Consider the following 41,532-nt stretch of genomic DNA (forward strand, 5'->3'; position numbering starts at 1 on the left):
TCGCCACCATACTTGGCCGCCTGGACTGTTGTGATGGCCGCCGTCAGCGTGGTCTTGCCGTGGTCTACGTGACCAATCGTGCCCACATTGACATGCGGCTTTGTGCGTTCGAATTTTTCCTTGGACATGAGTTTCTCTCCAGGTTCTCTATTTATTGTATAAAGACAAATTCGCGCGCTTCCGCACGCCGTTCAATATTTGGAGCCCAGAAGCAGATTTGAACTGCCGACCTCACCCTTACCAAGGGTGTGCTCTACCAACTGAGCTATCTGGGCAAATTTTCATCACCTAAAGTCTATATAGGTCACAACACAGCAACTCGACCGTCGGCACAGAACAAACGGCGATACCGCCACGCAGTACGCCGTCGATTGGCCAATCAAACTAAATTGACCTAAGATAATCAATGGAGCGGGTGATGGGAATCGAACCCACGTATTCAGCTTGGAAGGCTGAAGTTCTACCATTGAACTACACCCGCGCAGCCAAGCGACGCGTCGCTCACCATAACCGCTACAAACCAACACAGCAGAGGATAGAAGGTTGCTCCCAGCCTCCGACCCTTTGCCCTGAGGGCATTGCGCCAAGCACTTTATAATCCAAAAGTCGCTTTAAGCGCCACTACTAACGAACCAACTCAGGTTCGCTTCCTCCCTCTGCACTACAGCACGGAAGGATATATCGAGATGCAGGATAATAAAAACCTCATTCTCAATGTTACCTGGTGGAGGGGGGAGGATTCGAACCTCCGAAGGCTGAGCCGTCAGATTTACAGTCTGATCCCTTTGGCCACTCGGGAACCCCTCCTAGCGAGAGCCGGGCATTCTGACGCCAAGCCTTGCCAAAGTCAATAAACATTTCAAACATTTTTTTGTCTACTTCATAGACCTGTTCAGAATTAAGGCTTGCAGCCAGTGTCATTTACATTTCTACTAGAGCCTAGTGTACCTCGTCATAGACTCTGTACCATTCAGCGAGCCTGGAAGGGGTTAGCCGCTAGGCATGCCTTGATCTGACGTATTGGGGCGGCTCTGAATGGTACAGAGTCTATGACGAGGTACACTAGAACAGTAAACCCGACGAATTACAGCGCATTGAAGGCGCATGAAATCAGCGAACCAAATGAATAGAGCCACCATCTTAATCTGCCTGCTTCTTTCTGCCTGTGCCGGCAACCCAAACCTCAATGCGCCCAGCTCATCTGCCCCGGTAGAAACTGAGAAGAGTTCAAAGCTGACAGAACAGACTTCAGATTCGCTGACAAACGACCTCGTCTACCACACTCTGGCCAGTGAAATTGCAGCCCAACGGGGTAAGCAGCCTATGGCTTTCGAGCATGCGCTGCAGGTTGCCAGGGAGTCGAGAGATGCCATGTCTGCAGAACGCGCTACCAGCCTTGCGCTGCAAGCCAATCTTCCAGATGAGGCACTGACCGCAGCCAAGCTGTGGATGGAAATAGATCCGGATGAGCTTAAGGCCTACCAAATTGCTGCCATCATCAATATTCGCGCTGAGCAAATGAACGAGGCCATTACTCAGCTTCAAAAGGTAATAAAAATTGCCAACAAGAATGGCCAATCAGGCTACGTACAGGCGGCAGCCATCGCCGAAAAATCCGGGAATCCCAATAAATCCCTGGCGATAATGCAGCAACTGATTCCTCAGGATACAGATTCCAGCCAGGCGCTTTACGCCCTCGCCCTGGTTGCCAATCACGCCAAACAACGTGAATTAGCTCTTGGATATATTGAGAAATCCCTCCTGATCGACCCTAAATCCACACAAAGCCTGGTGCTTAAAGCCCATACATTGATTGCGTTAAAACAGGATCAAAAGGGGGTCGAATTTCTTAAACAAGCCGTCCAGGATCAGCCTGACAACATCAAACTTGGACATGCATACGCAAGAGTACTTCTGGAGGTTAATCAACCTGAAGCCTCACTGCAGCAGTTTCTGAAGCTCCATCAACTGGCACCGGATAACAGCGATTTCACTTTCTCACTCGGCATGATCTACATGCAGCTCGACCAATATGACGAGGCATCAAACTATCTATCAAAACTGACCAAAAACAGATCTAAACGTAATGAGGCCAATTTTTACCTGGGGGCTATCGCTGAAGAGCAAGAAGCAGTTGAAAGCGCCCTCGATCGCTATAGCCGCGTTGAAGGAAAGCATTTAGCCGATGCCCAGGTACGCATCGCTAAAATTCTCTCCGATCAAGGCAATCTCAAACAGGCCAGAGAGACACTGCAGCGCCTGCGGGTAAACCAGTCACGTGATCAGCTAAAATTCTACATGATAGAGGCAGAGTTACTGCGAGAGGCACGTGACTACGCCTTAGCACATGAGGTTTACACTAAGGCTCTTGGCCGATTTGCAGACAACATAGAGCTGCTTTATGCCCGCGGACTCAATGCTGCCGACCTGAAACGGGTCGACCTGCTGGAGCAGGATCTCCGCAAGATCCTTGCAACTCAACCCAAACATGCTGACGCCTTGAATGCACTGGGTTACACCCTGGCGGATCAAACTGACCGACTCGATGAGGCAAAAGAGTATATTCAGATGGCACTTTCACTGAAACCGGACAATCCTGCGATTTTGGATAGTATCGGCTGGGTTGAGTACCGTCTCGGCAATTATGAAGCCGCTCTGGCTCATCTTGAAAAGGCGGCTGAAATCAGCCCTGATGCTGAAATCGCATCCCATCTGGGAGAAGTGCTATGGGTCATGGGGCAACAGCAACGTGCTCTTGAAATCTGGGATGCGGCAAATGAGAGAGAGCCTGATAATCGTTTTATCAGACCCGCCATGATGCGCCTGGGTGTTGAAAACTAGATTCAGACAACTCTGTGTCAACTCATCCGAAGCACTCCCCGGATTTTTTAAGCTGTCCGGCCCCCGCAAAACTCAATCTGATGCTACGCATTACAGGCAGAAGGGCTGATGGTTACCACAACCTGCAGACAGTATTTCAATTCCTAGACCACTCTGACCAGCTCGATTTTCATCTGCGCAGTGACGCAGAGATTCACCTATCCGATAACCTGCCTGGTGTCACAAAGGAGCAAAACCTCTCTTTTCGGGCTGCTAAAATCTTACAAAACCAGAGTAAAACACCATTTGGAGCAGACATTTACCTGCGGAAGTCCCTGCCTATAGGGGGGGGACTCGGTGGCGGCAGTTCAGATGCAGCAACCACGCTGGTCGCTCTGAATCGACTTTGGGATATAAATTTAAGCAATCAACAGCTAATGGATATCGGACTCTCCCTGGGTGCTGATGTGCCCATCTTCATCCATGGGCATGCAGCCTGGGCAGAAGGAATTGGTGAGAAAATCACAGACATAGAGCTCCCGGAGAGCTGGTTTTTGGTGATACATCCCCCTTGTCACATCTCCACAGCGGAGATATTCGGACAACCTGATTTGACACGCCACTCACCCCGCATCAAAATACGCGCCTTTCTAGATGGCAACAAACAGAATGACTGCCTGCCCGTAGTCATCAGACGCTACCCTCAAGTAGCAAAGGCAATGGATTGGCTTAATCGGCATGCCGATGCACGACTGACGGGTACAGGGGCATGCTTATTTGCAGAATTCGCTGAACGGCGAGAGGCAGATGAGATGCTGGATCGGCTTCCTACCGATCTCACGGGTTTTGTTGCTCAGGGGCTTAACAGCTCCCCATTGCTGGACATGTTCCAGAAAGAAAAGAGTTAATTGGGGCGTCGCCAAGCGGTAAGGCACTGGGTTTTGATCCCAGCATGCGTAGGTTCGAATCCTGCCGCCCCAGCCATTTCTCTGCAAACCATTTTCACGACAGAGGATTAGTACCGTGCCATCCAACGCCATGACGGTCTTCTCGGGCAATGCCAACTCAGCACTCACTGCCGAAATCGTGAGTCATCTCAATCTCCCACTGGGTAAGATGCAAGTGGGACGATTCAGCGATGGCGAAGTCATGGCTGAGATCCATGAGAATGTTCGAGGCCGCGATATTTTCATCGTTCAACCGACATCCGCGCCCACTAATGAAAACCTGATGGAACTACTGGTGATGATCGACGCTATGCGCTGGTCATCTCCCGACCGCATCACCGCGGTCATTCCATATTTTGGTTATGCCCGTCAGGACAGACGTCCACGCTCTGCCAGGGTGCCGATTACTGCCAGACTGGCAGCCAAGATGATCGCTACCGCTGGCGCTGATCGCGTATTGACTGTCGACCTCCATGCAGACCAGATTCAGGGATTTTTCGACATCCCAGTCGACAATGTCTACGCTTCCCCAATCCTGCTGGGAGATGTATGGCGCCAAAAGCACCCAGATATTGTTGTTGTCTCACCCGATGTTGGTGGTGTAGTGCGAGCCCGGGCACTGGCAAAACGTCTGGATGATGCAGATCTTGCAATTATCGACAAACGTCGTCCTCAGCCCAATGAAGCCAAAGTAATGAACATCATCGGTAAGGTCGAGGGCCGCAGCTGCATCCTCATCGATGACCTGGTGGACACAGCCGGCACCCTTTGTCAGGCAGCCAACGCCTTGAAGGATCATGGTGCGGCGAAAGTGGTTGCCTACTGTACCCATCCTGTACTATCTGGCCCTGCAGTTACAAATTTGAGCAACTCTCAGCTAGATGAGTTGGTGGTCACCAATACAATCCCTCTATCGGAAGAGGCAAAGCAGTGTAGTGTTATACGTCAGGTATCGATTGCTGAACTGCTCGCTGAAACCATGCGCCGTGTCTCAAATGAAGAGTCGGTCAGCTCTCTATTCATCGACTGAACAGTACCCGACGCTCAGACCTGCACCAATCAAATCCCCCGATCCTTTAGTCAGTTGCCAGACCGGGCAATTGAGAAGCTATCTATGATCCAATTCCATGACGAAGATATTGATGCGGAGATCAATCGGGCAAAACCAGCTTATAACGGAAGACTGAAAACCGCCACTGTCGCCAAACAGTGGCGGTTTTCTATTTTGGGGCTGGAAATTCTGGCCAATCCTGATAGAATCGCGCGTCCGCTGTCAATGCAGCGGTGGTGCTGCTTGGTCGCGAAGCGGCATCCCTATTGACCTAACAGATACGGAGAAAACCATGTCTGCCAGTTTTGAAATCAACGCCCAGTTACGGAGCGATAATGGGAAAGGTGCGAGCCGCCGCCTGCGTCGCGCCGGCCTGATCCCAGGCATCGTCTATGGTGCACACAAGGATCCAACCCCGATCTCCCTGCAGCACAATGAAATTGTCCATTCGCTCGAGAATGAGGGTTTCTACTCGAACCTGCTCTCTCTGAAAATTGATGGCAAGGAAGAGACTGTTGTATTGAAAGATCTGCAGCGCCATCCAGCAAAGCCTTTCCTGCTACATGTAGACTTTCAGCGAGTACAGGCTGATGAGAAGATTCGCCTGCATGTACCGATACACTTCATCAATGAGGCGACCTGCCCCGGCGTCAAGTCCGGCGGACAAGCCAGCCATGTGATGACTGACATGGAGATCAGCTGTCTGCCTAAGGATCTGCCCGAATTCATCGAGATTGATCTGGGCAACCTGGAACTTGGGGCTGTTCTGCATGCTTCTGAAGTTAAATTCCCTGATGGTGTTGAGTTGATCACCCATGAAGGTAATGAAGATCCTATCATCGTGACCATTCACGCCACCCATAAGGGTGAAGATGAGGAATCTGCTGATTCTGAAGAGGGTGAGGAAGGTACAGAATAGACCTGTATCCCAAGGGGGGGTCACCCCCCCTTATCTCCCCAAAGTACACCTCCCATGCCATCCCAACCCATTAGGCTCATTGTCGGTCTCGGCAATCCTGGCCCAGACTACGACCTGACACGCCACAACGCTGGCTTTTGGTTTGTCGACAAACTTGCAGATCAACATCACCAGCCCTTCCGAATGGAATCGAGACACCATGGTCAGGTCTGTAAATTGAATCTGCATGGTGAAGAGGTAAGATTGTTAAAGCCGACCACTTTCATGAATAGAAGCGGACAGGCACTTTCAAGTCTGGCCAACTACTTTCGGATTGACCCAAATGAGATTCTGGTTGTCCATGATGAGCTTGACCTGGCGCCAGGAGAGGTTCGCCTTAAAACCGGGGGCGGTCACGCTGGACACAATGGCCTGAGGGATATCATGAGTGCCCTGGGTAATCGTAATTTTCACCGCTTACGAATCGGCATTGACCACCCAAATGACCGAGCTGCAGTGGTCAATTATGTACTCGGCCGCCCATCAAAAGCCGATAGAGAGTCCATCGATCAGGGGATCGACAAGGCAATCGACTGCCTGCCAGTGATCCTGCAAGGGGAACTCCAAAAGGCGATGAATCAACTACATAGCAGCCGATAACATACTCAAGCTGCTGTTTAAAAAGAGAAATCACTCTATTCTCTTTAAAACAGAAACCGCTTTGCACTCGGCCACTTGCCTTAAACTGGCTATATATCATGAAATGCTTATAATGGCATTGAATGATTTCCGAGTTTCAGAGTATGTTTTTCAATGGTTAGAGTCTTCACAACATTTTGGCTGCTTATTCTCACCACTTCAGGGACGTTGGCTGGTGATTCCGCAAAGGAAGCGCTTGAATTGTTACAAAAGACAGAAGCGCTTATGCGTTCAGAGGGTACCGTTGCAGAGTACCGCATCGACATCCTGCGTCCAGACTGGCAAAGAACCATGACCTTTCGCAGCCATGACGATATGCGTGATAATCGCTTTCGCATGGAGATACTCTCACCCCGGAAAACCAAGGGAACGGTATTTCTTAAGGTGGACAATGTCCTTTCTATGTATCTACCCAAACTTCGTCGTCAGATCAAAATCTCCCCCGCAATGATGCAAGATCCCTGGATGGGTTCTGATTTCAATAACCAGGATCTGCTGGAAACTGACACGATGATCGACGGGCATACACATCAAATCATCGATCAGCAGGGTGAGGGTGACGACGCCATCATTACGATTGAATCTATCCCGGCCCCTGAGACCACAGTTACCTGGAAAAAACTGATCAGACGCATTCGTGGGGATGGCATTCCTCTGGATATGGCTTACCATTGTAAGAAAAGGGTCAAACGCATGATGGTATTTGACCAGATAGAGGAGATGGGAGGAAGGGTGATACCAACACGATGGACCATGCAACCCCAGGATGGAGAAGGAAAAAGCACAATTATCACCCTACAATCGATACAGTTCGACATACCGCTGGAACCACAGCTCTTTTCACCTATGCAAAAACAATAGGCTGAAGATCACCTGTGGCGGAAAGCTGACCGAGATTATCTCTTAGGGCCTGTTAACAAAGACCAGGCAGTGGATTGCCTACTCGATGTCATCGTTCAACACCAATCTATTAACCATGGCACTGCGAAATCTTGTGGGGCACCCTCGACGTACCCTGCTGACTGCAGGTGCTATTTCTGTCGGCCTTGCTTCATTGATCTTCCTTTGGGGATTCAATGAGGGTCTTCACCGAAACATGCTCGGCAATTTTCAGAAAGCAATCATCGGTACTCTACAAATACACCGTGAAGGCTTTTTTCAACAACCCAACCTCTCACTGGCTATCCCCAATGCTGATAGAGTCTCCAACGCTCTTGAGAGTGCTGGCGTTGAAAACTACAGTCAGCGACTGGAATCATTTGGCCTGGCGGCTTCGGATAGCACCACCCAAGGGGTGATGCTGATCGGCATGGATCCAGTCAATGAAACAAGAGTTACCGAACTTAATAGACGAATCGGCATTGGCCGCTTTCTACAACCGGATGACAGTTACACACTAATACTTGGTGCAACGACAGCAAACAACCTTCAGGTCAATCTCGGAGATGAGGTAATCATAATCGGCTATGACCGATATGGTGCAATGATCGCTGAATCATTCACACTGGTTGGCATCATCACCAGTGGTGAAATGGGCCTTGATAAGGGTATGGCCATCACCAGCCTTGCAACGCTCCAGGAGATGGTAGATATGCAAGCACGTGTAACAACCTTTGTGATCAATATCGATGAGAAACTACTTCCCGAGTTGATTACAAATCTTAATCTTGCGCTATCCGACGAAAATCTAGAGATCATGCCCTGGTATATTATGTTTCCGGTAATGAAGGAGTGGGTTACTCTGCACAATGGTTTTCTCTTCCTCTTCCTTGGGGTTGTACTCTTTATTGTCTTGGCCGGAGAGTTGAATACCTTACTGTTATCCATGTTGGATAGAACCCGGGAATTCGGGATTCTGATGGCCATCGGTACTACCCGTCGACAGATTGCGCTGTTGATGATGACTGAGGCGGGGATCATCGGTATTTTAGGTATTCTGCTTGGGATCCTGCTTGGGTATACCCTAATTTCAATCACAGGAATGGTCGGCATTGATCTCTCAATTCTACTTGGATCGACCTCTCGATTTTATGTCGACCCATTGATCTATCCCCATTTAAAACTTGACCATCTCGGCATCACTGCCAGTGCCATTTTCTTCGCCTCTATCCTCTCCAGCATCTACCCAGCCTGGCGAGCCAGCCTGCTTCAGCCAGTCGAGGCAATTCGAAATGGTTAGCCGAACACGCCTCGGGCCTCTGACCTATTTTGCACTGGCATATCGTAATTTATTACGAAACCGCCGACGTACAACCATCACCTTGTTGACCATGATTTTTGGTATCGCCACATTGACCCTACTGAGTGCGCTCAATGATGGTTGGCTGAGCCAAATGAAGACCAACTTTATTCTTAGCTTTACCGGGCATGTTCAAATCCACGCTAAAGGGTTCGAAGTTTCACAAAATCTACGCGATCAAATTTCAAATCCGGAGGAGATCACCCGATTCATGGAGTCCTATCCGGAAATTTTCGGCTGGACTGAACGCATTCGAACTTCAGGACTTGCTTCAGTCAGCGGCAGCAGCGCCGGCGTGCAAATCATGGCCACTGATCCAGAGCAGGAGACATGGGTCACCTCCATGGATCAAAGTGTCAAATCGGGTCGCTGGCTGCAGCCAGGTATGACAAATGACCTGCTATTAGGCCTGACCATCGCTCAAAATCTAGGTGCTGAATTAGGTGACCGGGTAGTTCTCATGACTCAGCGCCCCAGTGGCGAGATGATCTCTGAGGTCTTCTATTTACGAGGAATATTGGAGACAGGGGCGCCACAAATAGATCGCACCCTGGCATTGATCACCCTTAAGGGTGCGCAGCAATGGTTGCAGATGCAGCAGGCAGTTACCGATATCGTGATAAGAGCAGACGAACACTATCAGACAGATAAACTATATCGTCTATTCGCCCAACAACTATCTGAGGACACCTATGAAATCATGCCCTGGCAGGAGCTTGATCCAATGGTCAGACAGTGGCTCGAATTCAGTGACGCCTATGGATTAGTGATCTTGATTGTTGTCATTGTGCTGGTACTCACTGAGATCCTCAACACCATGCTGATCTCCCTTCATGAACGCCAAAAAGAGTTGGGCGTAATGATCGCGATCGGTACCAAACCCTATCAACTCTTTTTTATGCTATTGCTTGAAGCTGTACTGTTAATCCTGATTGGCGCTATTTTGGGTTATCTTGTCGCAGGTCTTATAGTCTACGCGCTCGCTGATTCCGGCATAGACCTGACAGGTTACTCCAATGCCTTTGAATTTTTCTATATGGATCCGGTTATCCATCCCCAGTTGACCCAAAACTCAGCCATTAAAATTCTTCTGGCCTCCCTTACGGCTACACTACTTGCAGGTATCTACCCGGCATGGAAAGCCACTCGATTGTCACTTAGTCAGGCACTACGTATCCAATAGGTTGCCCATGTCAGAAGAAAACGCTACCACCATTATCCGAACCAGTGACCTGCATAAGTGCTACTGGGTAGGCACAATGCCCTACCCTGCACTTCACGGTATCAATCTGGAGATTAAAGCGGGTGAGTTCGTAGTGCTTGCCGGACGATCAGGATCGGGAAAAAGCACGCTATTGAATATTGTTGGCTCCTTGGAGTCTGCTGATCGTGGCAAGGTTGAAGTTCTGAACCAGGATATTCTTGGCATGACAGGGGATCAGCGCACCCAGTTTCGTCTTGACCATATCGGCTTTGTATTCCAGGCCTATAACCTGATTCGCGTATTGAGTGCTCGTGAAAATGTCGCTTATGTCTGTCAACTCCAGGGTAAAAGCAGACAGGAGAGTATGGAGATCGCCAACCATTGGCTGCATCAGGTAGAGATCGAACATCTGGGATACCGACGTCCCGATCAACTCTCTGGTGGACAGCAACAACGGGTTGCCGTTGCCCGTGCTCTTGCTACAGAGCCAAAAATCATTCTAGCTGATGAACCAACCGCAAACCTGGATTCAATTACCGGCAGACACCTGGTAGAGCTGATGCACTCATTGAATGAACGCCTGGGTACCACCTTTCTGATTTCATCTCATGACCCGGATGTTAAGAGAGCAGCCAGCCGTTTGATCAAATTAAGCGACGGCTGCATTGTCAACGATTGGGATGAATCACCGAACCCACCTGCCTCACTAGCTATAACCTGTCCTTTACGCAATCTGCCATTCACTGAGCGTATGCGACTCTTTTTCAAACATCGCCGCAACCGACAAACAGAGCATAATAAAACTTCCAGACGATCCTGATATCTGCACTTGAGGGTTAGATATCAGCGGTCACCAGCATCGCAATATGGTCAATGCAGTAGACACATTATTTAACAGTGGTTGACTGATGTAGATACCCAGCAAGGTAGCCTGACGGAATCCGGGGTGCTCGGTGCGCTTAATCCCCTGGATTCCACTGCACTCCATCCAGGCTACGACATCTATGAATAGAGGATAGATCTCTTTCTCATCAGCAGGACAATAAAAAAGCCGGCATAAAGCCGGCTTGAAATCATACTGAGACTAAGCCCAGTTAACTTTTCTAGTTTTTATATTCACCAAATACAAATTTTGGTTTCAGCCAGGCTACCAGCATCGGCAATATGGTCAATGCGGTAACTACATCGATTAACAGTGCCTGACTGATGTAGATACCCAGTCCCCAGGTGTTTGCCAGATCAGTATTCAACAATGGGATGAAACAGCCCAAAAGCACAACCACAGAGATGATTACCGCCGAGCCGGTGGTATTCAGGGTGTTGACCAATGACTGCTGCCAGTTACCCGCTGTTGCCTGCATCTCCTCTTTGAGCCGGGACATCATGTAGATGCCGTAATCGATTCCCAACCCCATGGCGATACTCAGTGCCACTTGCAGATGGAATGCGAGATTACCCGACCAGTTCTGGATACTGGTCATGTAACCACCCAGGCCATATTGGGCGAATAAGGTGATGAACAGCAACACCATCAAAATACTGGAGATGATCAAGGAGCGGAAAATCAGAGCGGCAATAACGAATACAGCAGCTGCGGTTAACAGAGGTCCAGAGAGCCAGTTATCCACCGCCACCTCACGGGTAGCCTCTGTAGCACCGAGAAACCCGCCCAAGCCTGGTGTGACATAACCGGGGCCATCAACGGAGAGTTCATTGGTATCACCTGAGAGATCAGAAACAGGCCCTGAACGCAGGCCAAAGTTAACCTTCTGGAATCCTACATCATTTTTATGGTCTTCAATATATTGCTGAATATCCATCGTGACCTGGTGCGTCTCTACAGGATCCATGGTGTTGACAAAGCCCATCACCACACCTTCATTCCAATTCTTCATGACGAAGGAGTCCATATCCCCCTCTTCAGTCATTGTCTCCAATAGACCGTTGTAGAGCTGAACTATGTCATCACCACCCCTGTCATCATCCGGATCGATAGAACGAAGTTTTGCTGAGGTTGGGATATATAGATCTTTAACATCCGGTTGCTCTCCCGGTTCCGCAGTCAACAGCATATTTACCAAACGAATATATTGTGCATAAGATCCGGTAAAACCGATAAATGGATGGGCTCTCATCCACTCTTCGAGGGCCTCTATATCAGCCAGGACATCTGCCTGATTGAAAATGCCCTGAGCACCGCATGGATCTGGATCCCAACATCCCAGTTCAGCCTTGGCTCTCTCACACTGTGCGATCTTCTCTAGTGGATCCTCTATGTCATAGATCTCCTCAGGGAAGTAGGTCTCAACACAGAGTTCAGCCGTTGGCTCCTTGCCACGAATCGGAATAGAGACCGAAATCACACCAGGCATGATATCGTTCAGACGCTCGATATGCTGAATGGTTATCGACTTTTCCTTAAAGGCGGCGCGGGAGTAGTTAATACCCTTCTCCACACCTGGCATCAGATCTTTACTGGTGCCGTTCAGAATATCTGTCTCGTAGACAGACCAACCCATGATCGCCACAACAATGCCAATAGGAATCAATTTTCCTGGGCCGGTTAGCAGCCCGGAGATAAAACCACCAACCTTTGATTCCCATGCATGCTCGTGCCCCGCTTTAGTCTCACTTGAACTACACGGAAAGGTCATCATCAGCAGAGGTATGAGGGTCGTGGTGGTGAACAAAAGAGTCAGCATACCGAACATGCCGAAATAGGCGTATGCCTTGTAAAACGAGATATCCACCGTGGCAAGGGTCGCAAAACCGACCATATCGGTAACGATAGACAAGCTTGCAGGCACGATTGTATGGGATATGGAAACCCTTGCAGCGGATTCACAACTGCCTGATGCAGCCTGCTCCTGCATAAACCGCCGGGTTACCTGAACGGAGTGACCAATACCAATGGCCAGAAGCAACATTGGGGTCAATACCATCATGGTAGTAAGTTTAAATGCAGAAAAACCCATCAGCCCGAGTGTCAGTATAATGGTTGCACTGACACCAATAATCGGAAACAGGGATCCTCTCCAGTTACGGAATTCAAACCAAAGCGCGGCAATAACAATCGCAAAGGAGATGACAAACAGCCACCATTTATTCACCAGATCGGCCAACATCCAGGCCAGGAAGTAGGGCTCACCTGCGACCAAGACTTCGAATCTCTCATCCTCACTATACTCATCCATCATGGCGCGAATTTCACGCACCCAGGGGAGATAGATCTCCTTAACATCATCGGTATAGTCGCCAATGATGTAGAGGGACTTGGCAGTACAGTTTTTGGAATCCTTATCCTTGAATTCACACTTATTCCCTTCAGCATCCTCGAAACCGATCAACATCGGCCCTATTACAGGATTGTTTTCCACACCATCTTTCAGAAAAACAAGCTGCTGCTCCGCTTTTTCCGCTTCACTGCTGATGCCCTCGGTCGGTATCAGGCGTTTGAATACCAGACCATTCTCATCAGCACCCATGTATTTGATCTTTTTCGCAGCTATATCGATAAAGTTGGACTCACGGGCAGTGGGTAGATTCACCAAACGATTGTGTATCTCTTGAACCTTATTAACAAACCAGCCTTTGTAAACATCACCTTCGTTGATCCGCAAGGTGAAAACCATCAGGTTTCCCATGCCGAAGTTGTGCTCTGCATAGAGATTGGTTGCCACGTAGCGATTACTGGGAGGTAATAGCGTGTCTGGATCGTTGCGCATATCCAGATTTTTTATCTGCAGGGCAGCCACAATAGTGACAACCAGAAGGATCAGCATCAGAGGCCAACGGAATTTTATGACAAAATCCGCGTAGCGCTCAGCCATAGAGTTATTAGTTTGATTATTAGATGCAGAGCCGCTCATGGCCCATACTCCTCGATATCTCTGCGATTTGGCAGGCGCCCGCACAGACAAGTGCGAACGCCTGCTTCCGAAGGGTTAACTCAAGTAACTCCGTTAGAAATTACTCAAAGATCCATTTCAGACCCACTTGGAAGTTAGAGGAGTCTCTGAACTGGCCAAAGGTAGTGTTTTCATCACCCCAATAGTTGTTCCACTCCACTGAAGCAAGCAAGGTATCGGTGAAGGTATACTCCACATCGAAGCGATTCCACTTGCCGCCCCCTTCTTCGTAGATAAAGATATTGTTCCAACGATGCTCCTGAGACTCGCCGAAAGGTTTGGAGAAAAAGATTGAATAGAACTCTTTATCTTCGTAACCCTTTTTCAAGCCATTCGCCAGATTCATTGTTGCAAAATCGGCGGTATAGCGGCTGCAATCCATGGTTACACCAGTTTGAGTCCGGCAGGTATCCGATTCTTCAATAAAGTCGAGATTGCGGAACTGAATAAATTGACCGCTCACCAGCAGATTGGTGGCTACTGTAATATCTGCACCAATGACATACTTAAAGTAGTCAGCATCTTCCATTTTCAGCGCATTGGTCAGATCACCGATACTCAGCAGAAACTTATCGATGACAGGCTGCTTCTCACCTTCATCGTAAAGAAACTCGCCTCTGAGCACTAATGGCACATCACCCACTTCCAGCGCATAATCGAATGAAGAGCCGATACTGTTGACTCGATGCAAGGTTTCAGTGAAACGCAATGTCGGCGCACCGGTTCCCATGGCAATCGGATCATTGAATGGGTTGCCATCAGCCAGGGCTGGCAATACAGCACTTGGATCCAATGCACCGGCATAGTTACCTGCACTGTCGTGAGCCAAAATGGTAGTCGCATTACCAGCTTCCCAATTCGCTCTGGCCTCATCTCTTGACAAACTGTTGGCTACATCAGGAACGAAGGTGTCATTCTGCTGTGGACCAGGTGTGCCATTGGTATCAAAAAACAGTGTTGGCGCACGCTGTACGATCAACTCATCCCCTGCCGCATTATGCCAACTCAGGTCGATATCAGGATTGCCACCATAGTGGTAGAAATAGTTAACAGACCAGTTCAAACCACCATCGGTAGAGTTTCTAAAACGAAATCCACCATTCACATCACTGTCATCGGGATAGTCTCTGACCCACTCAGTTTCGAATCCAGTCAAACCACCAGCTGCAGTGAAACTGGTAAAAGTATTGAATGTGGCAAAGGTCGCATTTGACATATATTCAAATGCTGAGGTGGCCGCTTGCGGCTGCCAGGTCACTTCAGTTGGATCTAACGGTGTCAGGCCGGTAATGGGCATCAGGTTGGTTTCGCCATAGTTACCGTTGGGATCATTAACACCTGGCGGGAAACCTGGTTGTCCAGTAAATCCGAACTGAGTAAATGCATTCAGTAACAGCCAACCTGGAGCGGCTAAAGGATCGGTAGGAACCGTCGGATTTAGAAGGCCGGGAGTAGTCTGAGCATCCCAGAAATTACCTGCAAAGCCGTCTACGGTTAAACCGGCAAACAGGTTAAGACCCACCGGTAATGCACTACCGCCAGTGAAACCGCCACCCATTGCTGCACCGTTGAATGTCGCAGCCACATTACTCAATGCAGGAGCTATGTTGTAGAAGCCATTTACCTTGCCACTGATCGTCTCCACACCTTTCATGAGGAATGGATGTCCAGCATCGCCATCGGAATTGAGGCCTGGAATCTTGTTCTCTTCAACCTGGGATACAATCAGCTGAATATTGCTGCTGTCACCAATATTGCGCTCTGCATTGATCATCCAGATCGGTATGCGGGAGTCTTCCATGGCATTCTGGTTAAGTTCACGAAAATCAGATGGATTGATGATATCCAGTAGCTTGATACCATCAGCAGTTCCCCATACCACCTGTTGTTTACCAAGTCGTAAATCCCAATCGAACACAGAGGTGTCCATGTAGAGCTCACGAAGGTAGTCGTGTTGCGTATAGAGTCGATGCCCTTTGTAGTCGTCGTTCGCGCCTTCAGTGTCATAGATAAAATTCAGATCAGCATGCCAGGTAATTGAGTCACCGACATAACCGTTCATGAAGACTCGTGCTGAGTTTTCAAACTTCAGCAGATCCCCTTTATCGTGCCCCTCTTGATCCAGCATGGTATCGGCTTCGCCCGTGAGCTGACCATCTCTGGTAAAGACTGATGTCTCATTTTTCAAATAGCCGCTAATCTCTACTTCAGCGACGGCCGCACTGGGTACGACCAAGGCAAGCAGGATAGACTGATACAACTTACAGCGTTTGAACATGAATGCTTCCTCCCGGATTCACTGCTGCACAGTACCTCTTCCTTTGGCCTGTCGCGCGCAATGATGGTGTTGGCTGACTTATGCTGGTCAGCCGTATAACGTGGAAACACCCGAATAGTCGGGTGTTTCGATTTTTTTAATTAGCGTTTTATTTTTCTCAGGGTCTTTTCAGACCAATAGTCTGCCTGCCAAGGTTGATCGTATTGAACGATCTCTCTGGGAATAACAGCCCAGGTCTCATGGCCTGACTCAAAGGTCTTACCGTACCAATAGCCCCAGTATTGAGCACGAGGATCGTCCAATCCCAGGGATTGCCAATCCCTATCGATCACTTTTACCTTTTTATCCCCTTTAAAATACTCGGTGCGGTAGTCAGCGTAGGTCTTTGTATCGACATAGCTGATGCGATGATCGTACCACCAGCTCTCACGCTTGGTTTGACTCTTCAGTTTATAAACCTCTTTGCCTTTGTGGTCACATGCCGCTTCTGGCGGACTAGGCAGATATTTGTTTTTAGACTCAGCTTTATCGATCGCACCCAGACAATCACTAAAGGTATCGGTACCCAACAATTCATGTGTTTCATCTTTAGGCTTGCGCAGTGTCACATCACCGAAAGTAAAATCGGTACCACCCCAGGCATCATCGTGTGCAGGTTCAGCGAAACGACGGATCTTTCTCAGTGCCGGCAACCAGATTGAGTAGGATTGGCTCTTATTGTCATCAACGTAGTCGGTAATCAACATACCGGTACCCTTCAACTTACCGGAACGGAATATGGCTATATCCTGCCCGTTAATAGCACTGTCGGCATAATCGTTGTTGAGGTAACGCTCTACAGTAATGGTGGTGGGCTTACTGCCAGCGGACTTGTTGAGGATCACTGTAATTTTACCCGGAATTGCCCGATTGCTTCTTTTCGGATCTTTGTTGTTATTGGTGATACCGAAGTTCTTCAAGGAATAGAAATGGTTGACGAAGTAGACCTGATTTGCGATCTCATCTGCACTAGGCGAACCTGACGGAATGGGTAGATCTTTTGCGACACCGGCCAGTAGAGAACCTGAGAAAAATAACCCGGCAGTGGCCGCTGCGTAGACAAACTTACGCATCTGCATATTGAATCCTCCTACAAATGGGCGGCCTTTTTGAAGCCCAACCGCCCTATTTATTAAATTTTAAGTGTTTCTTATGAGCGAGCTTTATTGAGACTTTATATTAATAACAGAGATCGCATTACTTTAGCAATGCGGGTAATCCACAACCCCCTCTGCAGATAGCCATATAATCGTTTTTTTTGCTGCAGCCTCGACATTTATCTACTGTTCGATGACTCGCAAGCTATCCGCTAGCTCTGCTAGCTAAAGAAGCATAGTCTATTTCAGACACCTTTTCCCTTTGCCTCAAATAAGCATTTTTTATTGCTAACAGCATGACTCCTGATTCTTAAGATTAACTTAAGGGCACAGATACCAATTTCGGCTGACTTCCATTGTAGCCTGTGATCAGCATACTGCATCAATCTACGTCCAATTTACACCCTGCAATACTCTATTTATCTACTCTTTAAGCCAGGATCGCAGCAAATTAATGCAAATGCAGGGGTAATCTTGTAAGTATAGCCCTAAGCTATAGAACAATCCGAATTCCTAAATTCAGTCACCACTACTCGAAAAAACGAATTAAACTTGAATTTAACCCTTTGATATAACAAAATTTCCAATCCACTAGACTGCGCACCCTTTTATATGTCGATACTTGCCCTTGGACTCAACCATAAAACCGCCCCTGTGGATATCAGGGAGAAGGTTACCTTTGGGCCTGATATCATTGCTGGCGCTTTGCGTAGTCTGCAGGAAAATCCGGCGGTAAATGAGACGGTCATTCTCTCCACCTGCAATCGCACCGAAATCTACTGCATCCTCAATGAGGAAGACCATGAGCCTCTCGCCGACTGGATAAGCCGCTTTCATGGCCTCTCCAACAGTCGGGTGCAGCCCTATCTCTACAACCATTTTGGCCTGGATGCGGTAAAACACCTGCTGAGGGTCTCCTGTGGCTTGGATTCTCTTGTTCTCGGAGAGCCACAGATACTCGGCCAGGTCAAAGCAGCCTATCAGACCGCAACAGATGCTGGCACCACTGGCAAACTGCTCTACAAGCTGTTTCAGCACGCTTTCTCTGCAGCAAAACAGATCCGTACAGACACGGCAATCGGAAATAGCCCTGTATCTGTTGCTTTTGCCGCTGTCAGCCTGGCTAAACAGATCTTCAGTGACCTCTCGGAACAGACGGCACTCCTTATCGGTGCCGGCGAGACCGTAGAACTGGCAGCTCGACATCTGAACCAGAACGGTATCGGCCGTATCATCGTCGCAAATCGCACAGTAGAGAAGGCACACACGCTGGCCTCTCAGTTTGATGGCTATGCCATCGCATTGACAGAGCTCAGCAATCATCTGTCTGAGGCGGACATCGTCATATCATCCACAGCCAGCCCGCTGCCGGTGCTTGGGAAAGGCACCGTTGAGAGCGCTCTGAAGGAGCGAAAACATCGCCCCATATTCATGGTCGACATTGCCGTTCCCCGTGATATTGAGCCAGAAGTCTCTGATTTAAGTGATATCTATCTCTACACCGTGGACGATCTGGATGAGGTTATCCAGGAAAACATGCGCTCTCGGGAAGAGGCTGCAGAACAGGCAGAAGAGATCATCGAACAGTATGTGGATGACTATATGGGCTGGCTGCGCTCACTGGATGCGGTAGAGCTGATCCAGGACTATCGCTGTTATGCTGAGCAGGTTCGCGACGAGGTCATGCAGAAAGCCCTGCAGCAGCTTGCCAAGGGTAAAACACCTGAAGAGGCATTGCGTTTCATAGCCCATACACTGACCAACAAACTGCTACACACCCCCAGTACACAAATGCGACAAGCCGGATTCAACGGCCAAATCGAACTACTGGATGCCGCCAACACACTATTCCAAATCAAGAAAACAGACGACAAACCATGAAGCCATCACTCCGCGGCAAGCTGGATCAGATCGCAGAACGTTTTGAAGAGATCACAGCGCTGATGGCTGATCCAGAGATCCAGAGCAATCAGAACCAATTCCGGGATCTTGGGCGGGAGTACGCCCAGCTGGAACCTGTGGTCGTGACTTTCCGTGAGTATGTTGCAGCCGAAGAGGATGTGGAAGCTGCCAGGGAGATGCTCTCTGATCCAGAAATGGCCTCCTTGGCGAAAGAGGAGATCGCTAGCGCTGAGAGCGCCAGGGAACGCCTTGAACCAGAATTACAACTGCTGCTGATTCCTGCCGACCCCAATGATCAACGCAATGTCTTTCTTGAAGTACGCGCCGGCACAGGGGGTGCCGAAGCCGCCCTGTTTGCCAGCGACCTGCACCGCATGTACCTGCGCTATGCAGAGTCGCAGAATTGGCAAACAGAGACCATCAGCGAGAGCCTAGGGGAACATGGCGGCTTCAAAGAGATCGTCTGCCGTATCAGCGGCAGTGCAGTCTATTCCCGTTTGAAGTTTGAATCTGGCACCCACCGGGTGCAACGGGTACCCGAAACCGAATCACAAGGGCGCGTCCATACATCAGCTTGCACCGTTGCCATTCTTCCCGAAGTCGAAGAGGTGGATGATGTAGAGATCAACACCAATGACCTGCGAGTCGATACCTATCGCGCCTCTGGTGCAGGAGGACAGCATGTCAATAAAACAGACTCTGCAGTCCGCTTAACCCATCTGCCGACAGGCATTGTTGTGGAGTGTCAGGACGAACGCTCTCAACACAAAAACAAGGCTCGTGCCATGTCCCTGTTACAGGCCAAACTACTCTCTCAGGCCCAGCAAAAGATCGCCACTGAGCAGGCAAGCTCACGTAAACTTCAGGTAGGTAGTGGTGACCGTTCTGAGCGCATCCGTACCTACAATTTTCCACAGAATCGTCTCACCGACCACCGTATCAATCTCACGCTCTATAAGCTTGACGAGGTGATCTCCGGGGCACTGGATCAGGTAGTAGAACCCCTGCTGAGAGAGCACCAACTCGAAGAACTTGCGGCAATGGGTGATTCCTGACGCCGTCGGAGTTCAACCCATGACCACCCTGAGAGAGGCTCTGCTGAGTGCCCAGAAATCCCTCAAAAACGGACCCGACAGTCAACCTGAACTGGAGGCTTCGCTGCTACTCTGTCATCTTCTGGGCAAGCCTAAAAGCTACCTCTATGCCTGGCCCGAAGCCAGTTTATCCCCATCCCAGGAGCAAAGTTACCAACAGCTTGTAGAGCAGAGACTCAGCGGTAGACCCATTGCCTACATCCTCGAACAGCGAGAATTCTGGTCTCTCTCACTGCGGGTCACTCCGAACACCCTGATACCAAGAGCCGAAACCGAACTGGCAGTTGAGCGCTCACTTTTTCATCTACAACACATTGATAAACCAACCCTGGCAGATTTAGGTACCGGTAGTGGCGCAATCGCTCTGGCCCTAAGTAGTGAGCGCCCAGAAGGTAGTATTGACGCAACAGACGCCTCTCCTGAGGCACTGGCAGTAGCAGAAGAGAATGCACATTGTCTGGGCTTTAAGAATATCGACTTTCATCTTGGAGATTGGTGTAAGGCGCTACCCATTGGAACCAAATATGACATATTGGTGAGTAATCCACCCTATATTGAGTCCGGTGATCCTCACCTCACCCAGGGCGACCTGCCGCAAGAACCAATCAGTGCACTCGCCTCTGGTGAGGATGGATTGAATGATATCCGTTTGATCATTGCTCAGGCACCCGCATATCTTAAAAAGAACGGATGGCTGATTTTGGAGCACGGCTACTGTCAGGCTGTGCAGGTCACCACCCTGTTACAGTCAGCAGGCATGGTCGAGATAACGACACACACTGATCTGGCAGGGAATCCGCGTGTTACAGAAGCCCGCCAGCCATAGGATAGTAAAGCGCACCTCTATTAAGCTGCTTACATAATGATCAGCTTGTCGGCAACCCCTCTCATCCAGTAGGGGCCTATCAAATCGCTTGATTATTTCCCTACTTTCGCTAGGATTGGAAGCTATGGGTGACCCCATACACGACTTAGTGAAACACCGGGACATTCACTTTTTCGAACTCCACCCGGATCCCAACCAGGCCAGTACGGCTGCTGCCTTACTCGCTGATGTGTCAGGTATTATTCAATCAAATCCAATTTCTCCCATCCTCTTACAGGTAGAATACGAGCTATTGGAGGTCTCTTTGGAACAGATTGAAACCGGTCTGACTGCAATGGGACTGCATATTGATAACCGTCTCCTCTACCGCCTGAAACGGGCACTCTATTACTATACTGAAGAGACTGAGCGCGCCAATCTTGGATGCAATAGAACAGACTCTAAATGCACACGTTTAATCTTTGCTGACCGATACCAGCGCATGAATCACCAGTTACGAGACCAACGCCCAGAGCATTGGCGAAAGTACCTCTAACGACTAAAATTGTCGCTTATATCAGACTTTTTCACCTGCCCAGACCCACTCTATGAATGACAATCAACTGCTCCGCTACAGCCGACAGATCATGCTGCCATCCATCGGCATCGAAGGGCAGGAGCGACTGCTCGAGTCCCGGGCGCTTATTGTCGGACTAGGTGGCTTAGGCTCTCCCGCTGCGATGTATCTTGCTGCTGCCGGGGTTGGAAGCTTGGATCTTGTCGATTTTGACCGGGTGGATTTAACCAATCTACAACGCCAAATCATTCACACAACAGATCGCATAGAGCAACTGAAAGTCGAATCTGCCCGTGAAGCCCTTCATGCCATAAATCCTGAGATAGAGATAGAGATCTTTGCCGAAAAGCTGGATGAGAGTGAGTTAAACAGACTGGTTGAACGAGCCGATATCGTGCTCGACGGCACCGACAATTTCACCACCCGCTTTGCCATCAACAAGGCCTGCCATCACCACCAAACCCCACTGGTTTCAGCTGCGGCGATTCGTATGGAGGGTCAGGTGAGTGTCTTTAGCGGCCAACCGGGTTCACCTTGTTACCATTGTCTCTACGCAGACGAAGGTGAGATGGACGAGACCTGCTCAGCAAACGGCGTGCTTGCCCCCTTGGTCGGCATAGTCGGCAGTATCCAGGCAACAGAAGCGATTAAAGTTCTAACTGGTGCCGGCAAAAGTCTTGAAGGAAAACTGTTGCTTTTAGATGCCCTGCATATGGAGTGGCGCAGCTTAAAACTAAAGCAGGATCCAGCCTGCCCTGTTTGCAGTAATCAGGGTTAAGGCTCGTTGGTGGCACAAACCAGGATCACATTGCCCGCTAAAACCATGATCTGCCCACTGGCGATCAGTTTGGTCTGCCTGGGGCTGGCTCTCTTTTCTGCAACACTCTCTGAACTACTTCAATACCATCGTGGTGAGATCAATAACGGTGAATGGTGGCGTCTACTGACTGCTCATCTTGTCCACCTGGGCTGGGGCCACCTGTTGATGAACCTGATCGGAATGTGGTTCATCTGGTATCTCTTTTTGACCAACTCCCGCATCTGCTGGTGCAGCTATATCTTTATTCCACTGATCATAGGCACCTCAGCGGGACTTTGGTTTTTCACCCCAGAACTGATCTGGTACAGAGGGCTCTCAGGTGCACTCCATGGACTATTGATTTGGGCCTTACTCCGTCATTTCAGTTCAGAACCCCGACTCTCTGCTGCCCTGCTGCTTGGTCTGGTTATTAAAATCGGCTGGGAACAGTGGCATGGCCCTATGCCGGGGAGTGAATCCCTGGCAAACGGACGGGTGGTAGTGGAGTCTCATCTGTATGGTGCACTGAGTGGTGTGCTAGTCTGGATCGTGGAAACAGTACTTAAAACAATTAACAATGGGAAAACCAGTGATTAAGCGCGCCACTATTTTAGCTGTACTTTTTTCACTCATAGCCTGCCAAAGCCCAAATGATTTGGATATGACTCAGCTGAGCCCCGAAGAACGAAAAAGTGTTGCATCACTCGCCTGGCTGAAACAGGCCAATGTTGAGCAAGATGTAGAAAGCGCATTAGCCAAAAACGATCACCGGCTGCTGGTTATGGCGGGACGATCTCCAAGTTTACCGGGAGTGCCACCAGAACTGGCTTCCAAAGCCAAAACCGTTTGTGACGTCCGCTATCTTGAGGGATCTACAGATGTTGTCCAGGGTGACATCCATCTTAAACTTATACAGGCGGCTTATGACTATGCGGCAGCTTATAACCAGGAATTAATCAAGCACTGCCTGGAAAAAATAGAATCAAAATAACCTACTCTTTTTATAGGCACACACTTATTGTCGAGCAAATACCTGAGTCCAATAGTTGTAGTAGTGGGCTTGATCCGTAGCGATTACAGCAAATCCAAACTCCCTGAATTTCGGATCCATTATATTTTCGCAATGAGTGGGGCTCGACAGCAGGTTTTCCATAACCTGTTTATTGTCGGGATAACCTGCAGCGATGTTCTCTCCAACCGCTCTCCAGTCATAACCTGAACGGCTCACGCGAACCCCGACACTGGAACCATCAGAGCCTTCATGGTCGAAATAGTCGTAGTCAATCATATCCTGGGAATGGACAAAGGCTGCAAGTTTGAGCCTACAGTTCCAGCTCAATGATGGTGCTGCTTTAAAGATTTCATCACCACATTCACGCGCCCTTGCTCTCGCATTATTCACCAGGCGCAACATTTCTCGCTGCTCATCATCTGGACGGCAGTTCACATTGGACTCTGCTCTTTTTGCAGGATCGCTTTGTCTATCATTTTTATAAGCGGGCTCTTCCCGTTCTATATATGATCGGGCAACAGTGCCAATTATTAGTTTTTGATCCTGCAACAACTTATCAACACGCTGATCATTCTGCTCTGAGGGAGATTGCTGTTCAGGTAAAGCAACCCTCTCTAAATCACTCTCGTTACCAAGAGGTAATGATCCTGATAGGAATATAAAGATCGTTAGCAAAGAGAAAAATAAAATAATACTTTTCATATCATCCAGCTCTATTTAAACAGCGCTTTAAAGTGGCTAGGGTAATCCCTAGTTACATCAGAGTAGTAGATCAACTAAATTGAACATCATTAAGCGTTAACGGATAGACAGTTTAAGATAACCATGAAATTACAACCAACCATATTCCACCACTACCATGGTCAACATGGTCGGCTATTGGGACGACAAACTAGAGTCCTCCGAAGTGAAAAAGTTTCCCGTCAACTTAGCAGCAAGCTAAAAAATATTTCTGACGAGTATGGAACAGATGAGTTGGTACTCGGATTAAATAACTCTCTTTCACAACATGCATACAACAGTTTTAACCAACAACTTTGTAGCTCTGACCTTCCAAACTTTCTGCAGGACGAATTAAGAACATCGTTTAGTAATCAATGCGACACCCTTGGCCCCACTGACAACATTCAGTGCCAGTCCGAGTGTGACAACCTCTGTAATGAGTTTTTACCGAAGGATATTATGCAGCACAGCACTGCAACTCCTGACTTAGAAGCTGGCGAAGCTAAAACAGAGAATGACCTCGTATCCAACCATAAAAACCATCCCATAAAATCTGATTGGTCATGGCATCGCACACTCAGCTTTATCTATAGGCATATGATTCTCAACAGTATGAATGCCGATAACATTCAACAAACAGAGAAAAAGACAATCAGCTGGCTATGCGTTTTATCCGGTTCTATCGTTGCTCTGCAAGTTAGATTTCTACAAGCGGCGATGGAGAACCTGAAAACCATGCAGGACAATGTTTCGCTTCCCTATAAGAGCCAGGAGTCACTGGATGCAATGAGCGATGATGATAGAAACATTTACATCTCTGAGCGCAATGGCAAACGCCAACGCTTTATATCGGCGCAATCATGTTTCCAAGCCAATCTTCATCTGTTTGGATTGACTACGCAAATGTTGACGAATCTGTTCAGTTTGTTTAGCCGTCCTTGTAGATTACGTAATTCCTGATCCTACTGAACTGAAAGTTTTACCTGATTACTCCCCTTACTCAGCAAAAGAGTATCAACCTGTATAACCGTAATATACGGCAAGTGCAGTTGGTGGGGCATGGCCCCACCCTACACTTTATAACGACAGGTAGGGTGGGGCCATGCCCCACCAAATCGCGCTGGAAATTCACAAAAACCCCCTGCAACCTTCCGTAGATCCTTATCGGCACCTCTATTAATTCAGATGGTTTTCACTGAGGATAGGCGGGAAACCCACCGTGGGTCAGAGCACAAACGAAATACCAGAACCACTCCCATTAGCAGATTCAGCAACCAAACAAGGCCACCACCACCAGGACTATCGAATTTTGTCGCGCTATCCGCATCGGTAAAAACAGTTCCATGTTCCAGGTTATCACCGTCAAGTGATTTACAATCATCTGCTATGTTGAGTGTGCCACCATCAACATTAAACGCTCTATCTGTAAGGTCGAAAAAGAGACCATCTGCACAGGCCAGCATCATACGACCTCTGGTCAGCGTTATATCGGGAAGCTCAAACAGTGCAGAACCACTATTGGCAAAACTTCCCAGGCTTAGCTGCTCCATTCCCTCATCCCGGTATTCACAATAGCTTGTTGGGGGGTCAGTTTCATTCAGACTGAGCAGGCTGATCTCGACTTCCGGACAGTTCAGCTCTGTACCTGCAGTTGACCAGTTGAGGGATTGTGTGGAACCACTGCTGAAGCTACCACCACCATTGATCGAACCACCGCTTATCTCAAAGCTTCCTGAGTCACTGTTCACTGTAATTTCTAGATCATCGCTTGCGACACCTGATTCACCATCCCGCACTGTCAGTCTTAAATTTAGTTGGCGGTTGCTATCAGGGAGGGTTTCACCAATCTCATAGTTATCGGAAATGACAGTGCTTAGGCGAGGAAAATAGCGCTCTGGGGTTGTTTTTGGCAGATAGCTTCGAAACAGCGGATTGCTCTCCCCCGGCAGGTCTGTACCAATTGTCGTTGCATCAGTAGCCCCTGTATCACCGCCCACATCCATCTCATCCCATTGGTAGGAGAGCGAATCCCCATCGAGATCACTGGCCTGACCAGTGACACGAAAAGGGGTGCCGGACGGTATGGTATAGACAACATCATCCCCTGAAGCACCCGCATCGACAGTAGGTGCGTTGTTGCCACTATTGACCAGGGTGCCACAGAGCCTCCCCTCACCCGCGTCGATGAAAGAACGCATCTCCTGAATACTGATGGCATGGAAGGTTGCATCGGAGTTGAGTTGCAGATTTTCATCGCCGCATATACCGGCATAACTCATGATTGTCGAACCACTACCCGGCTCAACAGCACTGATTCCCACTCGGTTTATACCGGCACAGTTGGCTGAAGTACCATTGAAGGAGTGATTGGCATTGAGCTGGTGTCCCAACTCATGGGCGACAAAATCGATATAGAAAACGTCGCTGTCAGGTTTTGATGTGCCGGTATAAGCCTGAGCTTTGAAACTCTGACAGGCTGAACCCACACTCGCCAGACCACCACCCAGAACGCCAAACAGGTGACCGATATCATAGTTGTCAGCCCCAAGGGTAAAATCAAGATTCTCTTGATTTTCATTCAGCATGGTTGGGATTGCATTGGGTGAGTGGGAGTAAGGATCGGATCCCGCATTGGTGTAGATTATCCGGTCATTGTTACCCACCAGTTGAAACTGTATCGCCAGATCCCTTCCGTAAATCTGATTGACCCGGTTGATGGCCGTTACAATTTGAGCCAGGGTTTCGCTCTTATTGCCACCAAAATAGGCGGTATACTCGCCGGTCGCCGCTACTGCCAAACGGTAGATTCGTCGTTGATCACTGCTGTGTGTCTGTTGTGCAGCTGTGACATCAGTTTGTGTGGTTGGAACAGTCTCGGCCTGCTGATGTGTCTGGCACATATTGGGGCTCTTTGTCTGTCCGATTGAGTTGGCGTAATCCCCTTTGTAGAAACTACGATAGTTCCCAGCCTCATCCGGATCGATATAGATTGTTCCCGAAGGGGTCGAGAGCATGGCGTGGAAACCCCTTGGCGTCAGGTCAATCCTTCCTGTGATGGCCGGCTCGTCTATAGCTTTGACCCGGTAGGTGGCTATTTCGGGATAGCGTTGCGCCAGTGCAGGCGCCATAACAGGTGAGGACTCAACCCAAAAACGCTGCATCTGACCATGAGGCATCGGCAGAGCCAGTTCCACGCCAACTTCAGGATCAGCAGTGAATTCAGCTGGGGCCTGTAACAACAGGCTTTGCATTTTATTCAGGTCTGCTTGAAGGGCACGGTAATAGACGGGGGCGCCAGTTACACCTTTGGCAGCAAAGGTCTGGCTGTCGAGATCATGCCAGATACGTTCATCTGCTTGGAGAGGAAGTGCCAGAAACAGCCAGATCCATCCGCTCAACTTTTTCCAGTTGCAATTCCCCATTATGCCCTCTTAATTAGTCCGGCGATGAGATAGTCCGCTTTTAGCCACTGGGAGCAGATAAGCGATTTCCTTCAATGAATTCGCTTCCTTTACTACCCTCACCCCTTCAGCTTACCGAGCAGGATCTGATTGACCTGTCCTGGATTGGCTTTTCCCTGAGTCTGCTTCATGACCTGACCAACAAAAAAGCCTAACAACTTATCCTTGCCGGCTCGGAACTGCTCTACCTGCTTCGGGTTATTGGCAATAATTTCGTCAATGATCGACTCTATCTGGCCTGTATCGGTGATCTGTTTCAACCCTTTGGCCTCAATCACCGTATCAGCATCTCCATCACCCTGCCAGATCCCTTCAAATACCTGCTTTGCCAGCTTGCCGGAGATGGTGTTATCAGCGATCCGCTTCAGCAAACCGCCAAGGTGTTCGGCACTGACAGGAGACTCACTGATATCCAGACCCGCTTTGTTCAACGCGCCTGCAAGCTCCACTGTGACCCAGTTTGCGGCTATTTTCGGACTGGCACCAGTGGCTACCACCTGCTCAAAATAGTCGGCCTGCCTGCGACTATGGGTCAACATCTTCGCGTCTGAGGTGGAGAGTTGATAGTCTGACTCGAAACGCCGCTCTTTCTGAGCTGGCAGTTCCGGCATGCGTTGCTTTGCCTGCTCCAGGCGCTGCGGTGTAATTTCCACCGGCAGTAGATCCGGATCGGGGAAATAGCGATAGTCGTTTGCCTCTTCCTTGCTACGCATAGAGCGGGTCTCGTCACGATCCGCGTCATAGAGACGGGTCTCCTGCACTATCTTCTTACCACTTTCGAGAAGATCGATCTGGCGCTCCCTTTCGAAGTTCATGGCACGCTCGAGAAAACGAAAGGAGTTGAGGTTCTTCAACTCTGTTCTGGTACCCAACGCTTCCTGGCCCATGGGCCGCATCGAAAGGTTTGCATCGACCCGGAATGAACCCTCCTGCATGTTGCCATCACAAATACCCAGATAGACCACCAGCTGATGTATCTTTCGTGCATAGGCCACTGCTTCCTTGATGGAACGCATATCAGGTTCGGAGACGATCTCAAGTAGTGGGGTGCCGGTACGGTTCAGGTCGATGCCGCTCATGCCATGAAAATCCTCATGCAGCGACTTACCCGCATCTTCCTCAAGGTGAGCACGGGTAATTCCGATTATCTTCTGTTGACCATCATCAAGATCGATGGTTAGAGATCCCTTGCCGACAATCGGCAACTCAAACTGACTGATCTGATACCCCTTCGGTAGATCTGGATAGAAATAGTTCTTACGGGCAAAGACTGAACGTGAACCGATCTCCGCATCAACAGCCAATCCAAACATTATCGCCATATCCACGGCGGCTTCGTTGAGCACCGGCAGCACACCGGGAAATCCCAGATCAATGATGCAGGCCTGGGTATTCGGTTCAGCTCCGTAGGCGATCGACGCTCCGGAAAAAATCTTCGATTTGGAGGCAAGTTGGGTATGTATTTCCAGCCCGATGACGGTTTCCCACTGCATATCTCTAACTCTATATTTACTTTGTCTGGTTTGTGTCGTCGGCCGGAGGCTCGACTAGACGCTTATGACCGCATGCATTGATGCAGCCTTTAACAGAGGATCATCCAAAAACCCTGACGCTATCATCGATAGACTAAGCCATGCCCTCAGGGATTAGACGATGCCACTCTGTCTCCTGTTGAAACCGATGTGCCACATTCAGCAACTTGGCTTCAGAAAAATAGTTACCTATAACCTGCAGTCCCACAGGCAGTCCATTTACTGGGCCTACAGGCAGAGACATACCCGGCAGACCAGCCAGATTCGCCGCAATGGTATAGATATCATTGAGGTACATGGTAACCGGATCATCGGTCTTCTCACCCAGATTGAATGCGGTTGCCGGCGTTGCCGGGCCCATAATGACATCCACTTCCTCAAAGGCCCGCTTGAAATCATCTGAGATCAGATGACGGGTTTTCTGTGCCTTCAGATAGTATGCATCATAGTAACCTGCTGAGAGCGCATAGGTTCCTATCATGATACGCCGCTTAACCTCACTACCAAAACCCTCACCCCGTGATCGTTTATAGAGATCCTCAAGATCTTTAGGCTGCTCACAACGGTAGCCGAAACGCACGCCATCGAAGCGGGAGAGGTTGGAAGAGCACTCCGCAGGAGCGACTACATAGTATGTAGGTACAGCTAAGTGGCTGTTGGGCAGAGTGATTTCAACCACCTGGGCACCCAAACTTTTATAGACTTCGATGGCCGTTGCTATTGAACTGCTCACATCTGAATCGAGACCTTCACCAAAATACTCTTTCGGCAGCCCGATCTTCAGCCCCTCAAGGGAATCATTCAGGCCAGAGGAGTAGTCAGGCACAGGTTGATCGGCACTGGTGGAGTCCTTAGGGTCGAATCCCGCCATGTTCTGCAGCAGCAACGCCACATCCTCAGCGCTGGCAGCCATCGGCCCTGCCTGATCAAGACTCGAGGCAAATGCGATCATTCCGAAACGGGAGACACGGCCGTAGGTTGGCTTGAGACCGGTAATGCCACACAGAGCTGCTGGCTGACGTATCGAACCCCCTGTATCGGTACCCGTTGCAGCTGACACCAACCTCGCCGCGACTGCAGCAGCTGAGCCACCCGATGAACCACCAGGCACCTTATTCAGATTCCAGGGATTATGCACAGGACCATAAAAGCTAGTCTCATTCGATGACCCCATGGCGAATTCATCCATATTGGCTTTGCCGAGAGTAACCACTCCGGCCTGCTTCAATCGGGTGACCACAGTAGCATCGTAGGGTGAGATAAAATTATCCAGCATCCTGGAACCACAGCTGGTTTTCACACCTTGAGTGCAAAAGATATCCTTCTGCACAATAGGAATGCCGGTCAAAGGCCCCGCCTCTCCAGACGCTATCTTCTGATCCGCAGCCGCCGCTTCAAGCAGAGCCTGTTCCGGGGTAGTGGTGATGAAGGCGTTGATATCACCATCCAAACGCTCGATGCGCTCGATATAGTGGCGGGTCAACTCTACACTGGAAAATTCACCAGCCTTTAGACCGGCACCCAGCTCTACAATTGTTTTCTTATGCATGGTTTGACTTCATTGAATATGAGTAATTGTCAGACGACTGCTACTCAATCACCTTGGGGACCAGATAGAGGCCGTTTTCAACTTGAGGTGCCACAGCCTGGTTCTCTTCGCGACGGTCTGCTTCAGTAACTTCATCCTGTCGCAGTCGTTGTGCCATATGAAGAGGGTGAGACATCGGCTCGATATCATCGGTTTCCGCTGCCTCCAACTGCTCTACCAGCTCAAGAATTTTACTCAATTCAGTGGCATAGCCTTCAACCTGCTTTTCATCCAGCGCCATTCGCGCCAAATGGGCAATCTTTTCAACATCGGAGCGATCTAGTGACATCCGGCTGATTCCTGGTTCGAAAAAGAGAGGAATCTACCATATTCTGCTCAGTGGATACATGCCGAAGACGTTGATCACTGGAGCAAATGAGAGACTTTGTTACGGATTGATTTACAAATAGTTCAGATATCAAGGCAGTGTAGTAGCAAAAATGTGACAAACATACCGCTTTCACCCTGAGAATTAGCATCTATAATACCTTAATAGATTCAGTTGGGATATTATTCCCAACAGAATATCGAATGGTCAAAAAATTTAGGGAATATTTGACCAGAATCGATAAATATCAAAGACAGTCAGCATTAACCAAGACTAGAGTCAATAAACTAGAGAATTGCCGTTTAGCAGGATAGTCAAATACCGTTATGGATGAAAACCGCAAAGTACTGACCTCCTCAATCCTGAAGCTGCTAAGGCCGCTTATCAGACTCATGCTGCGTAATGGGTTTACCTATGGTGACTTTGCCGACCTCAGTAAATGGATATTTATGGATGTTGCCTCAAACGAGTTCGGAATTCCCGGTCGTAAGCAGACCGTCTCCCGGGTTTCAGTCATTACCGGTCTGACCCGCAAAGAGGTCAGCCGTCTGCAGAAGATCGACACCCCGGATGTCAGCGCAATCGCCCACCAGTACAACCGGGCAGCCAGAGTTATCTCCGGCTGGCTTAGAGATCCGCGATTTTTAACCAAAAAAGGCCATCCGGCCCCACTAAAATTTGACCAGGGTAAAAACAATTTCAGTGATCTGGTGCGTGAGCACAGTGGCGACGTCCCACCCAGGGCCATCTACGACGAACTCCATAGAGTCGGTACCATAGCCAAAGATGAATCGGGAAAAATAACACTGCTCAGTGATGGTTATATTCCGCGCACAGGCGAAACCGGCAAGCTGCATATCCTGGGTACCGATGTAGAGCTCCTTATTGAAACAATTGACCATAATCTGCAGACTGGCTCGCAAACACCCCATTTTCAGCGCAAAGTCTCCTATAACAATCTACCAGCAGAAGTACTACCGGAATTTCGAAACCTAAGTGCTGAAAAGTCACAAGCGCTACTATTGGAGTGCGACAAATTTCTTTCCCAACACGATAGGGATATTGAACCAAACTCTGAAGGTACCGGGCGCAAACAGGCGGGCATCGGTATCTACTACTTCGAAAAGGATGTATAGCTGCATGGTTAGACCAAACAGATTTTTTACCCCAATTGTCTGCGCCATATTGATCAGTGCACTCTATAGCTGTGGTGGTGGAGGTGGTGGTTCACAGGTCGCAGACGGTGGCATAGGCGGAACCGGGGTTACTCAGGGTCGAGTCACCAGTTTTGGCTCTATTTTCGTCAACGGCGTTGAATATGAGACAGACAATGCCAGCTTCACTGTCAACAATGCAGATGGAACCCAGGATGACCTGGCAATCGGCATGGTGGTGCGTATCAGCGGCAGCAGTGATCAGACCACCGCAACAGGCGAAGCAGAGAGTGTTGAATACGACAGCTTGATCGAAGGGGTGATCGACGCCAATAACATCGCCACCAATGACACCCTGGTCATCATGAATCAAACCATCGTGGTGGATCAGGATACTGTCTATGAGAATCCCTTCGATGCCACATCGCTGGAAGCACTGCCTACCAATAGTGTGGTAGAGGTAAGCGGCTTCACCGATGGAAACGGTGATATCCTGGCAACTCGCATTGAAGTCAAATCCCTGGGGTGGGCCGGTGACGACCTGGAAGTATCTGGTGTTGTCAGCAATATATCGGGCACTCAGTTTCAGATAGGCGATCTGGTGATTGAAGCGGCTGACGCTCTACCTATCCCCCCTGAAGGCACCTTTGTAGAAGTTGAAGGTAATAGTTTTTCCGGCACTATCTTTGAGGCCGACAGCATCGAAATCGAAGGGGACGGCAGCAACCAGATTGCTGATGATGGGGATGAGGTCGAAATCGAGGGAAGAATCACATCTGCGCTGAACAGCCAGGATCAGTTTGCACTGAACGGCCAGCTTGTCGATGCCTCAGCCACCAATTTCAGTGGTCAGACCAGCATGCTCACAGTTGGCCGGTTGGCCAAAGTGGAAGGTGTCATGGACGGATCCATACTCCTTGCTGAAGAGATCGAACTCAAGGTGGAAGCATCGGAAAGAGGCGAATTGGCCGGCATCCTGGGCGCTGATAACGTTGATACTGCTGCGGGAACGATCAATCTGCTTGGCCAGACCATCCAGATCAACAACTCCACCATCATGAAAAGTGATCTGGAAGGTGAGTCCACCTTTACCCTGACTCAACTCGAAGCGACAGACTACCTGGAAGCCAAAATCTATAGCGATAACGGTGTTTTGATCGCCACAAAACTTGAGCGTGATGACCCACCACGCAACCACACCGCCGAAGTCGAGGGAACCCCAACCCTCATTGATGACAATACGATCAGCGTTTTTGGGGTTGTCGTGGATCTATCCGGCGTTAATTATCAATTCTCGTCCAGTTTGGTTGAGATTGATGGCGACTATATCGATGGTGTATTTGTCGCCAGCTCGATTGAAAGCGAAGATGACCAGGATAGCGATCATCATGATCATGATTGAGATTTAATCGATAACAGCCAACCAGACCTAGCGATACCGGGCCTGGTTGGCACTATTAAGCTGACACCTTTATAGCCATCTTCAGGGCTCCAACCATTCCCAGCCAGTTGAGCATGGATTTTCACAAATTACTGCAATCACCACTCGCGCAGAAGCCACAGTTTCAAGCATAAAATCTTTTTTATCCTCAAAAAGCGTGAATTCTGCGTTAATCCCCATCCCCATTCTTGCTCAACTCCTGTACCATTGATAGATTAGCCGTCTTTTGGTTTATCCAGGATCTTTCGGACAGATGTAGTTGCAATCCCGCTACCCTCCAGAGCCCCGATAAACCCATATATCAACCACTGACACGAGAAGATAAAAGATCCATGCTGTTCAGACGCATCCGTGGCTTATTTTCCAATGATCTTTCCATCGATCTGGGTACCGCCAACACACTAATTTACGCCCGCGGTCAGGGCATTGTGTTAAACGAACCATCCGTGGTCGCTATCCGCCAGGACAGAGGTCCGGGTGGCGCCAAATCGGTAGTTGCCGTCGGTGAGGACGCCAAAAAAATGCTTGGCCGAACCCCTGCAAACATTACCGCAATCCGACCGATGAAAGAGGGCGTCATTGCCGATTTCACAGTCACTGAAAAGATGCTGCAATATTTCATCCACAAGGTTCATGAGACAAGAATCATTCGCCCCAGCCCGCGGGTACTTGTCTGTGTGCCCTGTGGCTCCACCCAGGTTGAGCGACGCGCAATAAAAGAATCAGCCGCTGGTGCAGGAGCGCGTGAGGTCTACCTGATCGAAGAGCCGATGTCTGCCGCGATTGGTGCAGGTCTGCCGGTTGATGAGGCCCGTGGATCGATGGTACTGGATATCGGTGGTGGCACATCAGAAGTCGCAATTATCTCGTTGAACGGTATCGTCTACGCCAATTCAGTCAGAGTCGGCGGCGATCGCTTTGACGAAGCAATCGTCAACTATGTCCGTCGTAACTACGGCACCCTGATCGGTGAGGCCACTGCTGAACGCATCAAACATGAGATCGGCTCCGCCTATCCAGGCAATGAAGTGAAGGAGATCGATGTCAAAGGCCGCAATCTTGCAGAAGGCATTCCCCGGAGCTTCACCCTCAACAGTAATGAGATCCTGGAAGCACTTCAGGAACCACTTTCTGGCATTGTTGGCGCAGTAAAAACGGCGCTGGAACAGACGCCTCCGGAACTTGGGGCAGATGTTGCCGAGCGGGGTATTGTACTTACCGGTGGCGGTGCTTTACTGAAAGATATCGACCGCTTACTGCAGGAGGAGACCGGCCTGCCTGTGATCGTGGCAGAAGACCCTCTGACCTGTGTCGCCCGTGGTGGCGGTCGGGCATTGGAGTTGATAGACGAGCGAGGTGGTGAGTTCTTCATGGTTGACTAAAGGGTTTCTCAGCTGCGAATTCTCTCCCCGGAGTGAGCGCATGCACTTAGGCAGCCCACACTATATGGAGCTATTCAGCCATTAAACTTATCTTTACACAGGGGCCATCCATCACTACCCGACTGGTGGTGGCTGCGCTCCTCTCCACTTCATTGATGGTTCTGGATCATCGGTATAACCACCTGGAATCACTACGATCAGCCCTGTCCGTACTACTCTATCCAATCCAATACCTTGCCAGTCTGCCTCTATTGCTGAGTGAATCGGCCAGTGAAGCCATCGTCAGTCGCTCACAGCTGGAGGAGCAGAGGGATAACCTGCATCAGGAAAACCTTCAATTACGCGCCAGGCTACAAAAGTTTGAGGCTCTTGAAGCTGAAAACATGCGCTTAAGAGGCCTGCTCGACTCCTCCTTCAAGGTTGGCGACCGGGTACTGATTGCTGAACTGATCGCTGTCGAACAGGACCCTTTCCGTCAACAGGTGTTGATCAATAAAGGCAAAAGCTCTGGTCTGTTTGAAGGACAGCCTGTTCTGGATGCCAATGCAGTCGTTGGTCAGGTAACCCATATCAATCCATTTAACGCCAGTGTTTTATTGATCACCGATGCAGCGCACGCCTTACCTGTTCAGGTCAATCGAAACGGTCTCCGCACCATTGCGCTCGGTACAGGCTTGATCAACAGACTGGAACTACCCCACCTACCCAATAATGCCGATATCCAGGTAGGTGATCTGCTGATCACCTCAGGTCTGGGGGGAGGATTCCCCCCCGGTTACCCCGTAGCGGAAGTGATAGAGGTACGACGAGAACCCGGACAGCCTTTCGCATCAGTGATAGCCCAGACCACGGCCCATCTGGACAGGATACGTGAAGTACTGTTGGTCTGGACCCTCGATCCCAGTGTCTCTATTGCTGAATCCAGGGTAGTTACACCGCCCTCCAATGAGGCTGAAGATACGACTTCTGAAGCCGAGGAGGCTGAATGATCGGTCAATCTCCAAGTCGTAACTCCGTTATCTATACAACCCTGCTTGCTGGATTCATTCTCACCATCATGCCACTTCCCGAATGGGCGAACGCCTACCGTCCGCAATGGGTTGCTCTGATACTGATCTATTGGTGCATGCAACGTCCTGAACGTATCGGAGTAGGTGTGGGATTTACCACCGGCTTTTTGCTGGATGTACTCACTGGCACCCTGCTGGGTCAACACGCTTTAGGTTTTTCTGTCATCGCCTATATCATGTTAAGACTGCATCTACGGGTAAGGGTCATGCCATTGCGGCAACAGGTATTCACCATTTTCATACTGTTACTGGTTGAACGACTGCTCGCACTTTGGTCTACCGGAGCTGCCAACTATCCAACCCCCTCACTCTGGTACTGGGTTACACCGCTAATCAGTACTTTGCTCTGGCCCTGGGTCTATATTCTATTGCGGGATATCAGCCACCGCTTTAATGTCAGTTAACCTATGCCTCAATCCTCAATCAAGGACTATCTGCACGAGAGCCAGCTCTTCCTGGGACGGGCAATCGTCTCCAGCATCCTGGTTATCATCGCCCTGGGGGTACTGGTTGGCAGACTTTTTTTTCTCCAGGTAGAGAATCACGAACACTTCACCACCCTATCACAGGATAATCGGGTAAAACTTGAGCCTCTGCCTCCAACCCGAGGTTTGATCTTCGATCGTAATGGCACCATCCTGGCGCAAAACCTGCCTGCCTATAGCCTGGAGATCGTCCCGGAAAAGACCAAGGATTTACAGACAACAATCGACCGTCTGAGTGAAATCATCACCATCAGTGAGGATGATATCCAGCGTTTTCACCGCTTACGCAAACAGCGCCGACGTTTCGACAGCATTCCCATCCGAGTGCGTCTGCAGGAAGAGGAGGTTGCACGGATCGCTATCCATCGCCACAGATTTCCCGGTGTGGATGTCAAAGCCACCCTGCTTCGAGACTATCCACAAGGGGTTCAGACAGCCCATTTGTTGGGATACGTTGGCCGGATCAATGAAAAAGAGCTGCTGCAGATCGACACCTCCAACTACAGTGGCACAGACTTCATCGGCAAGAACGGCGTCGAAAAGAGCTATGAAAGCATGCTGCATGGCCAGGTAGGCCTGCAACAGGTGGAGGTCAACGCCAAGGGACGGGTGCTTCGGGTACTTGAAAATCAACCCCCTCAGCCTGGCGACAACCTGCAGCTATTTCTGGATATGGAGCTGCAATCCACCGCCCTGGAGGCTCTGGGAGAGTACAACGGCGCTGTGGTGGCGATGGATATTGAAACCGGGGGGGTTCTGACCCTGGTGAGTAAGCCGGGTTACAACCCAAACCTTTTTGTTGATGGCATCAGCAGCAAAGCTTACAGAGCACTGGAATCATCCCTGGATAACCCGCTGTTTAATCGCGCCATAAGAGGGCAGTATCCTCCCGGCTCCACAGTTAAGCCATTTATTGGCCTGGCTGGTCTGGAGTACGACGTGGTTGGCTTTCACCAGGAGACCTACTGCCCTGGTTACTACCAATTACCCGGCAAGGAGCACAAATACCGAGACTGGAAAAAGTGGGGCCATGGAAAAGTCGATATGCATCAGGCAATCGTGCAGTCCTGCGATGTCTACTACTATGAGCTTGCCAGAACACTGGGGATCGACCGGTTGCACGAATTTCTCACTGGATTCGGTTTCGGAATCCCTTCTAAAGTTGACCTGGATGGTGAGTTGTCAGGATTGATGCCAAGTCGTGATTGGAAACAGAGTAAACGTCGCGAACCCTGGTATCCCGGAGAGACATTGATCGTCGGTATCGGTCAAGGCTACTTTCTGGCCACCCCACTCCAATTGGCGTCCGCAACCGCGACCCTTGCTAACCGGGGACATCGAATTCGACCAAGGGTGGTTGCAACCATTGAAAGTCCGGATAAGGTTAAAAGGGAGAGCCCGAAGATTGAAGATGTTTTACATCAGCTCGATCCGGAGCATTGGAACCAGGTGATCAGTGCCATGACCGACGTGGTCGAGGGTCAACGGGGTACAGCGAGATCCATCAGAAGCAACGAATATCGTATAGCCGGTAAAACAGGTACTGCGCAAGTATTCAGCGTCAAACAGGATGAGGAGTATGATGAGGAGAATACCGCTAAACGAAAGCGGGATCATGCACTGTTTATCGCCTTCGCACCTGTTGAATCACCTAAAATAGCAATCGCTGTGGTGGTGGAAAATGGCGGCCATGGGGGATCGGTAGCAGCGCCGATTGCGCGTAAAGTTATGGACAGTTATCTGCTGAAAAATCAACAGGATCAATAGTGGCTAAGCCGCACATTACATTCCACGACTCGCAACCAGCCAAGGCCTATGGTCTTCTGGCCTGGCTGCATATCGACTTACCCTTGCTACTGTCGTTGTTGATGCTGGTCGGTGTCGGACTGACAATTCTGTTCAGTGCCGGAGATGAGGAGATGATCCTGCTGCAGAAACAGTTGGTTCGCCTGGGTTTCGGATTCACTGTTATGGTCATACTTGCTCAAATCCACCCTGATAATTTCCGCCGATGGTCCCCTTGGCTGTATGGCCTGGGCATTCTATTTCTGATTTCGGTCATTCTGTTCGGCGAACTCGGTAAAGGGGCGCAGCGCTGGCTCGACCTCGGTTTTGTTCGTTTCCAGCCCTCTGAGATGTTCAAACTCACACTGCCAATGGTGATTGCCTGGTATCTGGCAGAAAAACGGCTTCCCCCAAGCCCATCAAGATTGATTACAGCAGCCTTGTTCACCATTATCCCGGTGCTGCTCATCGCAAAACAGCCAGATCTTGGCACTGCCCTATTGGTAGGATCAGGTGGCGCGTTTGCCCTTTTTCTGGCGGGCATCAGTTGGCGCCTGATTTTTATCGCCGGCGCACTCATGGCGGCCATGGGTCCCCTTGCCTGGTACCTGATGCACGACTACCAACGGCAACGTGTACTTACTTTTCTCAACCCGGAGAGTGACCCCCTTGGTACGGGCTATCACATTATCCAGTCCAAAATAGCCATCGGATCAGGAGGGATCAGCGGTAAAGGCTGGCTGAACGGTACTCAATCCCACCTGGAATTCCTCCCAGAAAGACATACTGATTTCATTTTTGCAGTTATCTCGGAGGAGTTCGGATTAGTCGGAATCATCGCCCTGCTGATCCTCTATCTATTTATCATCCTAAGAGGGCTATATATCGCCTCCCAGGCCCAGGATACCTTCGGTCGCATTCTCGCAGGCGCATTATCACTGATATTTTTTGTCTATCTTTTTGTGAATGCGGGAATGGTTACCGGTTTACTACCTGTTGTGGGTGTACCCTTACCCTTGATCAGTTACGGCGGCACATCCCTGGTGACCATTTTGGCAAGCTTCGGTATGCTGATGTCCATACAAACACACAAAAAATTGCTACCAACATAGATATGAAGCAAATAACGACACAACTTATACTTGTTTTTCTCCTTAGCCTGAGCAACCTGGCCTGCGCCCATACGCCTCAGATGAGAGCTGAATATAAGGCTTTCGCTACGGAGATGGCTGACAAACATGGATTCAAGGCTGAAGAGGTTGAAAAGCTACTCATCGGCACCCGATACAGAGACGATATTATCGCTGCCATCACACGACCGGCTGAATCCAAAGCCTGGCACCAGTATCGACCGATTTTCATCAAGCCAGACCGTGTGGCTGGTGGTTTAAAATTCTGGAAGGAGAACGAATCGCTGCTGGAAAAAGCCAATCAAACATTTGGGGTTCCAGCAGAGATCATCGTCGCTATTATTGGGGTTGAGACCCGTTATGGGCGCCATACGGGCAAGTACCGGGTTGTCGACGCCCTCACAACCCTCGCTTTCGGTTATCCAAAACGCGCCAAGTTCTTCCGCCGGGAGCTTGAAGAGTTTCTGTTACTCAGCCGTGAAGAGCAGGTCGATCCGGCTGGCGCATTAGGATCTTATGCAGGCGCCATGGGTAAACCTCAATTTATTTCAAGCAGTTACCGTCAGTATGCCGTGGATGGCGATGGCGATAACAAGCGAGACCTATGGCACAATAATGCCGACATCATTGCCAGTGTCGCGAACTATTTCAAGGTACATGGCTGGAAGAAGGGTCAACCGATCACTCGACAAGTCCATGGGTCCGATGCTCTACAACGCTATGTGGATGCGGGTATGAAACCGAGCATACAGGTTGCAGAGTTGCTTGCTGAAGGGGTCAAACCCCTCAACCAGGAACCACTCGACCCGGAAGCGTTGACCAGTCTGATCAAACTTGATGCCGGGAGTCAGCAGGAGTATTGGCTGGGTCTTCACAACTTCTACGTGATCACCCGTTACAATCACAGCAATCTCTACGCCATGGCTGCCTACCAGCTGAGCCAGGAGATCCTTGCTGCCAAGCGAGCAGCAGAAAAGGCTTCGTCCTCTAACCAATAGAGCTTATGGTGATGTTGTACTGTGTCGGGTGTAGGGAATTTCATCGGCTTTCATCAAACCAGTATTTTACGAGGTATGCTTTGCAGGACCGTAAGATTCGCCCGTGGATATAATCGATGAAAACCAGTAGGTTTAATCTCATAGTATGCCTCTCTCTGTTGATCCTTGCAGGTTGCAGCAGTAGGCCCGGCATTCACTCAGATGGTGTCAGTCCTCACCATCCGCCACCTTCGGATATAGCGACTATTCCTGATGCTGTACCCAAGGACGAACCTAAAAGCAGATATGGCAATCCAGCCAGTTATGAGGTCTTTGGCAAACGCTACTACACCCTTTCCGAGAGTCAGGGTTACAGTGCCCGTGGCATAGCCTCCTGGTATGGCAGTAAATTTCATGGACGACGTACCAGCAGTGGTGAACCCTATGATATGTATGCCATGACCGCTGCCCACAAGACACTCCCTCTGCCCAGCTATGCACGTGTCACCAATCTCAAGAACAATCGCAGCGTGGTGGTTAAGGTTAATGACCGCGGCCCCTTCCACGACAATCGCCTGATCGATCTCTCCTACTCTGCCGCATGGAAACTGGGCATCACTGGTGAAGGAACCGGCCTGGTCGAAGTCACAACAGTAGAGGCAGGCCAGCCAGAGCCTAAGCCACGCCGAATTGCCGCCCCTGTCAGCAAAAGGAGAGGCGCACTACCTGAACTGTTTCTGCAGGTTGGTGCATTCGGTGATTCAAATAATGCTAACCGACTTAAAACCAGGTTAGAGGAACAATTGAAGACCAGTGTACTCATACACGGCAATGATTCCCCCAACAACAGAGTCTACCGAGTACAGGTAGGACCTATTGCGAGTGTCGAAATGGCTGATCATCTCAGTCAGCGACTGAGTCAGCTCGGTATTGAGAATCCCCATGTGGTGATTCGCTAGTGTAGTGCGTCATATAAACCATGTATTTAGAAAGCCGCTCAAGCCGTGAGTGCAAGGCGCAGCCCGCAGGTAATGGTTGTTCCCTTACCAAGGGGTGCAACGCCGCAATCGCGGCTTGAGTGGCTTCCCGCAGGGCGAGGCAGGTGAT

Annotated in this window: 36 protein-coding genes and 4 tRNA genes; 28 read left to right on the top strand and 12 right to left on the bottom strand. The window is 49.6% G+C overall.

Translation table 11 applies throughout. From position 1 onward, the window contains the following. The 4 genes from AC4IFB_RS13635 to AC4IFB_RS13650 all read right to left on the bottom strand — a co-directional run. Positions 1-128, bottom strand: a 128-nt coding sequence (locus AC4IFB_RS13635; RefSeq protein WP_490775054.1) for a GTP-binding protein, incomplete at its 3' end; no start/stop codon positions are given. A gap of 71 nt (positions 129-199) precedes the next feature. Further along, positions 200-275 (bottom strand) — tRNA-Thr (locus tag AC4IFB_RS13640). A 132-nt stretch (positions 276-407) separates the two neighbouring features. Then, positions 408-481, bottom strand: a tRNA-Gly gene (locus tag AC4IFB_RS13645). Positions 482-722: 241 nt separating this feature from the next. Then, positions 723-807 (bottom strand) — tRNA-Tyr (locus AC4IFB_RS13650). Positions 808-1,122: 315 nt separating this feature from the next. Between AC4IFB_RS13650 and AC4IFB_RS13655 the strand changes: the two genes are divergently transcribed. The 11 genes from AC4IFB_RS13655 to AC4IFB_RS13705 all read left to right on the top strand — a co-directional run bounded on the left by AC4IFB_RS13655 (position 1,123) and on the right by AC4IFB_RS13705 (position 10,678). Continuing rightward, entirely contained in the window at positions 1,123-2,841 is a 1,719-nt protein-coding gene (locus AC4IFB_RS13655) for a tetratricopeptide repeat protein (protein WP_490775052.1), read from the top strand. A 14-nt stretch (positions 2,842-2,855) separates the two neighbouring features. Then, positions 2,856-3,728 carry a 4-(cytidine 5'-diphospho)-2-C-methyl-D-erythritol kinase gene (ispE, locus tag AC4IFB_RS13660; protein ID WP_490780451.1) on the top strand — a complete coding sequence of 291 codons (873 nt, stop codon included), beginning with the start codon at positions 2,856-2,858 and terminating at the stop codon, positions 3,726-3,728. Between the two features lies 1 nt (position 3,729). After that, positions 3,730-3,804, top strand: a tRNA-Gln gene (locus AC4IFB_RS13665). 54 nt (positions 3,805-3,858) lie between these two features. Continuing rightward, positions 3,859-4,797: a ribose-phosphate diphosphokinase gene (locus AC4IFB_RS13670; protein WP_490775053.1), complete on the top strand. Its 939-nt coding sequence runs from the start codon at positions 3,859-3,861 to the stop codon at positions 4,795-4,797. A gap of 84 nt (positions 4,798-4,881) precedes the next feature. After that, complete coding sequence (locus AC4IFB_RS13675) at positions 4,882-5,088, top strand: hypothetical protein (RefSeq protein ID WP_490775050.1); 207 nt, start codon at positions 4,882-4,884, stop codon at positions 5,086-5,088. 22 nt (positions 5,089-5,110) lie between these two features. Beyond that, positions 5,111-5,737 carry a 50S ribosomal protein L25/general stress protein Ctc gene (locus tag AC4IFB_RS13680; protein ID WP_490775049.1) on the top strand — a complete coding sequence of 209 codons (627 nt, stop codon included), beginning with the start codon at positions 5,111-5,113 and terminating at the stop codon, positions 5,735-5,737. Between the two features lie 54 nt (positions 5,738-5,791). Continuing rightward, positions 5,792-6,376 (top strand): aminoacyl-tRNA hydrolase, encoded by a 585-nt coding sequence (gene pth, locus AC4IFB_RS13685; protein WP_490780452.1) that lies wholly within the window; start codon positions 5,792-5,794, stop codon positions 6,374-6,376. A 153-nt stretch (positions 6,377-6,529) separates the two neighbouring features. Then, positions 6,530-7,276 (top strand): outer membrane lipoprotein-sorting protein, encoded by a 747-nt coding sequence (locus tag AC4IFB_RS13690; protein WP_490775047.1) that lies wholly within the window; start codon positions 6,530-6,532, stop codon positions 7,274-7,276. Positions 7,277-7,361: 85 nt separating this feature from the next. Beyond that, on the top strand, positions 7,362-8,594 hold the full coding sequence (locus tag AC4IFB_RS13695; RefSeq protein ID WP_490775046.1) for an ABC transporter permease: 1,233 nt from the start codon (positions 7,362-7,364) through the stop codon (positions 8,592-8,594). Continuing rightward, the gene (locus AC4IFB_RS13700) at positions 8,587-9,837 is read left to right on the top strand and encodes an FtsX-like permease family protein (RefSeq protein WP_490780453.1); all 1,251 of its coding nucleotides are present in this window, start codon (positions 8,587-8,589) and stop codon (positions 9,835-9,837) included. Before AC4IFB_RS13695 ends, AC4IFB_RS13700 begins: the two co-directional genes overlap by 8 nt. A gap of 7 nt (positions 9,838-9,844) precedes the next feature. Beyond that, positions 9,845-10,678 (top strand): ABC transporter ATP-binding protein, encoded by an 834-nt coding sequence (locus tag AC4IFB_RS13705; protein WP_490780454.1) that lies wholly within the window; start codon positions 9,845-9,847, stop codon positions 10,676-10,678. Between the two features lie 283 nt (positions 10,679-10,961). Here the strand turns inward: AC4IFB_RS13705 and AC4IFB_RS13710 are convergent, their stop codons facing one another. The 3 genes from AC4IFB_RS13710 to AC4IFB_RS13720 all read right to left on the bottom strand — a co-directional run bounded on the left by AC4IFB_RS13710 (position 10,962) and on the right by AC4IFB_RS13720 (position 17,162). Next, on the bottom strand, positions 10,962-13,727 hold the full coding sequence (locus tag AC4IFB_RS13710; protein WP_490775043.1) for an efflux RND transporter permease subunit: 2,766 nt from the start codon (positions 13,725-13,727) through the stop codon (positions 10,962-10,964). 100 nt (positions 13,728-13,827) lie between these two features. Continuing rightward, on the bottom strand, positions 13,828-16,044 hold the full coding sequence (locus tag AC4IFB_RS13715) for an RNA polymerase-associated protein rapA (protein ID WP_490780455.1): 2,217 nt from the start codon (positions 16,042-16,044) through the stop codon (positions 13,828-13,830). Between the two features lie 140 nt (positions 16,045-16,184). After that, positions 16,185-17,162: an outer membrane lipoprotein-sorting protein gene (locus tag AC4IFB_RS13720; protein WP_490775041.1), complete on the bottom strand. Its 978-nt coding sequence runs from the start codon at positions 17,160-17,162 to the stop codon at positions 16,185-16,187. Positions 17,163-17,792: 630 nt separating this feature from the next. On the opposite strand from AC4IFB_RS13720, the gene hemA reads away from it, so the two are divergent. From hemA to AC4IFB_RS13755, 7 genes are all read left to right on the top strand, one after another. After that, on the top strand, positions 17,793-19,061 hold the full coding sequence (gene hemA / locus AC4IFB_RS13725; RefSeq protein ID WP_490775040.1) for a glutamyl-tRNA reductase: 1,269 nt from the start codon (positions 17,793-17,795) through the stop codon (positions 19,059-19,061). Continuing rightward, positions 19,058-20,137, top strand: coding sequence for a peptide chain release factor 1 (gene prfA, locus AC4IFB_RS13730; protein WP_490775039.1), 1,080 nt, complete (start codon positions 19,058-19,060; stop codon positions 20,135-20,137). The genes hemA and prfA overlap by 4 nt, the downstream gene beginning before the upstream one ends. A 19-nt stretch (positions 20,138-20,156) precedes the next feature. Continuing rightward, positions 20,157-21,002: a peptide chain release factor N(5)-glutamine methyltransferase gene (prmC, locus tag AC4IFB_RS13735; RefSeq protein ID WP_490780456.1), complete on the top strand. Its 846-nt coding sequence runs from the start codon at positions 20,157-20,159 to the stop codon at positions 21,000-21,002. 124 nt (positions 21,003-21,126) lie between these two features. Beyond that, entirely contained in the window at positions 21,127-21,537 is a 411-nt protein-coding gene (locus AC4IFB_RS13740) for a hypothetical protein (RefSeq protein ID WP_490775037.1), read from the top strand. A gap of 52 nt (positions 21,538-21,589) precedes the next feature. Continuing rightward, a complete protein-coding gene (locus tag AC4IFB_RS13745) occupies positions 21,590-22,336 on the top strand; it encodes a HesA/MoeB/ThiF family protein (protein WP_490775036.1) in 747 nt (248 codons plus the stop codon). A 9-nt stretch (positions 22,337-22,345) separates the two neighbouring features. Beyond that, the gene (gene rrtA / locus AC4IFB_RS13750; protein ID WP_490780457.1) at positions 22,346-22,954 is read left to right on the top strand and encodes a rhombosortase; all 609 of its coding nucleotides are present in this window, start codon (positions 22,346-22,348) and stop codon (positions 22,952-22,954) included. After that, the gene (locus AC4IFB_RS13755) at positions 22,947-23,348 is read left to right on the top strand and encodes a glutamyl-tRNA amidotransferase (RefSeq protein ID WP_490780458.1); all 402 of its coding nucleotides are present in this window, start codon (positions 22,947-22,949) and stop codon (positions 23,346-23,348) included. Before rrtA ends, AC4IFB_RS13755 begins: the two co-directional genes overlap by 8 nt. Before the next feature lie 24 nt (positions 23,349-23,372). Here the strand turns inward: AC4IFB_RS13755 and AC4IFB_RS13760 are convergent, their stop codons facing one another. Then, positions 23,373-24,071, bottom strand: a complete 699-nt coding sequence (locus tag AC4IFB_RS13760; protein ID WP_490780459.1) for a CAP domain-containing protein — start codon at positions 24,069-24,071, stop codon at positions 23,373-23,375. Between the two features lie 123 nt (positions 24,072-24,194). Between AC4IFB_RS13760 and AC4IFB_RS13765 the strand changes: the two genes are divergently transcribed. Beyond that, the gene (locus AC4IFB_RS13765; RefSeq protein WP_490780460.1) at positions 24,195-25,052 is read left to right on the top strand and encodes a hypothetical protein; all 858 of its coding nucleotides are present in this window, start codon (positions 24,195-24,197) and stop codon (positions 25,050-25,052) included. 221 nt (positions 25,053-25,273) lie between these two features. Here the strand turns inward: AC4IFB_RS13765 and AC4IFB_RS13770 are convergent, their stop codons facing one another. From AC4IFB_RS13770 to gatC, 4 genes are all read right to left on the bottom strand, one after another. Continuing rightward, on the bottom strand, positions 25,274-27,514 hold the full coding sequence (locus AC4IFB_RS13770; RefSeq protein WP_490780461.1) for a reprolysin-like metallopeptidase: 2,241 nt from the start codon (positions 27,512-27,514) through the stop codon (positions 25,274-25,276). 98 nt (positions 27,515-27,612) lie between these two features. Continuing rightward, entirely contained in the window at positions 27,613-29,046 is a 1,434-nt protein-coding gene (gene gatB, locus AC4IFB_RS13775; RefSeq protein ID WP_490775030.1) for an Asp-tRNA(Asn)/Glu-tRNA(Gln) amidotransferase subunit GatB, read from the bottom strand. A 133-nt stretch (positions 29,047-29,179) separates the two neighbouring features. After that, positions 29,180-30,634: an Asp-tRNA(Asn)/Glu-tRNA(Gln) amidotransferase subunit GatA gene (gene gatA, locus AC4IFB_RS13780; protein ID WP_490775029.1), complete on the bottom strand. Its 1,455-nt coding sequence runs from the start codon at positions 30,632-30,634 to the stop codon at positions 29,180-29,182. A 40-nt stretch (positions 30,635-30,674) separates the two neighbouring features. Beyond that, entirely contained in the window at positions 30,675-30,962 is a 288-nt protein-coding gene (gene gatC, locus AC4IFB_RS13785) for an Asp-tRNA(Asn)/Glu-tRNA(Gln) amidotransferase subunit GatC (protein WP_490775028.1), read from the bottom strand. Positions 30,963-31,327: 365 nt separating this feature from the next. Here gatC and AC4IFB_RS13790 point away from each other — a divergent pair, with 365 nt between their 5' ends. The 9 genes from AC4IFB_RS13790 to AC4IFB_RS13830 all read left to right on the top strand — a co-directional run bounded on the left by AC4IFB_RS13790 (position 31,328) and on the right by AC4IFB_RS13830 (position 41,384). Beyond that, positions 31,328-32,137 carry a DUF6502 family protein gene (locus AC4IFB_RS13790; RefSeq protein ID WP_490775027.1) on the top strand — a complete coding sequence of 270 codons (810 nt, stop codon included), beginning with the start codon at positions 31,328-31,330 and terminating at the stop codon, positions 32,135-32,137. Positions 32,138-32,141: 4 nt separating this feature from the next. Beyond that, positions 32,142-33,557, top strand: coding sequence for a DUF5666 domain-containing protein (locus AC4IFB_RS13795; RefSeq protein WP_490780462.1), 1,416 nt, complete (start codon positions 32,142-32,144; stop codon positions 33,555-33,557). A 371-nt stretch (positions 33,558-33,928) separates the two neighbouring features. Continuing rightward, complete coding sequence (locus tag AC4IFB_RS13800) at positions 33,929-34,978, top strand: rod shape-determining protein (protein WP_490775025.1); 1,050 nt, start codon at positions 33,929-33,931, stop codon at positions 34,976-34,978. Between the two features lie 128 nt (positions 34,979-35,106). Beyond that, positions 35,107-35,967: a rod shape-determining protein MreC gene (mreC, locus tag AC4IFB_RS13805; protein WP_490775024.1), complete on the top strand. Its 861-nt coding sequence runs from the start codon at positions 35,107-35,109 to the stop codon at positions 35,965-35,967. Then, complete coding sequence (gene mreD / locus AC4IFB_RS13810; protein ID WP_490775023.1) at positions 35,964-36,452, top strand: rod shape-determining protein MreD; 489 nt, start codon at positions 35,964-35,966, stop codon at positions 36,450-36,452. The genes mreC and mreD overlap by 4 nt, the downstream gene beginning before the upstream one ends. A 3-nt stretch (positions 36,453-36,455) precedes the next feature. Then, the gene (gene mrdA, locus AC4IFB_RS13815) at positions 36,456-38,300 is read left to right on the top strand and encodes a penicillin-binding protein 2 (protein WP_490775022.1); all 1,845 of its coding nucleotides are present in this window, start codon (positions 36,456-36,458) and stop codon (positions 38,298-38,300) included. Beyond that, a complete protein-coding gene (rodA, locus tag AC4IFB_RS13820; protein WP_490775021.1) occupies positions 38,300-39,430 on the top strand; it encodes a rod shape-determining protein RodA in 1,131 nt (376 codons plus the stop codon). Before mrdA ends, rodA begins: the two co-directional genes overlap by 1 nt. A gap of 2 nt (positions 39,431-39,432) precedes the next feature. After that, complete coding sequence (gene mltB, locus AC4IFB_RS13825) at positions 39,433-40,446, top strand: lytic murein transglycosylase B (protein WP_490780463.1); 1,014 nt, start codon at positions 39,433-39,435, stop codon at positions 40,444-40,446. A 116-nt stretch (positions 40,447-40,562) separates the two neighbouring features. Continuing rightward, entirely contained in the window at positions 40,563-41,384 is an 822-nt protein-coding gene (locus tag AC4IFB_RS13830; RefSeq protein WP_490775019.1) for a septal ring lytic transglycosylase RlpA family protein, read from the top strand. Positions 41,385-41,532 lie beyond the last annotated feature (148 nt).

Source organism: Candidatus Thiodiazotropha sp. AKIB8 (genome assembly GCF_058244675.1).

Coding starts and splice junctions, on each gene's coding strand:
- AC4IFB_RS13680 (WP_490775049.1), top strand. CDS start 5,111: ATGTCTGCCAGTTTTGAAATCAACGCCCAGTTACGGAGCGATAATGGG.
- AC4IFB_RS13710 (WP_490775043.1), bottom strand. CDS start 13,727: ATGAGCGGCTCTGCATCTAATAATCAAACTAATAACTCTATGGCTGAG.
- pth (WP_490780452.1), top strand. CDS start 5,792: ATGCCATCCCAACCCATTAGGCTCATTGTCGGTCTCGGCAATCCTGGC.
- prmC (WP_490780456.1), top strand. CDS start 20,157: ATGACCACCCTGAGAGAGGCTCTGCTGAGTGCCCAGAAATCCCTCAAA.
- prfA (WP_490775039.1), top strand. CDS start 19,058: ATGAAGCCATCACTCCGCGGCAAGCTGGATCAGATCGCAGAACGTTTT.
- mrdA (WP_490775022.1), top strand. CDS start 36,456: ATGCCTCAATCCTCAATCAAGGACTATCTGCACGAGAGCCAGCTCTTC.
- mltB (WP_490780463.1), top strand. CDS start 39,433: ATGAAGCAAATAACGACACAACTTATACTTGTTTTTCTCCTTAGCCTG.
- AC4IFB_RS13765 (WP_490780460.1), top strand. CDS start 24,195: ATGAAATTACAACCAACCATATTCCACCACTACCATGGTCAACATGGT.
- AC4IFB_RS13800 (WP_490775025.1), top strand. CDS start 33,929: ATGCTGTTCAGACGCATCCGTGGCTTATTTTCCAATGATCTTTCCATC.
- gatA (WP_490775029.1), bottom strand. CDS start 30,634: ATGCATAAGAAAACAATTGTAGAGCTGGGTGCCGGTCTAAAGGCTGGT.
- AC4IFB_RS13655 (WP_490775052.1), top strand. CDS start 1,123: ATGAATAGAGCCACCATCTTAATCTGCCTGCTTCTTTCTGCCTGTGCC.
- gatB (WP_490775030.1), bottom strand. CDS start 29,046: ATGCAGTGGGAAACCGTCATCGGGCTGGAAATACATACCCAACTTGCC.
- AC4IFB_RS13690 (WP_490775047.1), top strand. CDS start 6,530: ATGGTTAGAGTCTTCACAACATTTTGGCTGCTTATTCTCACCACTTCA.
- gatC (WP_490775028.1), bottom strand. CDS start 30,962: ATGTCACTAGATCGCTCCGATGTTGAAAAGATTGCCCATTTGGCGCGA.
- AC4IFB_RS13715 (WP_490780455.1), bottom strand. CDS start 16,044: ATGTTCAAACGCTGTAAGTTGTATCAGTCTATCCTGCTTGCCTTGGTC.
- AC4IFB_RS13705 (WP_490780454.1), top strand. CDS start 9,845: ATGTCAGAAGAAAACGCTACCACCATTATCCGAACCAGTGACCTGCAT.
- AC4IFB_RS13770 (WP_490780461.1), bottom strand. CDS start 27,514: ATGGGGAATTGCAACTGGAAAAAGTTGAGCGGATGGATCTGGCTGTTT.
- AC4IFB_RS13745 (WP_490775036.1), top strand. CDS start 21,590: ATGAATGACAATCAACTGCTCCGCTACAGCCGACAGATCATGCTGCCA.
- AC4IFB_RS13760 (WP_490780459.1), bottom strand. CDS start 24,071: ATGAAAAGTATTATTTTATTTTTCTCTTTGCTAACGATCTTTATATTC.
- AC4IFB_RS13790 (WP_490775027.1), top strand. CDS start 31,328: ATGGATGAAAACCGCAAAGTACTGACCTCCTCAATCCTGAAGCTGCTA.
- AC4IFB_RS13740 (WP_490775037.1), top strand. CDS start 21,127: ATGGGTGACCCCATACACGACTTAGTGAAACACCGGGACATTCACTTT.
- AC4IFB_RS13720 (WP_490775041.1), bottom strand. CDS start 17,162: ATGCAGATGCGTAAGTTTGTCTACGCAGCGGCCACTGCCGGGTTATTT.
- AC4IFB_RS13700 (WP_490780453.1), top strand. CDS start 8,587: ATGGTTAGCCGAACACGCCTCGGGCCTCTGACCTATTTTGCACTGGCA.
- AC4IFB_RS13675 (WP_490775050.1), top strand. CDS start 4,882: ATGATCCAATTCCATGACGAAGATATTGATGCGGAGATCAATCGGGCA.
- AC4IFB_RS13830 (WP_490775019.1), top strand. CDS start 40,563: ATGAAAACCAGTAGGTTTAATCTCATAGTATGCCTCTCTCTGTTGATC.
- mreD (WP_490775023.1), top strand. CDS start 35,964: ATGATCGGTCAATCTCCAAGTCGTAACTCCGTTATCTATACAACCCTG.
- AC4IFB_RS13670 (WP_490775053.1), top strand. CDS start 3,859: ATGACGGTCTTCTCGGGCAATGCCAACTCAGCACTCACTGCCGAAATC.
- hemA (WP_490775040.1), top strand. CDS start 17,793: ATGTCGATACTTGCCCTTGGACTCAACCATAAAACCGCCCCTGTGGAT.
- AC4IFB_RS13795 (WP_490780462.1), top strand. CDS start 32,142: ATGGTTAGACCAAACAGATTTTTTACCCCAATTGTCTGCGCCATATTG.
- AC4IFB_RS13695 (WP_490775046.1), top strand. CDS start 7,362: ATGTCATCGTTCAACACCAATCTATTAACCATGGCACTGCGAAATCTT.